This is a genomic window from Sulfuricaulis sp. (genome assembly GCF_041499725.1).
Classification (GTDB): Bacteria; Pseudomonadota; Gammaproteobacteria; order Acidiferrobacterales; family Sulfurifustaceae; genus Sulfuricaulis.
Map to the genome: position 1 here is coordinate 1 of NZ_JBGQKW010000009.1, position 49,933 is coordinate 49,933.

Genomic DNA, 49,933 nt, shown 5'->3' on the forward strand with positions numbered 1-49,933 from the left:
CATTGAGGCTCGCAGACTCCACCGTTTCCAGCCGCTTCACACCCGAGAAGAAGTCTATCTCGCGCATGGGCTGATGCATTCACCGCCATGTCAGCGGGGAGGGAATTGCACCCTCTAGGCACAGATGCACGGTTGTCGGCTCTGAATCCTCGTATCCCGTTCTCGTGGGACACAGGCGCACGACAGCATCCTACGGATTGCTCCGTCGATTTGCTGGCACACGCTTGATTGAGGATTCAACCTGGCGTGTGCCAGGATTTCCGATTCACAGGGTCGCCAAAAAAAAAGAAACAAGGCGATGCGTGAAACCACCACCGCACTGTGGCTGCGGTTGGCTCCGAGGCGTTCCCCCTCGGAATCACTATGCTGGTTGTTTTGCGTGGCCAACTACCACGTTTGCTGCTGCTCGTTATTTATTGCGCCGAGCCAGCGCTTCGTGCCCTACCATGAGGGCACCGGGCCGTGAAGCCCGAGCCGACCCCTTCGGGTCGCACAGGGCGCGTATTCTACCTGCGGGGGCACCCCGCCTCAACCGCAATCTATCAGTCCGAACGCGCCGAACGGACCGCATAAAACTGCGCTCTTTCAGGGGCTTTCAGTGAGGACCAGCAAGCGGCGCGGGGCCACCTGACCATCGTCCAGCACCTGCCCCATGCCCAGAAAGCGGCTGTCGCCTTCGTATAACCGCACCCAGCCGGGCGCCAGGCCGTGACGCGCCGATACCGACTGTCCCTGCTTCAGATAATGGGCCGCGAGCGATGTCAGGTGCACGTCCGGCACCGTATGCAACACGCTGTCCACCGGCTGAAGCAGTTGTGCCCGTTCCGCCGGGCTCGCCAGCGCCTCCAGCTGATCCAGCGAAACAGCCTTGTCGATCGACACATCACCGCTCGCGAGGCGGCGCAGTTGCACCACGTGCGCCCCGCAACCCAGGATTTCGCCCAGATCGTGCGCCAGGGTGCGGATGTAAGTGCCCTTGGAACAGGCGATTTCCAGTGTCAGCAAATCGTCCTGAAACCCGAGCGTCTTGATTTCATGCAGAGTCACGGGCCGTGGCTCGCGCTCGACTTCCACGCCGGCGCGCGCCAGTTTGTACAGCGCCTCGCCGTTGTGCTTGATCGCCGAATACATCGGCGGTATCTGCTCGATCTCGCCCTTGAATTTGTCCAAGGCTTTTTCGATATCGCGCAAACCGACGGTGACGGGCCGGGTGGCGGTCACTTCGCCCTCGCTGTCGAAGGTCGTGGTGCTCACGCCCAGCCTGAACACGGTCCAGTAACGCTTGTCCGCATTCAGCAGAAACTGCGTCAGCTTGGTGGCCTCGCCGAAAAAAAGCGGCAGCAGCCCCGTGGCGATGGGATCGAGGCTGCCCGTGTGTCCGGCCTTGCAGGCATTGAGCAGCCGCTTCACGGTCTGCAGCGCCTGATTCGAGGTCAGTCCGACGGGCTTGTCGAGCAGCAACACCCCGTTGACGGGGGAACAGTTACGGCGTGCACGCACGATTATTCCTTGTGAGTCTTGTCTTCGGCTATCGCCCGGTCGATCAGGCTGTCGATGCGCGCGCCGCGTTCCACGGATTCGTCGAAATAAAACCGCAGCACCGGCACGCTGCGCAACGTCACCCGCCCCATGAGCGCGTGGCGCAGGAAACCGGCGGCGCGGTTGAGCGACTTGGTCGCCTGCTTCGCCTCGACCGAACCGCTCAGCAACGAGAAGTAAATCCGCGCGGATGACATGTCGCGCGACACTTCCGCGCCCGTTATCGTGATCTCGTGTGCATGCGGATCGTCGAGCTCGCGCGGGATCACCATGGCCAGCTCGCGTTTGATGAGTTCCGCGACGCGTCGCGGGCGATTGGAAACTTTCTGCATGATTGCACCCCGCCGCGTTTCCGCGGCCTGGCTGGAAGGCTGGTTACAACGTCCGGGCGACCTCGACCTTTTCGAACACTTCGATGTGGTCGCCCACCTTCACGTCGTTGTAATTCTTGACCGCGATGCCGCACTCGAGACCCGCCTTTACTTCGCCGGCGTCGTCCTTGAAGCGGCGCAGGGACTCAAGTTCGCCTTCGAAGATCACCACGTTGTCGCGCAACACGCGGATCGGGCGGTTGCGCCGCACCACGCCTTCGACCACGTAGCAGCCGGCGACCGCGCCCATCTTCGGCGAACGGAACACATCGCGCACCTCGGCCAAGCCCAGCAGCTGTTCCTTGAACTGGGGCTTCAGCATGCCGCTCATCGCGGCCTTGACCTCGTCCACGGCGGTATAAATGACGTTGTAGTAGTGAACGTCCACCCCTTGATGCTCGATCAACTTGCGCGCCGTGCTGTCGGCGCGGACATTGAAACCGATAATGACCGCGTTGGACGCCACGGCGAGATTCACGTCGGATTCGGTGATGCCACCGACCATGCCGTGGATCACCTTGACCCGGACCTCGGGGGTGGAGAGCTTTTCGAGCGAGACAGAGAGCGCTTCGATCGAGCCCTGCACGTCCGCCTTGATGATGAGGTTCAGCGGTTTGGCGTCTTCGCTCTCTTTCAACTGCACGAACACATCGGATAGCTTCGCCGCCTGCTGGCGCGCGAGTTGTACATCCTTGAACTTGCCCTGGCGGTAAAGCGCGATCTCGCGCGCCTTGCGCTCGGATTCCACCACCATGACTTCCTCGCCCGCGTTCGGCACGCCGGAAAGTCCCTGGACTTCCACGGGGATGGACGGTCCGGCCTCTTTCACCGTACGGCCTTTTTCATCGCTCATGGCGCGCACGCGCCCGAACTCGCGCCCGGCGAGAATCACATCGCCCTTGCGCAGGGTACCGCGCTGCACCAGCACCGTGACCACCGGGCCGCGGCCCTTGTCGAGGCGCGCCTCCACCACCAGACCCGCGGCGGGGCCGGTCTTGGGAGCTTTCAGCTCCAGCACCTCGGCCGTCAGCAGCACGGATTCGAGCAGCTTGTCGATGCCTTCGCCGGTCTTGGCGGAGACATTCACGAATATTTCATTGCCGCCCCATTCCTCGGCCACGACTTCGTGCTTGGTGAGTTCCTGGCGCACACGATCGGGCTGCGCCTCGGGCTTGTCGATCTTGTTCACCGCGACCACCAGCGGCACCTTGGCGTTGCGTGCATGGTGGACCGCTTCGATCGTCTGCGGCATGACGCCGTCATCGGCCGCCACCACCAGAATCACGATATCGGTGGCCTTGGCGCCACGCGCGCGCATGGCGGTGAACGCCTCGTGACCGGGCGTGTCCAGAAAAGTCACCACGCCTTTGGGTGTTTCCACGTGGTAAGCGCCGATATGCTGGGTGATGCCGCCGGCTTCGCCGGAGGCCACCTTGGCCTTGCGGATATAGTCGAGCAGCGAGGTCTTGCCGTGGTCCACGTGACCCATGACGGTCACCACGGGCGGGCGCGGTTCGGCGTCGCCGGCCGCCTCGGCCGTGGGCCAGGCCAGCAGGGTTTCGGGGCTTTCGGGTCTCGCCTCTTTGACGACATGGCCCATTTCTTCGACGACGAGCGTCGCGGTATCGCGGTCGAGCACCTGGTTGATCGTAACCATCGTGCCCATCTGCATGAGCACCTTGATGACCTCGGCCGCCTTGATGGACATTTTCTGCGCCAGCTCCGCCACCGTGACGGTTTCCGGCAGCGCCACCTCATGCACGATCGGCGCTGTCGGCCTTTCGAAGCCGTGCTGACCGGTCACGCTGGTGACCACCGGCTTATTGGCGGCAATCCTGACCTTGCGTCGCACCTTCTTGCCGGCCGCCAGATGCAGTTCGCCGCGCTCGCGCTCTTCGAGTTTCTGCAGCCGTTCTTTCTTGCCTTTGTGCGGTTTCTTGACTTCCTTGGCGGGTGCCGGTGCCGGCTTGGCCGGAACCGACGGTTTCGCTACCGGTGCCGTGATCTCGACCTTCGGCGGAACCGGAGGCGCCACCACCGGCGCCGGCGCGACGGATTCGGCAACGACGGGGGCATGCGCGGCCACGGGGGTTTCCGACTGGACAGCCGCCGCGACAGCCTCGAGCTCCTCGACCGGTGTTTCTTCCGCCGCGGATGGCGTTTCCTCGATGGTACTGCGTTTGATGAAGGTACGCTTCTTGCGCACCTCGACCTGCACGGTGCGCGAGGCGCCGGTACGCGTGCTCTGGACAACCTGGCTGGTGGACTTGCGTTTGAGCGTGATTTTCTTCTTGGCCGCGCCTTCGTCGGTGGCGCCGTGGCTGGCACGCAGATAGTGGAAGAGTTTTTCCTTCTCTTCGTCGGTCAGCGCGTCGTCCGCTTTTTTAGCTGATAAGCCGGCCGCCTCCAACTGGCGCAGCAGTGTATCCGGCGGAATGCCGATCTGATCCGCGAAACCTTTTATCGTGATCTGCGTCATAAACTCCTGGAAGGCGGGACGATTATCCCGCCTGTTTGTCCTCGAACCACGGTGCGCGCGCCGTCATGATGAGTTCGCGCGCGCGCTCTTCGGTCATGCCCTCGATCTCGAGCAGATCGTCCACGGCCTGCTCCGCCAGCTCTTCCATGGTCTTGATGCCATGGGACGCCAGCAGGTGCGCCGTATTTTCGTCCATGCCCTGCATTTCCAGCAGGTCCTTGGCCGGTTCCGCCAGACTGATCTTCTCTTCCTGGGCAATGGCGCTGGTCAACAGCAAATCGCGCGCCCGGTTCCGGAGTTCGTCCACCAGTTCGTCATCGAACTCCTCGATGGCCAGCAATTCCTGCTTCGGCACGTAGGCGATCTCTTCCAGGTTGGTGAAACCTTCCTGCACCAGGACCGTGGCCACGTTTTCATCCACCGAAAGTTGTTCCATGAACAACTGGATTGAGTTAGCCGCCTCCTTGGTGCCTTTTTCCTGGGCCGACTGTTCGGTCATGATGTTCAGCTCCCAGCCGGTGAGCTCGGAGGCCAGCCGCACGTTCTGGCCGCTGCGTCCGATGGACTGGGAAAGCTGTTTTTCGTCCACGATCACATCCATGCTGTGCGATTCTTCATCCACCACGATGGACTGTACTTCGGCCGGCGCGAGAGAATTGATCACGTACTGGGCCGGGTTATCCGACCAGTGGATGATGTCCACGCGTTCGCCGGCGAGCTCGTTCGACACGCTCTGCACGCGCGAACCGCGCATGCCGACGCAAGCGCCGATGGGATCGATGCGCGGGTCGGAGGAACTGACCGCGATTTTGGCGCGCAGACCCGGATCGCGCGCGGCGCCGTGAATAGTGATCAGCCCTTCACCTGCCTCGGGAACCTCGAGCTTGAAAAGCTCGATCAGCAGTTTGGGCGCCACGCGCGAGAGAAACAGCTGCGGTCCGCGCGGCAAGGATTTCACGTCTTCCAGCAGCGCACGAATGCGGTCTCCGGGGCGCAGCCCCTCGCGCGGAATCATGGTGCTCTTGGCGAGCAGCGCTTCGGCGTTGCCGAGGTCCACCACGACATCGCCGCGCTCCAGACGCTTGACGACGCCGGTGACCATCTCGCCCTTGCGATCCTTGTAGAGGTTGACGATCTGCTCGCGCTCCGCCTCGCGCACCTTCTGCATGATGACCTGCTTGGCGGCCTGCGCGGCGATGCGGCCGAACTCGACCGGTTCGAGCGGCGCTTCGATGAATTCACTGAGCTGGATGTCCGGCTTCTGCGCGCGCGCCTCGGTCAGCTTGATCTGGCGGTCGGGGAACTCGACCGGTTCGGTTTCGTCGGCAATCACTTCCCAGCGACGGAATGTGTCGTAGGTTCCGGTGTCGCGGTGAATAACGACACGCGCGTCGGTGTCGCCCTTGTGGCGTTTGCGCGTGGCGGTAGCGAGCGCGGCCTCGAGCGCCTGAAAAATGATTTCCTTGTCCACGCCCTTTTCGCGCGACACGGCATCGACAATCATCAACACATCATTACCTATCATCTCGTTCTCCCGTCACGCCTGACGTTCGGAATCGGGGGACCAACCGGGCCCGCTCCATGCCATCGAACGCCAGATCAAAATGCTCTTTGTCCACTTCCACCACGACGTGATCCGCCGTCACATCCACCAGCCGGCCGGAAAAATTCTTCCGCCCCTGCAGCGGCGGCTGCATCTTCACCTTGATCGTCTCGCCGATGAACCGCCTGAAGTCCTGCGGCGTGACCAGCGGCCGATCGAGGCCGGGCGAAGACACCTCCAGGGTGTACTGCCCCGGCAGCGGGTCCTCGACGTCGAGCAGCGCGGAAAGCTGCCGGCTGACACGCGCGCAGTCGTCCACGTTCACACCCGCGGGGCCATCTATATACACCCGCAACGTGGGGCTATGGTGGCTCCCCGCCATCTCCACGTCCACGAGCTCAAAACCCAGCGCCACGACACCGGGCTCGAGCAGTTTTCGCAGATCCGCCCGCGTACCACGCATAACTTCTTGCCCCATAAAACAAAAGTGGGCGCGCGGCCCACTTCTTATTACTTACTCTTGCGACGGCTGAAACCAGGTTGAATTATAAGCACTTCCCCCGGAATCGGAAAGTGCCGCGGCCGGTGCCGTCGGTCTGCCGTGAAACAAAAAAGGCCCCGGCGGGGCCTTTGGGATTTGGTAGCGGGGGCAGGATTTGAACCTGCGACCTTCGGGTTATGAGCCCGACGAGCTGCCAGACTGCTCCACCCCGCAGCAAGGACCGCGAAGTCTACCGTCAGGATTGCCATTATTCAAGGAAAAATAGGAACTTATCGGGCGGATGCGCCGCTTCACTGCCGGGCCGGCGCCAGAGCTAGAGATCGGGAGAATTCGCGCTGCCGGCTTGTGGCGGTTGCTCCCGCAGCACCTCGATACAGTAGATGTAGGCGATCCACCCCATGACACCGCTAACCACGCTTACCAGCAAATCAAACAGCAGCGGGGTGTCAGACGGGAGAAAACCGGAAACCAGCACCGGCACCAGCACCAGGAATGCCAGAAAGGCGGAGTCGGACCGGCGATCCCAGGCATTCTGAAGCGCCGACTTGAGGCTGGGGAGCAGGTGAAATTCCCGGCGCACGAACACGATCGGCAGCCAGTAAACAAATACGAAGGTCAGAATCCCGACCACGAGACTGAAAAAGGGAGAAAGCGCGTTCATGATGGCCTTTATGTCCTGGCCCGTCAGCAGCAAGGCCGCAAAGATAAACACATTCATCACCGCCGCCAACAGCAGACCTGCCTTCACCGTCAGCCACACAAACGCAGCAAAGACGGCTCTCCCCGCACGCACGGTTTCCATCACCGCCAGGGTTTCCCGGCCCAATGTCAGGGCATGAAAGGCGCCGGCCTGCAGATAATAAAAGAGCGTCAGGGCCGTCGCAGTCAGAAATATGGCCAGCACCGAGGCCATGGTTGAGGCATCGGCGGGCATGTCGCGCATTGAAAATACCAGCGCTATCTGCACAGCCAGCACCAGCCAGATGCCCGGGCTTAACAGCGCGCGAATCGCGGCGCGCAGGCGGAGCCCGCTTTCACGGGCCGTGGTGTCGTGGTGGGATACCTCAGGCATCGGCAATTCGCTCGGCCAGGGGATTCGGCGGGATCAGCCTAATTTGTAGTGTTTTTTGACGGGGCTCAGGATTTCCCAGGTGCAGGACAGGCCGGCGGGGAACGTCACAAAATCGTTTTCCACGATCCGCAGCGGCGCGCCGCCGTCGGGCGTCACGACGATCTCGCCTTCGAGGATGTAACAGGTTTCTTTCTGGTCATAGGTCCAGGGGAATTTCGACGCCTCCCGGGTCCAGATCGGCCAGTCGTAAACCCCGATAATGTCCAGCTTCCTGGGCGAGGGATCGTGCTCCACGGAAATTTGATTCATGATGATTCATCTCGAATGGTTGCGGCGATTTTACGGCCCGGACCGAGGCCATGGCAATGGCGCCTGCTTCTCACAACAACGCCAGAAACAGCCAGTAAACCAGCACATTCACCAACGTCAGCGGAATGCCCACACGGGCGAATTCGACAAAGCTCAGAGTGTGACCGCCTTTGCGCTCGGCATTCTGAATGATGATGACATTGCTCGCGGCGCCCAGAATAAAAAGATTGCCGGCCAATGTCGACCCCGACGCCAGCGCGAGCAACTCCCTGGTTGAGGTCCCGGCATGCATCAGCATCGGTAGATACAACGCCACCAGCGGAACATTGGAGATGAGCTGGCTCAGCAGCACGCTGACGGCAAAGATCATTCCTATCGAGGTCGGGTTCAGGTTTCCGCGCGCCATCAGCGACTGGAAAAATCCCGACATCCAAACGCTTTCCATCAACACGAACATCGCGGCAAAGAAAACCAGCGTGCGCCAGTCGATATGACGGACAATGCGCCAGCGTTTCGGGCTGAAAAACAGAATCGGCGTCGCGGCGATCAGGGCGATCCAGGTCAACCGGAAATCGATTTGCGGCATCGTGAAAACCAGCGCCAGCTTCACGACCACCAGAAGAATGATCAGGATCAGCGACAGCCGTGCCAGGCGCGCGAGCGGTTTGTCGCGCAAATCATGCCGTACGTGCACCAGCGCATCGCCGTGGAAACTCTCGTGGTGGAAAAATTTCAGAAGAAAAAAGGCCGCGAGCAGGCTGATGACGGTTGGCAGCGCCAGGTGCCGGAAAAATTCCACGAAGGGGTTGGGCATCTGGCCATGGATCGCGACCAGCAGGTTCTGCGGGTTGCCGATCGGACTCACCACGCTCCCGATCGTCACGGCGAAGGCCAAGGCGAGCAACAGCACCTTCGGCGACATCCGGTGCTGTTTGGCTAACAGCAACACCAGCGGCGTGCCGATCACCGCCAGCGTGTCGTTCATCAGGAACGCCGAGGCAATCCCGAAGCCAAACAGGATCATCAGGATCAATCCATCCGCGGAGCCGGCGCGGCGGAACGCCAGATAAGAGAGGTGAAACAGATAGCCGCTTTCCTCCAGCGCCTGCCCCACGACAAACACGCCGAACAGGAACAGCATGATGTCCGGGTCAATCGCGCCCAGCGCCTCGCGCGGACCGATCTGTCCGGTAACGAGAACCGCCGCGCCCCCGAACAGCATGATCTGCCACAGCCCAAAATGGAGATTTCCGACGCGGCGCACCGCGATGAGCACAAACACGGCGCACAGGACAATGACAGGAATGTTCATGGAAACGGGTCTTTTCTTGTTTGGGCCGTCGCGCCGCCACCGTCCGAATACCCGGACACGGCGCCGCCTGCATCGGGTTCTTCTATAATATAGGCTCGATCATACGGATTTGACCTAGCTTCGCCAGCGACGATGTAACACGGATTCCATGCCCCGGTTCTATTATTCCAAGGATGCGCGCGTCGAACGGTCGCTGCGTCATTCCGTGCGCGACGGTGTCTCCTACTCGATGATGGCCGGGGCCGGGGAGACCTATCTTTCCGCCTACGCGCTTTTTCTCAAGGCCAGCACCGCGCAGATCTCGCTGCTGACCGCCCTGCCCTCGCTGCTCGGCTCGCTGGCGCAGGTGCTATCCGCCTGGCTGGCCGGATTCGCGCCCCGGCGCAAGACGCTCATTCTGTCCGGCGTCCTCATCCAGGCCTTGACGTGGTTACCGATGATCTGGCTGCCGTATTTTTTCCCGCAGCACGCCGTGCCAATCGTTATAACCTGCGTGGCGCTCTATTACGCCGCCGGAAACTTTGCCACCCCTGCCTGGAACAGCCTGATGGGGGATCTGGTCCCGGAGCGCAAGCGTGGACGCTACTTCGCCAAACGCACGCAACTGATGAGCATCATGACTTTTCTCTCCCTGGTCGGGGCCGGCCTGCTGCTGCATTTCCTCGAGCTGGCCAGGGAGACGCGTCTCGGATTCATGATCGCTTTCAGCCTCGCGGCGAGCGCGCGTCTGTACTCGGCTTATCATCTGGCGCGCATGCATGAGCCACTGCGGGCGCCCATCCCGATGGCGCTGCCGCAGTTCAGTGGCCTGTGGCAACGCCTGCGGGTTTCCGACTTTGCGCGTTTCACGCTGTTTTTGGCAATGATGAATTTGGCGGTGGCCATCGCCTCGCCGTTTTTCACCGTCTACATGCTGCGCGACTTGCATTTTACTTACCTGGAGTACACCGCCAGCACCGGCATCTCGGTGCTGGCGCAATTCCTGACGCTCAACATGTGGGGACGGTTCGGCGACATTTTCGGCCATCGCCGCGTGCTGGCGCTGACGGGCTCGCTCATTCCCATCCTGCCGGCGCTGTGGCTGGTGTCGCCGGAATTCTGGTACATCCTCGGCGTACAGACGCTGGGCGGTCTGTGTTGGGCCGGATTCAGCCTGAGCGCCGGGAATTTTCTCTACGATGTCATGCCGCCCGACAAGCGCGCCACCTACGCCGCCATTCACAACGTCCTCAGCAACTCCGCGATCTTCTGCGGCGCCCTGCTCGGCGGTTATCTCAGCACCGTCATCCCCACCGAGATCATTGTCTTTGGATACACGATGCATTGGACCAGCGGGCTGTGGGGCGTCATCCTGATCTCCACCCTGGCACGCGCCACCGTCGCACTGACATTCCTGCGGCGGATACGCGAAGTACGCGAGGTACGGCCGGTGTCGGCCGGCGGCCTGATGATACGGGTCATCCGGTTCAACGCACTGGCGGAACTGGTGATTGATCTCCTGGGTGCGCGCCGGCGACGGCGCCGCACCCGTCTCCTAGACTCGAATCAGGCCGCCGGGCCCGGATAACGCGGCGCCAAGCGCGGTCCGGTAGGGTTCCTCGCTTGGACAAAGTCCGCCATTAATGCTAAATATTAATCATAGCGGTATTCTTCGAGCCAAGGACCGGCTGAACTCCCCCGAGCCAGACGATCTGTAAGAAGCTTCCAAGGCAAGATTAAACCGCCGGTCAGCAATACCATGGCTTTCGTCATGTTACCCCTGTTCCGCGGGGCTTACAGGCATTATGGTATTTCTGGATGTTACGCGGAAATTTTTGATCGCAGGGATAGATAAGGAATCATGAACAAACATCGTATGACCGCCATGGTGGCGGCTGTGGCATTCGCGGGCTTCATGCAAGCGCTGGCGGCGCAGGAAAATATCGACATCACCCCCGTTGACAACACTTCGCAGCAGAACACCTCCGAGCAGAAACCGCCGACGGAAACCCCCGCGCCGTTGGCAACCACACCGGTGCAGGCGATTGCACGTCCTGACGACAACCTGCTGAGCGAGATGAAGGTATATCCCTCATTCTAATCAGTCGTAATGCAATTAAAACAAAAAAGCCCCTTATGGGGCTTTTTTGTTTTGTACACATAGATAGTTCAGGATAAGGTTTTGATCGCCTGCCGGCACAGCTCCATGATCACGCCCACCCACGGCAACACGCCAATCAGCAACAGTGCATTGAAACCCAACAGCGCCTGCATGTCCCAGCCGGCGCGGATCGGCGCATGCTCCGTCGCGTCGTCGAAATACATGAGCTTGACCACGCGCAGATAGTAATAGGCGCCGATCACGGCCAGCAGCACCGCGGCGATCGCGAGCCATATCATGTCCGCCTGAATGACCGACTGGATCACGAGCAGCTTGGCGTAAAACCCCGCCGTCGGCGGCACGCCGGCCATGGACAACATGAGCAGCATCATGAGGAAGGCGTGCCAGGGACTGCGCTGATTGAGACCTTTGAAGTCCTCGAGCCGCTCGGCCTCGAATCCCGCGCGCGACAGCAGGATGATCATGCCGAAGGAACCGGCGCTCATGATGGCGTAAACGAGAATATAAAACAGCGACGAACCGTAGCCGTTCGGGCCGGCGCTCAGGATACCGAGCAGGAAAAAGCCCATGTGCGAGATCGATGAATACGCCAGCATGCGTTTGATGTTGTCCTGGGCGATGGCGACGATGTTGCCGACCGCCATGGACAGCAGCGCAATGATGATCAGCATCGCTTGCCAGGAACCGGCGAGCGGCTCGAGTCCGCCGACCAGGAGACGCAGGAACAACGCAAACCCCGCGAGCTTCGGCGCCGTGCCGATATAAAGCGCCACCGCCGTCGGGGCGCCGTGATACACGTCCGGCACCCACATGTGGAACGGTACCGCGCCCATCTTGAAGGCCAGGCCGGAAATGACGAATACCAGGCCGAAAATCAGGATGATATTGTCCGGCGACATCTTGCCGATCGCGCGCGAAACCGTCGAAATCTCGAGGCTGCCGGTCACGCCGTAGAGCATGGACATGCCGTAGAGCAGCATGCCCGAGGCGATCGCGCCGAGGACAAAATATTTCATCGCCGCCTCGGTCGCCACCGCCGAGTCGCGCTGGAAGGCGATCATGGCGTAAAGCGAGAGCGACAGTAACTCCAGCCCCAGATACAGCGTCAGGAAATGACTGGCCGAGGCCATGATCATCATGCCCACCACGCCCAGCAGACCCAGCACGAAATATTCTCCCCGGAACATGCCGCGGTCGCGCAGGTAGTCGCGTGAATAGGTGAAGACAAAGAAGGTGATGCCGTAGGTGCCGAGCTTGAGAAAGTCCGCGAGCCGGTCGGCGACGAACATGCCGTTGAAAGTGAACACCGGCGCCGCCGTCATGACCTTGAGCGTCAGCAGCACCGCGCCGGCCAGCGTCGCCTGTGCCAGCCAGTAGGAAACCACGCGCAGACGGTCCGACAGGAACAGGTCGAGTACCAGGATCGCACAGGCCATCAAGAACACGAAGATCTCGGGCGCCGCGGGCATCATTTCGGGGATGACGAATTTCATGTTTGTTTTTGACTCATTTTTCCTGGCGTCCTGGCGGTTAATCTCATAACTTGCTCACCATCGCCTGCTGCAACAAATGCCCGACGGAGGCGTGCAACACGTCAAGGAACGGATACGGCCACAATCCCATCACCAGCACCGCGACAGCGAGCAGCGTGAGAAACACGATTTCGCGCGGCGTCGCATCCGTCAGCTCCGCGACCTTGGCATTGCCGACCTCGCCGAACAACACGCGTTTGTACATCCACAGCGTGTAAGCGGCGCCAAAGATGAGCGTGGTCGCGGCGCCGAAGGCATACCATATGTTCACCTGGAACGCGCCCAGGATTACCAGGAATTCGCCCACGAAACCGGAGGTGCCGGGCAGGCCGGCGTTGGCCATGGCAAACAGCATCATGAAAGAGGCGAACACCGGCATGCGGTTGGCCACGCCGCCGTAGTCCTTGATCATGCGCGAATGCAGGCGGTCATACATGACGCCGACGCACAGGAACAACGCGCCGGAAACGAAACCGTGCGAGATCATCTGCGCAATGCCGCCTTCGAGGCCCTGGGTGTTGAAAATGAAAAAACCCAGGGTGACGAAGCCCATGTGCGCGATCGAGGAGTACGCGATCAGCTTCTTCATGTCCTCCTGCACCAACGCCACGAGGCCGATATACACGACCGCGATGAGCGAGAGCATGATCATGAGCCACGCGAGCTGATGCGACGCGTCGGGGAGAATCGGCAGCGAAAAGCGCAGAAAACCGTACGCGCCCATCTTCAGCATGATCGCCGCCAGGATTACCGAGCCGCCCGTAGGCGCCTCGACATGCGCGTCCGGCAGCCAGGTGTGCACCGGCCACATCGGTACCTTGACCGCGAACGCGGCCAGGAACGCCAGGAATATTAGTATCTGCGCGTGAAGCCCAAGCTTCAGGTCATGCCACGCCAGGATATCGAAACTACCGGCCTTGAAATAAAGATAAATCATGGCCACCAGCATCAACACCGAGCCGAGGAAGGTATAAAGGAAGAACTTGATGGTGGCGTAAACGCGGTTCTGCCCGCCCCACAGGCCGATGATGAGGAACATCGGCACCAGCATGGCTTCCCAGAAAACGTAGAACAGGATGCCGTCGAGTGCGCTGAAAACGCCGATCATGAGCCCTTCCATGACGAGGAAGGCGGCGTGGTATTGCGCGACTTTTTTGTCAATCACTTTCCAGGAGGAAATCATGACGAGCACGGTGCTGAAGCTCGTGAGCAAAATGAGTAATAATGAAATGCCGTCGATGCCCAGGCGATAGCGGACCTGGAAGGCGTCGATCCAGGCGTGGTCCTCGACGAACTGCATCGCGGGAGTACCGGTATTGAAGCCGGTATAAAGCGGCAGCGTCGCGAGGAAGGTCAGGACCGCCACCGCGAGGCTCAGCTGGCGCGCGTAGTCGGCATTGCGGTCGCAGCCGGTGGCGAGTACCGCCACCCCGCCGAGAATCGGCAGGAAAATGGCAAAGCTTAGAAAGTATTCGGCTAGCATGGCTCAGCGGTGCAGGAAGAAGGTGATGAGCAAAAACAGCCCCAGGATCATGGCAAACGCATAGTGATACACATAACCCGTTTGGATGTGGCGCATGACCGAGGACACCCATCCGATCACGCGCGCGGTGCCGTTCACCGCCAACCCATCAATCAGTTTCACGTCACCGATTTTCCACAGTAGACGACCGATGGCGCGTGCGCCGCCGGCAAAAACGAAATCATTGAACTCGTCCACGAAATACTTGCGCAGCAACAGCGTGTAGATCGCGCCGGCCTTTTCGCTAATCTGGCCGGGCAGGAACGGATAGCGGATGTACATGAACCAGGCGAGGCCGATGCCCGCGACCGCGAGCAGGAACGGCGCAGATTGCAGCCCGTGGGCAATGAACGGGGCAACACCCTGGTAATGCTCGCCAATCTCCCGGATGACGTCGTGCGCGGGCAGGACCTTGATGGAATCGGCGAAGTAGCCGCCGAAAATCAGCGGATCGATGGTCATGAAACCGGCCACGAGCGAGGGCACCGCCAGCAACACCAGCGGCACGGTCACCACCCAGGGCGATTCCTTTACATGTTTGTAGGTATGCTCGTCCATGCGCGGCTTGCCGTAAAACGTCATGAACAGCAGCCGGAAGGAGTAAAACGCCGTCACGAACACACCGGCCAGTACCGCGGCGTAGGCGATGCCGCTGCCGGGCAGATGCGAATGGTGCACCGCCTCGATGATCAAATCCTTGGAGAAGAAGCCGGCGAAAGGCGGAATGCCGGCGAGCGCGAGCGAGCCTACCCACATGGTGAAGAAGGTGATTGGCATGCGCCGGCGCAGGCCGCCCATCTTGCGCATGTCCTGCTCGTGATGCAGGGCGATAATCACCGAACCCGCGGCAAGAAACAGCAGCGCCTTAAAGAAGGCGTGCGTCATCAGATGGAAAATTCCCACGCTGTAGGCCGAAGCACCGAGCGCGACCATCATGTAGCCGAGCTGGGAAAGCGTTGAATAGGCGATCACGCGTTTAATGTCGTTCTGCACGATGCCGACGAGCCCCATGAGAAACGCCGTCAGCGCGCCGATCACCAGCACCACCGACAATGCCGTCTCGGAAAGCTCGTACAGCGGCGACATGCGCGCCACCATGAAGATGCCAGCGGTCACCATAGTGGCCGCGTGGATCAACGCCGAAATCGGCGTCGGGCCTTCCATCGAGTCGGGCAACCACACGTGCAGCGGCACCTGCGCCGATTTGCCCATGGCGCCGATGAACAGCAGGATGCAGGTGAGCGTCAGGAGATTCCAGTCCACGCCCGGAAACACCTGGAGGGTCTTGGCCGCCATCTGCGGGGCGATGGAGAACACCGCGCCGTAGTCGAGCGTGCCGAAGGTCATGTAGATCGCCGCGATGCCGAGCAGGAAACCGAAATCGCCCACGCGGTTGACGAGGAAGGCCTTGAGCTGGGCGTAGGTGGCCGTGGGACGCGTGAACCAGAAGCCGATGAGCAGGTAGGACATCAGTCCCACCGCCTCCCAGCCGAAGAACAGCTGCAGGAAATTGTTCGACATCACCAGCATCAGCATCGAGAAGGTGAACAGCGCGATGTAGCTGAAAAACCGCTGGTAACCGGGATCGTCGTGCATGTAGCCGATGGTGTAGACGTGCACCATGAGCGAGACGAAGCTGACGACGACCATCATCAGCGCCGACAGCGGATCGATCAGGAATCCTACCTCGAGCGGAATGCCGCCGGAGACGGCCCAGGTGTAGACCGGGCCATTAAAAACGTTGCCGGCCAGCACGTCCGGCAAAACCACGAAAGCCGAGAGCGCGAACGCCACGGCAACACCGAGAATGGTTACCGTGTGCGCGCCGATGCGTCCGATTTTCCAGCCGAGCAGCCCGGCCAATACCGAGCCCGCGAGACAAGACAGCGGAATGGCGAGGTAAACCAGTTTGAAGTCGATGTCGAATCCGGACATGGCCTAGCCCTTGAGACTGCTCAGGTCTTCGACGTTGATGGTCTGGCGATTGCGGAACACCACCACCAGGATGGCGAGCCCGATGGCCGACTCGGCCGCGGCCACCGTGAGGATGAAGAACACGAATACCTGTCCCGCGGTGTCGCCGAGGTAATGCGAGAAGGCGATGAAGTTGAGATTGACGGCGAGCAGCATGAGCTCGATCGCCATCAGCAGGATCACGAGGTTCTTGCGGTTGAGAAAAATGCCGACGACGCTCAGGGAGAACAGGATCGCCCCGAGTATCAGATAATGCGCCAACGGTATCATTGCCCCCCCTTTTTTTCTTCTATTGTTCTGAACCGCCAAGGACGCTAAGAACGCCAAGATAATATAATCTTGAACGGAGTCCGGATTCACCACCCTGAACTTCTTGGCGTTCTTGGCGGTTTAAGATCATATTTTCTTCTCAGAGCGCATTTTCACGACGCGCATGCGTTCGCGCGGATTTATATTGATCTGCTGCGCCGGATTCTGGTACTTGGTGTCCTTGCGGTGGCGCAGCGTGAGCACGATCGCTGCCACGATGGCCGTCAGCAGGATGGCCGCCGCGATTTCGAACGGATAAGCGTAGGCTGTGTACAACAGGCGCCCGAGCTCGCGCGTGTTGCTGTGGCCCGTGGGCAGGCTGCCGGGGTCGGGCATCTGTACCGGACCGAAGCCATCCGAGCTCAGAATGATCGCCATCTCCGCCACCAGCAGCACCGCCACCAGGGCACCGATCGGCAGATACTCGCCGAAGCCCTCGCGCAGTCGCACGAGGTTGATGTCGAGCATCATGACCACGAACAGGAACAGCACCATCACCGCGCCGACGTACACCAGCACCAGCACGATGGCGAGGAACTCGGCCTGCAGCAGCAGCCACAGCCCGGCGGCGCTCACGAAGGCCAGCACCAGGAACAGCGCCGCCTTCACCGGATTACGCACAGTGATCACCATGGCCGCGGCGAATACCAGCACCATGCCAAAAAAGTAAAAAATGAGTTGTTTGAATTCCATAAAACTATTATTTTTTTAACCGCCAAGGCGCCAAAAAATTAGGTTCATATTCTTACCTGTATTTCGCGTCCGCCGCGCGGTCGGCGGCGAGCTGTTTTTCGTATTTGTCGCCGACGGCAAGCAATTGTTCCTTGGTGATCACGTGCTCGCCGCGGTTCTCGAAATGGAATTCGAAAATCCGCGTTTCGACGATGGAATCCACGGGGCATGACTCCTCGCAGAAACCGCAGTATATACACTTGAAGAGGTCGATCTCGTAGCGCGTGGTGCGCCGCGTGCCGTCGGCGCGCTCCTCGGACTCGATGGTAATCGCGCAAGCCGGACAGACCGCCTCGCACAATTTGCAGGCGATACAACGCTCCTCGCCGTTAGGATAGCGGCGCAAGGCGTGTAGGCCGCGGAAGCGCGGGCTCATCGGCGTGCGTTCCTCCGGGTACTGGATCGTGATCTTGCGCGCGAACAGGTGACGACCGGTGACCATCAGGCCCTTCACCAGCTCGAAGAGCAGGAACGTGTTCAGATACCGTTTGAGCGTCTTGACCATGATCGTCGCCTCCTCCACTCAGTGGAAGATGAATCCCCAGGGCGTGAGGAACATGACCGCCCCCATCACGCCGATCCACACCAGCGTCACCGGAATGAAAACCTTCCATCCGAGACGCATGATCTGATCGTAACGATACCGCGGAAACGTCGCGCGGAACCACAGGAAACAGAAAAGAATGAAACTCATCTTGAGCAACAGCCAATGCACGCCATTGCCGAGCACGGTGCCGATCACCGGCAGCGCCAGGATCTTGGCGGGGAGCATGCCGTCGAGCGGCGACAGCCAGCCGCCAAGGAACATGGTCGAGCACAACACGGAAATCAGGATCATGTTGGCGTATTCGGCGAGGTAAAAGATCGCGAAGGCCATGCCGGAGTATTCCACATGAAAACCGGCCACGATCTCGGATTCACCCTCGGCTACGTCGAACGGCGCGCGGTTGGTTTCGGCCACGCCCGAGATCAGATACACCAGAAACAGCGGGAATAACGGCCAGATATACCATTGGTGCACGCCACCGGACTGGGCCAGCACGATCTCGCGCAGGTTGAGGCTGCCGGCCGCCATCAGCACGCCCACCAGGGCGAAACCCATGGCGATTTCATAGGCGACGATTTGCGCCGCGGAGCGCATGCTCCCCAGAAAGGCGTACTTCGAGTTCGAGGCCCAACCGGCGACGATCACACCGTACACGCCCATGGAGGTGAGCGCGAGAACGAAAAGCAGGCCGGCGTCGATGTTCGCCAGCCACAGGGTGTCGGTAAATGGAATGACCGCCCACGCGGCAATCGCCGGCGCGAACGTGAGAATCGGTGCAAACACGAACAGGAAACGGCTGGCCTTGGTCGGGACGATGATTTCCTTGAGCAGAAGTTTCAATGCATCGGCCAAGGGCTGCAACCAGCCCTTGGGGCCGACGCGGTTCGGGCCGATACGCTCCTGCATGTAGCCGATGATCTTGCGCTCGGCATAGGTCAGGTAGGCGACGGACAACAACAGCGGCACCAGGATCATGAAGATCTTGCCCAGATTGAACAGCAATATCTGCGACCAGTCGGGGAACCAGCCCCAGACACCCAGAAGGAACTTGATCATGAGGCGGCCCTCACGGTGACCGGACCGTGCGCTCCGAGCATGGCCGTCTCCGGGTATCCGGCCGGCGCCAGCACGCAGCCATCCGGCACACGCGCATCGACGACCAGCTCAAGGCGCGCCGCGTCCTGCGGCGTGACCAGTTGTACGTTATCACCCGGCGCGAGACCGAGTTTTTCGGCCTGCGCGGCATTCATGCGTGCCGCGGGCGGCGGATTGTCAACGGTTTTCTGCAGCGCGGACGCGCGGCGCACGATCGCGTCCACCGCGTAGATCGGCACTTCGGCGAGACGCATCAGCTGGCCGGCCGCCAGCGTCGTCTCTTCCGCGCCGGTGACGGTGTACGGAAATGACGACGCGGCCGGCGTGGTGTCCGGCAGATTCATTTCGCCGCGTATGTCATCCACCCCGGCCTGTTCGAAACCGGACAAACCCAGATGATGACCCAGCATGCGCAGGATTTTCCATCCCGGCCGCGCCTCGGCAAGCGGGTTTACCGCCGCGACGAATTCCTGACGCCGCCCTTCGGCGTTGACAAACGTGCCGTCGGTTTCGGTGAAGGGCGCGAGCGGCAGCCACACGTCGGCATATTCCACCGCGCGCGTGCGGTACGGCGAAGGTTTGAATGTCGTCAGCATGACGACAAACTCCGCCGCGCGCATGGCAGCAGCGGCGGCGGCCCCGTCGAGACAATCCAGTTCCGGTTCGAGGCCGAGAAGCAGGCAGGCCTTGAGCGGCGCATGCAACATGTCGCGCGCCGTGCGTCCCGTCATCGCGGTCTTGCCCGCTGCGCCGCGATGCGGCACACAACCCGCGAGCCACGCGCCCGCGCCGTTGGCGTCGGGAAGCTGTCCCAACTTTGCCCCGCACAGATCAGCGACATATTGCGCAAGCGCGCGCAAAGCGGCTGCCTGCGGATGGCTGAGCGCGAAACTTCCGAGCAGCACCGAAGCGCGCGCGCTCTGCTGCAGCGCCTCGGCCATGGCCTGCTCCGTTACACCCGGTTTGACGTCGCGGAAATGCTTGGCAAAGGCGGCGGGCCATTCCGTCTTTTTGAGCGCGCTCAAGGCGCGCGCCACGCCTGCCAGTGCGCGCAGCATCTGTGACGGGCCGCCGATCGCCTTACCGGCCAGCCTGTAACTGAAGTCGTAATCGATCGGATTGATGGCGAAGACACGCGCGCCTTTCAGTGCGCTCTTGCGCAGCCGCAGATTGATCAGCGGCTGGTCCTTGCGCGGGTTCGCGCCGATCAGCAACGCGCCATCGAGGCTTTCGAGCTCGGCGATCGGCCGTCCCAGGGATGGAAACAGCGGTGCGACAGCGTCATCGCTGAAGTCCATCTGGCGCAGGCGGTGATCCACGCTACCGCTACCCAACGCGCGCACCAGTTTCTGCAGCAAATAGAATTCCTCGAGCGTGGAAATGGGCGCGGCCAATGCACCCAGACATTCGGGCCCGTGCGCGGCCAGCGCCCTCTTGAGCCCGGCCACTGTGAATTCGAACGCCGTGGTCCAGTCGGTTTCCTCCCATTTCGTTCCGCGACGGATCATGGGCACGCGCAGGCGATCCTCGCCCTTCAGAGCCTCGTAACTGAAACGGTCGCGGTCGGCGAGCCAGCATTCGTTGACAGCCTCGTTGTCGCGCGGGAGTACGCGCATTACGCTCCCACGGCGCGCCTGCACGTTGATATTGGCGCCGACACAATCGTGCGGGCTGATCGAGGCGTGGTCTTCGAGTTCCCACGGGCGCGCGGTGAAGCGGAACGGTTCGGAGGTGAGCGCGCCCACCGGGCACAGGTCGATGACGTTGCCGGAAACCTCCGAATCCACGCTGCGGTCGAGGAAGGTGCGGATCTCCATATGCTCGCCGCGCCCCAGGCCGCCGAATTCCATCACGCCGGAAACTTCCTGTCCGAAACGCACGCAGCGGGTGCAATGGATGCAGCGCGTCATGTCGGTGGAAATCAGCGGTCCGATGTCCCGGTCCTTCACGATGCGCTTGGCTTCGGCGTAGCGCGACACATCCTTGCCGTAACCCACCGCGAGATCCTGCAATTCGCACTCGCCGCCCTGATCGCAGACCGGACAGTCGAGCGGATGATTGATCAACAGGAACTCCATGGTGCTCTTTTGCGCGGTCCGCGCCCGGTCCGAACGGGTGCGCACGACCATGCCCTCGGCCACCGGGGTGGCACAGGCGGGCAGAGGCTTCGGCGCCTTCTCCACGTCCACCAGGCACATGCGGCAGTTGGCCGCGATCGAAAGTTTGTTGTGGTAGCAGAAGCGCGGTATGTAGATGCCGGAGGCGTCGGTCACTTCGATCAGCATCTGCCCCTTGCGCGCCTGCAACCGCCGACCATCCACTTCAATGGTCACGGAATCGGAGGCCGGCGGCGTTTTGATGTCTTTCGGATTGGCGCTCATGCATGGCTCCCGTGCGTGCCGGGCAGGCAGCGGCGATTTTCGATATGGTATTCGAACTCGCTGCGGAAATATTTGATGAAGCTTTTCACCGGCCATGCGGCGGCATCGCCCAGCGCGCAAATGGTGCGGCCTTCGATGTTGGAGGCAAGCTCCGTGAGCATATCCAGGTTTTCGGGTCTGCCTTCCCCATGCTCGATGCGATGGATCACGCGCGACATCCAGCCGGTGCCTTCGCGGCATGGCGTGCACTGGCCGCAGGATTCCTCGTAATAGAAATGCGCGATGCGCGCGAGCGCATGCACCATGCAGGTGGTCTCGTCCATGACGATGACCCCGCCCGAGCCCAGCATCGAGCCGGCCTTGGCGAGTGCATCGTAATCCATGGTTACATCCATCATGACATCGGCCGGCAGCACGTTCGCCGAGGAACCGCCGGGGATCACCGCCTTCAGTTTGCGGCCGTCGCGCATGCCGCCGGCCATTTCGAGCAGCTTCGCGAACGGCGTGCCCATCGGGACTTCATAGTTGCCGGGCTTGTTGACATGGCCCGAGACGGAGAAAAGCTTGGGACCGCCGTTGTTGGGCTTGCCGATGTTCAGGAACCAGTCGGCGCCGTTCTTGATGATGTCCGGCACCGACGCCAGCGTCTCGGTATTATTAATAGTGGTCGGCCGCCCGAACAGACCGTAATTCGCCGGGAACGGCGGCTTGAACCGTGGCTGGCCCTTCTTGCCCTCGATGGATTCGAGCAGTGCCGTCTCTTCCCCGCAGATGTAGGCGCCGGCGCCGAGATGCGTGTACAGGTCGAAGTCCACGCCGGACCCGAGGATGTTTTTTCCCAACAGCCCGGCGCCATAGGCCTCCTTCAGAGCGGCTTCGCAGCGTTCGTACGGCTCCCAGAATTCGCCGCGGATGTAGTTGTAGCCCACGGTCGCGCCGATGGCGTAGCCGGCGATGGCCATGCCCTCGATCAGCGCGTGCGGATTGAAGCGCAGGATGTCGCGATCCTTGAACGTGCCCGGCTCGCCTTCGTCGGAATTGCACACGATGTATTTCTGACCCGGCATGTTCTTCGGCATGAAGGACCATTTCAGTCCGGTGGAGAAACCCGCGCCACCGCGTCCGCGCAGCGCGGATTTCTTGAGCTCGTCGATGATTTTCTCCGGCGGCATTTTTTCCTTGAGAATCCTTTTCCACGTCTCGTAGCCGCCGGCACTCCGGTACGTCGCCAGCTGCCACGGCCGGTCGAGATGAAGATTTCTGAAACAGAGTTCGTTGGCCATGGCGCTATTCCAGCTTGTCCAGGATCTCGTCCACCTTTTCAGGCGTGAGATGCTCGTGATAGGTCTTGTCGACCATCATCATCGGCGCGCCGCCGCAGGCGCCCAGACACTCGACCTCTTTCAGGGTGAATTTGCCGCCGGCTGACGTTTCGCCCGGCTTGATACCGAGCCTCGTTTCCAGATGATTCATGATGCGATGGGAGCCGTTCAGCAGGCAGGAGATGTTGGTGCACACGCAAACCTTGTGGCGTCCCACCGGCTTCAGGTCATACATGGTGTAGAAGGTCGCGACTTCATGCACGGCAATCGCCGGCATTTCGAGATATTCCGCCACCGCCTCGATCAGGTCGGCCGGGAGCCAGCCGCCGTTCTGTTCCTGCGCGATGCGCAGCGCCGCCATCACCGCCGCCCGCTTGCGGTCCGGAGGATACTTGGCGATCTCGCGGTCGATCTCGGTGCGCGATGGCACCGACAACAGTCCGATCTTCGAGTCCGGTCTGGACTGGGCGTTCATCGGTCGATGTCTCCGAAAACGATGTCGAGCGTGCCGATCACCGCGACCACGTCGGCGATCATGTGGCCGCGGGTCAATTCATCCATCGCCGACAAATGCGCGAAGCCGGCGGTGCGGATCTTCACGCGGTACGGTTTGTTGGCGCCGTCCGAGATCATGTACACGCCGAATTCGCCCTTGGGGTGCTCGACCGCCGCGTAGGTCTCGCCCGCGGGCACGCAGTAACCCTCGGTGAAGAGCTTGAAGTGATGGATGAGCGACTCCATGTCGTCCTTCATCTTCTCGCGCGGTGGTGGCGCCACCTTGCGGTCATCGATCATCACCGGTCCCGGATTCCGGCGCAGCCACTCCACGCACTGGCGGATGATGCGGTTGGACTGGCGCATTTCCTCGATGCGCACCAGATAACGGTCGTAGCAGTCGCCGTTGACACCGACGGGGATGTCGAAATCCAGGCGATCGTAAACCTCGTACGGCTGCTTCTTGCGCAGGTCCCACTCGACGCCCGAGCCGCGCAACATGGGGCCGGTGAATCCGAGCTGCAAGGCACGTTCGGGCGAGATCACGCCGATCCCGACGGTGCGCTGTTTCCAGATACGGTTGTCGGTGAGCAGCATTTCATACTCATCGATATGTTTTGGGAAATGCTCGGTGAAATCCCAGATGAAATCGAGCAACGAGCCCTCGCGGTTGGCGTTCAGCCGCGCGATTTTATTCGCGTCGCGCAGTTTGGACGGCTGATACTGCGGCATGCTGTCGGGCAGGTCGCGGTAAACACCGCCCGGGCGATAATAGGTAGCGTGCATACGCGCGCCGGACACCGCTTCGTAGCAATCGAACAGGTCCTCGCGCTCGCGGAAGCAGTAAAGAAACACGGTCATCGCGCCGACGTCCAGGGCGTGCGCGCTGAGCCAGAACAGGTGATTGAGCAGGCGCGTAATCTCGTCGAACAGCACGCGGATATACTGGGCACGGAGCGGCGGCTCGATCGCGAGCAGCTTCTCGATCGCCAGCACATAACCATGTTCGCTGCACATCATCGAGATGTAATCGAGGCGATCCATGTAGCCGATGGACTGGTTGTAGGGCTTGGACTCGGCCAGTTTTTCGGTGCCGCGGTGCAGCAGGCCGATGTGCGGGTCGGCGCGCTGGATGACTTCGCCATCCAATTCAAGCACGAGACGCAGCACGCCGTGCGCGGCCGGGTGTTGAGGTCCGAAGTTCATTGTGTAATTTCTGATCTCGGCCACGATGCTCAATTCCTGTCGAGCCCGCTTCGCGGACATTCAAAAACTAATTGCGGGTGGCTCCGCCCCTGCACCCTGGGTTCCTTTCTCTTGCTTGTCCAAGAGAAAGGAACCAAAGAGAAGGACACCCGGTCGCTTCGCCGCGCAAAATACGCGCGGTCCCCTGCGCGCCTCGCTTCGGCCGTGCGCTCGCCTAACTCGCCGAGCGCAAACAACGCGCCTCGGGCTCGATCAAAAGTCTCGCGAAAACACCCGGCCTCGCTCGGTGCTCGGCTCGCTCCGACGGGGACAGGAGCAACCCACCTCAGGCCTTCGCTCGGAGGTGTTTTCAAAACCCGTATGGCGCGCCCGAGCCCCGTAAGGCTTTGGGCGAGCGCCCGCAGGGGCGCAGACAGGGATGTCTGCGCCTGCCCCGCCGCGACAGGATGTCGCGTCGGGGCAGCGCGGGACCCAAAGCCGCGGAGGCGAGGGAGTCTTTGCGCCATCCGGGGCGTGCTTTCTTTGGTTTCTTTGACCCGCGCCATCCGTGGCGCGGGCCCTGCGGGCGCGCTGTGCGCGCCCAATTTTGCTCCCGGCAAAATTGTCTTTGCACGAGCGAAGACAAATTCGACGGGATCGAATTTGAGCAGCCGCAGGCTGCCCGAAGGGCGCGGGCCAGGGACGGCCCGCGCTAAAGATACCCGCCCGCGGTGCGGGGAACCGCAAGTAGCGTTTGATCGCGGCCACAGGCCGCTCGACATGTAACGACGAATCTCAACCATTATGCTCAACCCTTGGCAAAGCCTTCCTCGCGTATGACGCGAGGAACCAGAACGCGCGGTTCGATGGAAACCGGCTCGTAAATGACGCGTTTCTTCTCGGCGTCGTAGCGCATCTCGACATGTCCGATGAGCGGGAAATCCTTGCGAAACGGATGCCCGATGAAACCGTAATCAGTGAGGATGCGACGCAGGTCCGGATGCCCTTCGAACACGATGCCGAAGAGATCGAACGCCTCGCGTTCATACCAGTTGGCTGAATTCCAGATACCGGTCACGGAGGCGATCATTGGACTCTCGTCGTCCAGATAAGCGCGCAGACACAAGCGCCGATTGTGTCTGAGCGACAGCAGGTGATAAACCGCGGCGAAACGCGGTCCTTTCCTCGGCCCGGTCGGCGATTCGCGGCCGTAATCGAGATAATCCACGCCGCATACGTCTATGAGTTGCTCGAAGGCGAACGCCGGGTCGTCACGCAGCGTGCGGCATATCTCGGCGATCCGGTCACGGCGAATGTCCAGCGTGAGCTGCCCAACAAACTCATGGACAGCCGTTATCGACTCGCCGAACATTTCTTGGGCGTGAGCGGCAAGGTCCTGATGCGTATCAGTCATGATGAGCATTCCCCAGGCGGCATCAGCGGGCGATGGTGTTGGTACGGCGAATCTTATTCTGGAGCTGGATGATACCGTAGAGCAGGGCTTCGGCCGTCGGCGGACAGCCGGGAACGTACACATCCACCGGCACGATGCGGTCACAACCGCGCACCACGGAATAGGAATAATGGTAATAACCGCCGCCGTTGGCGCAGGAGCCCATGGAGATCACCCAACGCGGTTCGGCCATTTGGTCATAGACCTTGCGCAGTGCCGGCGCCATCTTGTTGACGAGCGTGCCGGCCACGATCATGACATCCGACTGGCGCGGGCTGGGACGGAAGACGATACCGAAGCGATCCATGTCGTAACGCGAAGCCGCGGCATGCATCATTTCGATCGCGCAGCAGGCCAGCCCGAAGGTTATGGGCCAGAGCGAACCGGTGCGCGCGGCGTTGATCAATTTATCCGCATGCGTCGTTACCCAGCCTTTTTCCAATACGCCTTCAATGCCCACGGTATCTCTCCACAATACAGCCCACCCTCGCCGCCTCCGAAAAGCTGTGCAAGACGGAAGTGAATTGGCGTCGGCGGCCTGCAACATTCGCGACGGTTGCATCCCCGCGCTGCGCGCGGGGTCCCTGCGCCCTGCTCATGTCGCTACTCCCATTCGAGCGCACCTTTCTTCCATTCGTAGATGAAGCCGACGACGAGGATACCCAGAAAAATCATCATGGAGAGGAAACCGAACAAGCCGACTTCATTGAGCGCCACCGCCCACGGAAACAGGAACGCGATTTCGAGATCGAAGATAATGAACAGGATGGCGACAAGGTAATAACGCACGTCGAATTTCATGCGCGCGTCCTCGAACGCTTCAAAACCGCATTCGTAGGGAGAGAGTTTCGCTTTGTCCGGGCGATGCGGCCCCAGCAGCCGCCCGGCCAATACGATAACGCTGCCCATGATCAGGGCAACGCCGATAAAAATCAGGATGGGGAGATAACCTTGCAGCATCCGAGCCCCGGGAATTCGCGTTATTGCGGCGGCATGACTCCACCTGAAGTGCGGACCCCGCTAAACAGGGTCGTGCCTTCAACCTAAGACGCCTTGCCGCCGCAATAACAAGCAATCTTAAGAGAGTTATTAATTATTGATCCGGCCTACGATTACCAGAAATACTGCTGGAATTCGTTGCTTTCGTTTCAATTACATCCATGCCGGATCAATAATTAGAAGTCCGGCGAGTCTAGGCTTTCGCTGCAAAGAATGTCAAGCAAACGACTGCCTCACAAACTTATGCTCTTCAAAGGGTTAAGCTACTTTTAGGGGTATTAAAAACGCCTATGGATACGCCGCGGGCGAGCGCGGTTCGCGTGTCAATAAACGACGGGGTGGAAATTAAAATGGTGCCGAAGGTGGGACTCGAACCCACACGGCTTTCGCCACTACCACCTCAAGGTAGCGTGTATACCAATTTCACCACTTCGGCGCGTGAGAACAAATTCTATCCACAGAGTACACAGAGGAATACTGATCTAAATAGAAGGGTATTTTTTACTTCGTGCCCTCGTGATCTCTGTGGCATTAATAAAACTATTTTGGCACTTCCGGTGCCTTGGGTGCCGCGGGCACTTCGGCGGGCAGCGTCGGTGTTTCCACTTTCGCCGGCTGCTCCGTGATCACGCTTTTCGTCACGCTCGCCGGCGTCGTCGCGTGTTGCGCATACAACCAGGCCAACCCGAGGTTGGAGAGGAAAAACACCGTCGCGAGGATCGCCGTCGTCCGCGTCAGAAAATTGGCCGAACCGCGGCTGCCGAACAACGTCTGCGAGGCACCGCTGCCAAAGGCCGCGCCGATGTCCGCGCCCTTGCCCTGCTGCAGCAGGATCAGGCCGATCAGCCCCACGGCCGAGATAACGTCAATCACCAATACCAGGTCTTTCATAAATGTAGCCCTACTCCGCTTCGCTGCGTTCGTCTTGCCATAAGAGCAGTAGCCCTACTCCGCTTCGCTTCGTTCGTCCTGTCATAATATATCTGTCTCCTCAGTCAGCGGCACGGCAGATCGTCAGGAACTCCTCCACCTGCAACGACGCCCCACCGATCAAACCGCCATCGATATCCGGCTGGGCCAGAAGTTCCTTGGCGTTACTGCTCTTCATGCTGCCGCCGTAAAGAATACGTATGTTATCCGCCACCACCTCGTCATGGGACGCCAGCCGGCTGCGGATGAAGCGGTGCACGTCCTGCGCCTGCTGGGGTGTGGCGGTCTTGCCGGTGCCGATGGCCCATACGGGTTCATAGGCGATCACGGCGTTTCTGAAACTGCCGATGCCATGCTTGTCAATCACCGCGTCCAGCTGGCGCGCCACCACCGTTTCAGTCTGATTCGCCTCCCGCTCCTGAAGGGTCTCACCCACGCAAAGGATAGGGATCAGGTTCACGGTCTGGGCAGCGCCATACTTTTCCGCCACCAGCGCATCATTCTCGCCATACAGCGTGCGACGTTCGGAATGGCCGACAATAACATAAGTACAGCCGTAATCCTTGAGCATGGGACCGGAAACCTCGCCGGTGTAGGCGCCAGACTTGTGCGCGCTGAGATTCTGCCCGCCCCAGGCAATGGCGCTGCCAGCCAGTTTCTCGGCCGCGAGCGGAATCAGCACATACGGGGGGCACACGGCCACTTCCGCCTTGGACGCGGAACTCATCCCCTTTTTAACTCCCTGCAGCAGCGCCGCGGACTCTGTCCGCGAGCCGTTCATTTTCCAATTACCCGCCACCAGCGACCGGCGCATGCCCATGGGAACCCCGTGTTCGTATTAGATTTGCTGAAAAACGGGCGCGATGTTACCGATGCCGGCCCCAGAATGCAATTTTATAAGGGTTTTAAACCGCCAAGACGCCAAGGAAAAATTAAATCAAATCATGATTTACTTGAATTGCGCCGGCCAAAAACAGGAAATACCGGTTAAGGTTTGAAAACAGCCGATTAAAAATAATCTCCCTTGCTCGCGCTCAACATTTCTTGCTTTCTTGGCGTACTTGGCGTCTTGGCGGTTTATTTGCATTACGCCGCTTCTTCGGCGGCACGCCTGACGGTTTCGGCGAGACTGCGGGAGAGGCGCTCGACTTGCGCCACGTCGCGACCTTCAACCATCACGCGCACCACGGGCTCGGTGCCCGAGGCACGCAGCACCACGCGCCCGCTGTCCGCCAGCTCGCCCTCGACCGCCTTGATGGCCTGCTGCACGCGCGGCGATTCTTTTACGTCGAAGCGCTGGCTCATGCGCACGTTGATCATGACCTGCGGATAGATATCAAGCCCGCTTCTGAGCTCAGCAAGGGTCTTGCCCGACTCGCGCATCGCCGCCAGCACCTGCAGCCCGGCGATGATGCCATCGCCCGTGGTGCTGCGATCGAGGCAGATGATATGGCCGGAAGTCTCGCCGCCCAGTTCCCAACCCTGCTCGTTCAGCATGTTCAATACATAGCGGTCACCCACCGCCGCACGCTGGAAGGGAATGCCCAGGGAACCGCAGGCATGCTCCAGGCCAAGATTAGTCATGAGCGTGCCGACGACACCACCCCGCAGTCGACCCGCCCGCTTCCGGTCCGTGGCGATGATGTAGAGCAGGTGGTCGCCATCCACGATCTCACCCTGCCTGTCCACCATGATCAACCGGTCACCGTCGCCGTCCAGCGCAATCCCGAGATCGGCTTTGTGCGCCAGCACGGTCTTCTTGAGAAAAATCGGGAAGGTCGCGCCACACTGGCGGTTGATGTTAAAACCGTCCGGCTCATTGGCGACCGCAATCACTTCGGCGCCGAGCTCGCTGAAGACCAGCGGTGCAAGGTGATAGGCCGCGCCGTTGGCGCAATCCACGACGATCTTGAGCCCCTCGAGATTCATACGGTGCGGGAAGGTGCTCTTGCAAAATTCGATGTAGCGCCCGCCGGCGTCGTCATAACGCTTGGCCTTGCCGAGCGCATCGGGTCCCGCGGTCGTCAGTGGCTGCTGCATCATGTCTTCGATGGCCAGCTCGACGTCATCCGGCAGCTTGGTGCCCTCCGAAGAGAAAAACTTGATGCCATTGTCGTCGTACGGATTGTGCGAGGCGGAAATCACGATACCGGCGCGGGCGCGGGCGGTGCGCGTGAGATAGGCGATCGCCGGCGTGGGCATCGGTCCGAGCAGGCGGATGTCCACGCCGGCGGCGGACAGTCCCGCCTCGAGCAGGGATTCCAGCAGATAACCGGAGACGCGCGTGTCTTTGCCGATGAGAATCTTGGCGTGATCGGTGGCGCCTTTGCCGAGTACGCGGCCGGCGGCCCAGCCGAGCTTGAGTACCGTTTCCGGCGTGATGGGTTCTTCACCCACTTTCCCGCGGACACCGTCGGTGCCGAAGTAGCGACGCTTCATGTTCATGATTCTTGTTTCTTCCTCAACATTCCGGGTACACCGCCTGCCACATGCGCAGCGCCTCGACCGTCGGACCGACATCGTGCACCCGCACGATACGGGCACTATTCTGCACCGCCATCAGGGCCAGGGCCACGCTCGCGTACAACCGCCCTTCCACCGGCAGTCCCAGCGCCTTGCCAATCAGGGATTTACGCGACAGTCCCGCCAGAATCGGCGCGCCCAGGCTTTGCAGTGTCTTCAGGCCGCGCAGTAATTCTAGATTATGCTCCAAGGTCTTGCCGAACCCAAAACCCGGGTCAATCACCAGGCGCTGCGCCGGGATACCCGCCGCCTGCGCCGCCTGCAGGCGCGCGCGCAGAAAATCGCCGATCTCGGACACCACGTCGCGGTAGCGGGGATTTTCCTGCATGCGGCGCGGCTCGCCTTGCATGTGCATGAGACAGACCGGGACATGCAGCGATGCCGCCGCCTCCAGCGCGCCTTCGTCGCGCAGCGCTCGGACATCATTGATAAATCCCGCGCCCGCGGCGACCGCCGCGCGCATGACTTCGGGCTTCGAGGTGTCGATCGAAATGGGCAGGGAAATTTTCCCGCGCAACGCTTCGATCACCGGAATGACGCGATCCATTTCTTCCCGCGCCGAGACCGGTTGCGCGCCGGGTCGGGTGGATTCGCCGCCGATGTCGATGATATCGGCCCCTTCTTCCGCCATCCGGAGGGCGTGTGCGACCGCGTTTTCGCGGGACAAAAAAACACCCCCGTCCGAAAAGGAGTCGGGGGTGACGTTCAGAATTCCCATCACGGCGGGGCGGCTTAGGTCCAGTGGCCGGCCGCCACAGTCGAGTACGTTCATAACGACAGTAAAAAGTTAAAAGTGCAAAGTGAAGGAACAAAACTCTTCACTTTTCACCATACACTTTTCGCTGCTTTTCAGTGCTCGCCGGCGGGTGCGTCGAGACGCGGCTTGACGGCTTTGCCGCTCGGCTTCTTCGGGCTGCCAGCATCGTCCTTGGGCGAGCCGCCCAGGTCTGCCGGCGGTCGCGGTTCCTTGCCGGCCATGATGGCGTTTATCTGCTCGGAGTCCAGCGTCTCCCACTCGAGCAACGACTTCGTCATCTTCTCGACCTTGTCGCGGTTCTCCTCGATGATGGCGCGCGCCCTGGCGTACTGCTCGTCGATGATGCGGCGGATTTCCTTGTCAACGACCTCGGCCACGGCGTTGCTCATGTTCTTGTGCGTCATCACGTCGCGCCCGAGAAATATTTCACTCTGGTTATCGCCGTAGACGCGTGTGCCGAGCACGTCGGACATGCCCCAGCGCATGACCATGTTGCGCGCGAGGTCGGTGGCGCGCTCGAAGTCGTTGGACGCACCGGTGGTCATTTGATGCATGAATATCTCTTCCGCGATGCGGCCGCCCATCAGTACCGAGATGGTCGAAAGCAGGCTTTCACGGTCATGACTGTAACGGTCCTCGGTGGGCAACTGCATGGTGACGCCCAGCGCGCGACCGCGCGGAATGATGGTCACCTTGTGCACCGGATCGGTGTTCGGAATGGACTTCGCCACCACCGTGTGGCCGGATTCGTGATACGCCGTGTTCATGCGCTCCTTCTCCGGCATGACAATCGAGCGGCGCTCGGCGCCCATCACCACCTTGTCCTTGGCCTTCTCGAAATCCACCATGTCCACGAGCCGCTTGTTGGCGCGCGCGGCAAACAGCGCCGCTTCGTTGACGAGGTTCGCGAGGTCGGCGCCGGAGAAACCGGGCGTGCCACGGGCGATAATATTGGCGTCCACGTCATCCGCCACCGGTACCTTGCGCATGTGCACCTTGAGAATCTGCTCGCGTCCGCGAATATCGGGCAGCGGCACGTACACCTGGCGATCGAAACGGCCCGGACGCAACAGCGCCGGGTCGAGCACGTCCGGACGGTTGGTCGCGGCGATCACGATCACGCCCTCGGTGCCTTCAAAGCCGTCCATTTCCACCAGCAGCTGGTTAAGCGTCTGTTCGCGTTCGTCGTGACCGCCGCCCAGACCGGCGCCGCGCTGGCGACCGACCGCGTCGATTTCGTCGATGAAGATGATGCAGGGCGCGTGTTTCTTCGCCTGCTCGAACATGTCGCGCACGCGCGAGGCACCGACACCGACGAACATCTCGACAAAGTCGGAACCGGAAATGGAGAAAAACGGCACTTTGGCCTCGCCGGCGATGGCCTTGGCCAGCAGCGTCTTGCCGGTGCCCGGGCTGCCGGTCATGAGCACACCCTTGGGAATACGCCCGCCCAGCTTCTGAAACTTGGACGGGTCGCGCAGGAACTCCACGAGTTCGCCCACTTCTTCCTTGGCTTCCTCGACACCGGCGACGTCGTCGAACGTGATCTTGTTCTGCTCTTCGCTCAACATGCGCGCCTTGCTTTTTCCGAAGCTCATGGCGCCGCGGCCGCCCATGCCGCCCTGCATCTGGCGCATGAAGAAAACCCACACGCCGACAAGCAGCAGCAGCGGGAACCAGTTGATGAAGATGGTCAGCAGCAGTGACTGCTCTTCCTGTGGTTTGGCATCGAACACCACCCCGTGATCGATCAGGTCACCGACCATGCCCGGATCGCCGGGAGAATAAGTCGTAAACGATTCGTTGTTCTTGAGCTTGCCGATGACCTCACGGCCCTGAATGGTGACGCGCTCGACTTCGTTCTGCCTCACCTTCTGGATGAAGGCGGAATATTCCAGCGGATGGGTGGTCTGTTGGCGATTGCCGAAATTGTTGAACACCGACATCAGCACGATGGCGATGACGAGCCATAACAGCAGATTCTTGGTGAGATTGTTCAAGTCTTGCCTCTTTGTCTTGGCGCACGCCGTTATTGGCGGCGCCTGTGTCTCAATGAGCCCATTTTCCTACGCCGTCCGCTCACATACAACGACGGGGATCAGGCGCCCTTAAATCCCTTTCCCAGCAGATAAATTTCACGGCTCTCGGCGCGCGATGCCTGCGGTTTGCGCGACATGAGCTTCCCGAAACGCCGGCGCATCCGGGCATGCAATTCGTTAAACCCTGCACCCTGAAAGGTCTTAATCATCAGGTCACCGCCCGGCTTCAGAGCTTTGTCAGCAAAATCCAGCGCCAGTTCCGCCAATCCGATGCTGCGTGCCTGATCGACGGAGGGCACACCACTCATATTGGGGGCCATGTCCGAGATTACAAGATCCACGGGTTTGCCCTGGAGACGCTGCATCAACAAGTCTAGCACCGGCTGTTCCGTGAAATCGCCCTCGATGAATTCCACGCCGACAATCGGCTCCATCGGCAGGATGTCCAGCGCCAGCACCCGTCCAGACTCACCCACACGACCCTTGACATACTGGGACCAGCCTCCGGGCGCGGCGCCCAGATCTACCACCGTCATGCCCGGGTAAAGCAGATGATCCCGACGGTCAATTTCCTCGAGTTTGTAAATCGCGCGCGAACGGGCGCCTTCCTGGCGCGCGCGCTTGACGTATTTGTCCTTGGCATTACGCGCCAGCCAGCGCTGGCTGCTTTTAGTGCGGGGCATGGGGGGATGGACGACGCTGCGGTATGATGCGCGGTTTCATGTCACTCACGTAGCGATCATTATATGATGACAAGACGAACGAGCGTAGCGAGTAGGGCTTCATTTTCATGGCATTGAACGTAAAACAGCGGAAACATCTGAAAGCGCTGGCCCATCACCGCAAGCCCGTGGTGCAGGTGGGCAACGCCGGCATCACCGCCGCGGTGATCAAGGAAATCGAAGTGGCGCTCGGGCACCATGAATTGCTCAAAATCCGGCTGCCGGGCGCGGCGCGCGAAGCGCGCACGGAAATGCTGAAAAAAATCTGCGCGGCCACCGGGGCCGATGCCGTTCAGGAAATCGGGCGCATGGCGGTCATATACTGCCCGGCGGAAAAACCACGTCTGAAACTTCCAGAATAATTATAGATAAAAAAAATAGACAGGACTCAAACGTACCGGATGTCTAGGATCTCGTAAGTGTGCACGCCACCGGGCACCTGCACCTCGACCACGTCACCCAGTTCCTTGCCGATAAGCGCGCGGGCGATAGGTGAGCTGATGGAAATCATGCCTTGCGCGATGTTGGCCTCGAAATCGCCGACGATCTGATAGGTCACGTCCTGACCGGACTGTTCATCTTTAAGACTGAGCGTTGCCCCGAACACGACCCGGCCGCCGGCGTTGACCGTCTTCGGATCGATGACCTGCGCGGTGGCGAGCTTCATGTCGAGCTCGGCGATGCGTCCCTCGACGAAACCCTGCTGCTCCTTGGCCGCGTGATATTCGGCGTTCTCCGAAAGATCGCCGTGTGCGCGCGCCTCGGCGATAGCCTGGATGATGCGCGGACGTTCACTCGTCTTCAGACGGTGAAGTTCGACCTTCAGCTTTTCCGCGCCGGTAATGGTCATTGGCGTTTTTTTCATGCCAACTCCTTGTGCAGATCCTGCAGCCGGTTCACGCGAATATCCCCGGCCGCACGGTGCGCCTCGCAGGCGGCGCGCGCGGCGGCCAGCGTGGTGTAGTTCGTCACCTTGTGCTGCAGCGCCTCGCGGCGGATGGCGTAGGAATCGGCGAGGCTTTGCTTGTCTGAAACGGTATTGATAATTATATCAATCTCGTCGTTCATGATCATGTCAATAATGTTCGGCCGCCCCTCGGACAGCTTGCTGACCGCGCGCGCCGCCACGCCCCCCTGCTCCAGCACCGCGGCCGTGCCGCGGGTGGCTAAAATCTCGAAACCGTTCTGGCTGAAGTAACGCGCCACGGCGACCACGCCCTTCTGGTCAGGGTCGCGCACGCTGATGAACACGCGCCCGCTGTTCGGAATCGGACTGCCCGCGGCGATCTGGGATTTGGTAAACGCCTCGCCGAAGCTGCGACCCACGCCCATGACCTCACCGGTGGATTTCATCTCGGGCCCGAGTACCGTGTCCACGCCGGGGAACTTGATGAACGGAAACACGGCCTCCTTGACCGAATAATAGGAAGGCACTATCTCTTCCGTCACGCCCTGTTTCTTCAGCGACTGCCCCACCATGCAGCGTGCCGCGATCTTGGCCAGCGGCCGGCCAGTGGCCTTGGAAACGTAGGGTACGGTGCGCGAAGCGCGCGGATTCACTTCCAGCACGTATACCTTGCCGTTTTGAATGGCGAACTGGACGTTCATCAGCCCGATGACCTTGAGCGCCTTGGCCATTTTGACGGTCTGTTGGCGCAGCTCATCCTGAATTTTCTTCGACAGGGAAAATGGCGGCAGCGAGCAGGCCGAATCGCCGGAATGCACGCCGGCTTCCTCGATATGCTCCATGATGCCGCCGATCACGACCTGCTTGCCGTCGGAGATGGCATCAACATCGACTTCCGTCGCGTCATTGAGAAATCGATCCAGCAGCACCGGCGAATCCTCGGACACGCGCACCGCCACGCGCATGTAGGTTTCCAGGTCCTCGCGCGCGTGCACGATTTCCATGGCGCGCCCGCCGAGCACGTAGGAAGGACGCACCACCAGCGGGTAGCCGATCTTGTCCGCGAGTTTCACCGCCTCCTGCGTGGTCCGGGCGGTGGCGTTCGGCGGCTGCGCCAGTTTCAGCTTGTGTATCAGCTTCTGGAAGCGCTCGCGGTCCTCGGCGACGTCGATGGACTCGGGACTGGTGCCGATGATTGGGGCGCCCGCCGCTTCAAGCCCGCGCGCCAGCTTGAGCGGCGTCTGGCCGCCGTACTGCACGATCACGCCTTCGGGTTTCTCCAGATGAATGATCTCGAGCACGTCTTCCAGCGTCAGCGGCTCGAAGTACAACCGGTCAGAGGTGTCGTAATCCGTGGACACGGTCTCCGGGTTGCAGTTGATCATGATGGTCTGGTAACCATCATCGCGTAGCGCGAACGAGGCGTGTACGCAACAATAATCGAACTCGATCCCCTGCCCGATGCGATTCGGCCCGCCACCGAGCACGATGATCTTTTTCTTCTTCTCGGGCGCAGCCTCGCACTCTTCTTCGTAAGTGGAGTACATGTAGGCCGTGGCGGAGGCAAACTCGGCGGCGCAGGAATCCACGCGCTTGTACACCGGGCGCACCTTGGCCGAATGCCGCCACTTGCGCGCCTGCTTTTCCGTCACCCCCAGCAGTTGCGCCAGACGGCGGTCGGAAAACCCCTTGCGCTTCCAGGCACGCCAGGTATCGGCCGAAGGCTTTTTCTTGCCGTGTTTCGCGATCACCTTTTCTGTCCCGACAAGATCCGCGATTTGCGCCAGAAACCAGGGGTCGATATGACACAGGTCGTGAATTTCCTGCTGGCTCATGCCGGCACGGAAAGCGTCGGCCAGATGCCAGATACGTTCCGCGCCCGGCACGCGCAACGCCGTCGCCAAGCGCTTGCGCGTCTCGTCCTTGTCCTGCGCCGGATCAAGCCGGGATTCGAGTCCATAGCTTCCGGTCTCGAGCGAACGCAGCGCCTTCTGCAGCGATTCCTGGAACGTCCTTCCGATCGCCATCGCCTCGCCCACCGACTTCATCTGGGTGGTGAGCGTGGGATCGGCCTTGGGAAATTTCTCGAAGGTGAAACGCGGGACCTTGGTCACCACGTAATCGATCGTCGGTTCGAACGACGCCGGCGTCACGCCGCCGGTGATGTCGTTTCTCAACTCATCCAGCGTGTAACCGACCGCGAGCTTGGCCGCGATCTTCGCGATCGGAAAGCCCGTGGCCTTGGAGGCCAGCGCCGACGAGCGACTGACGCGCGGGTTCATCTCCACGATCACCATGCTTCCATCCTTCGGATTGATGGCGAACTGCACGTTCGAGCCGCCGGTATCCACGCCGATCTCGCGCAGGCAGGCGATGGAGGCATCGCGCATGAGCTGGTATTCCTTGTCGGTCAGCGTCTGTGCCGGCGCGACCGTAATCGAATCGCCGGTGTGCACGCCCATGGGATCGAAATTTTCGATCGAGCAGATGATGATGCAGTTGTCCTTGCGGTCGCGCACCACCTCCATCTCGAACTCCTTCCAGCCGATGATGGATTCCTCGATCAATAGCTCGCGCGTCGGCGAGGCGTCCAGTCCGCGCTCGCAGATGGCGACGAACTCGTCCTTGTTGTAGGCGATGCCGCCGCCGGCGCCGCCGAGCGTGAACGAGGGACGGATGATGACCGGGAAACCGATGGCGGCCTGTACCTGCATCGCCTCTTCCATGCTGTGGGCGACGGCGCCGCGCGCGCACTTGAGGCCGATGGACTCCATCGCTTTCTTGAACAGCTCGCGGTCTTCGGCCTTGTCGATCGCGGCGCGCGTGGCGCCGATCATCTGGACGCCGAACTTCTCCAGCACGCCCTCGCGCGCCAGATCGAGCGCGGTATTGAGCGCAGTCTGGCCGCCCATGGTCGGCAGCAGCGCGTCCGGACGCTCCTTCTCGATGATCTTGGCGATCGTCGGCCAGGTGATCGGCTCGATATAGGTGGCATCGGCCATCTCCGGATCGGTCATGATGGTGGCCGGATTGGAGTTGACCAGGATGACGCGGTAGCCCTCTTCCTTGAGCGCCTTGCAGGCCTGCGCCCCGGAATAGTCGAACTCGCAGCCCTGGCCGATGATGATCGGCCCCGCGCCGATAATCAGGATGCTTTTGATGTCAGTTCTTTTCGGCATTGGATACGATTAATTAATAGACAGGATTTTTCAGGATTAACAAGATTTTCTATTGTTTAACCAACACTGAATCTTTCCTGTCAATCCTGCGTAATCCTGTCAATCCTGTTGAATTTTTTTCCATCAGCGAAATAAACCGGTCGAACAATGGCGATACGTCATGCGGTCCGGGGCTCGCTTCCGGATGTCCCTGAAAACAAAACGCCGGTTTGTCGGTGCGTTCCAGTCCCTGCACCGAACCATCGAACAGCGAGCGGTGCGTCACGCGCAGGTTCGACGGGAGGCTGGCTTCATCCACCGCGAAGCCGTGGTTCTGACTGCTGATCAGCACACGACCCGTGTCGATCTCCAGCACCGGATGATTGGCGCCGTGATGTCCGAACTTCATCTTAACGGTGCGCGCGCCGGAGGCCAGACCCATGAGTTGATGACCGAGACAGATTCCGAACACCGGCAGGCCCGTGTCGACGATACGGCGGATCGCCTCGATGGCGTAAGCACATGGTTCGGGATCGCCGGGGCCGTTCGATAGGAACACACCATCCGGTTTCATCTTTAATATGTCTTCTGCCGAGGTCTGCGCCGGCACCACCGTCAGCCGGCAGCCGCGCGCGGCCAGCATGCGCAGGATGTTGCGCTTGATGCCGTAGTCGCAGGCGACCACGTGAAAGCGGGGATGTTCCTGCTTCGCATGGCCCTTGCCCAGTTCCCACAAACCTTCTTCCCATGCGTAAGGCTTCTTGGTGGTCACCACCTTGGCGAGGTCCATGCCCTTCAGTCCCGGGAATGCGCGCGCCACTTTCAGCGCTTCCTTCTTGTCGAGTTTGTTGCCCTTTTCCATCGCGAGGATGCATCCGTTCTGCGCGCCTTTCTCGCGCAGCAGGCGGGTAAGCCGACGCGTGTCGATGCCGGCGATGCCGACGAGCTTGTAACGACGCATGAATTCCGCCAGCGATTCCGTGGCGCGGAAGTTGCTGTGCAGGAGCGGCAGATCGCGGATCACGAGGCCCGTGGCGTACACGCCGGGGGATTCCATGTCTTCGGGATTGGCCCCGGTGTTGCCGATATGGGGATAGGTCAACGTGACGATCTGGCGCGCATAGGAAGGGTCGGTGAGGATTTCCTGGTAACCGGTCATGGCGGTGTTGAACACCACCTCGCCTATCGCCTGCCCCGGAACGCCGACAGACTCCCCGTAGAACAGAGAACCATCTTCCAGCGCAAGCAGTGCGGACGGCATAAATAAGTTACCTCTCAGCGCGCAGGCGCACAAAAACGGGAGAGGCCCCATGACGCTTCGGGTGCTTCTCTCCCGCTTCGAATGCCTAAAATAAGGGTGATTCCGGCTGAACGAGAATTTTACGTTACAGCACGGCTAGAATCAACGTGGCGTCCATCGGGCAAGATCGAGCGTTTCCGCGGCCGACGCAGCCTGCCAATACTGTCCGATGCGCGAAACCCCGCCACCGCCGCCGGTTGGCGATCCGCCGCGCGCAGCGTAATACACCACTTCAGACGAGCCGTCTCCCGTCCCGTAACATACTGGCGATATCCTCGGTTGCCACCGGCTTGCTGAACAGGTACCCCTGCGCCATGTCGCAGCCGTAGCGGCGCAGGTCCGCCAGTTGCTCCGCGGTTTCAACTCCTTCGGCGACCACTTTCAGCTTCAAGGCGCGTGCCAAAGCAATGACCGCCTGCACGATAGCGGCGTGATCCGGGTCAACCGCGGCATTGCGCACGAACGACCGGTCGATTTTCATCACCCGCAGAGAAAGCCGTTTAATGGAATCGATAAAGGAATCGCCGATGCCGTTATCCGCCAGCGCCACATGAACCCCGAGGGTATTCAACTTATCCAGCACCGTGCGATAGTTTTCCTGCCCGATACCCACCAGATTTTCAGCGGGGATATCGAGCTCCAGATCGCCCGGCGACAGACCGGTCTCCTTCAAAATATTCGTGACCAGCTCCACGAGACCCTTGCGACGAAAACGGTAGGGCGAGACATTCACCGTCATGCACAGGGACGGTAAACCGACTTTCTGCCACTGGCGGTTCTGCAGGCACGCGGTGCGAAGCACCCATTCATCCACGGAATAAACGAGCTTCGACCGTTCCAGCTGCGGCATGAAATCCTTCGCGGATATCATTCCCATTTCGGGGTGCCGCCAGCGGAGCAAGGCCTCCACGCCAATGATATTTCCGCTCAACAAGTCCAGGCGCGGCTGGTAATGCAATAACAGCTCGCCGCGCTCGAGCGCATGCTCGATCTGCGTTTCGATGAGCTTGACCGCCGCCATGCTCTCCGCCATATCGGCGCCGAAAATCTGAAAGTTGTTCCGTCCCGCCTGCTTGGCACGATACATGGCCTGATCGGAATCTTTGAGGAGGTTGGTCAGGTCCTTGTCATCCATGGGATAAATCGTGATACCGATGCTGATCGTCACATGAATTTCGTGACCATCCACATGAAACGGTTCCTGCATGACATCCAGGATCTTCTCCGCCACGATCGTGGCGTTATCGATATGCGGGATGCTTTCCAGGATGACGGTAAATTCATCGCCGCCCATGCGCGAGACCGTATCGACGTCCCGCAGGCATGAAGTAATTCTCTTGGCCACCGCTTTCAGCAATTCATCGCCGGCCTGATGGCCCAGGCCATCATTGACGTTCTTGAAGTGGTCCAGATCCAGGTACATGATCGCCACGAGTTTCTCTTCGCGATTGGCGCGCGCCAGCGCATGGGTAGCACGGTCGTGAAACAGGGCGCGCGTGGGAAGGCCGGTCAAGGCGTCGTATTGCGCGAGATAAACCAGGCGCTGTTCAGCCTGTTTCTGCGCGGTGATGTCGCGGGCTATAAGCACGAATTCCTGCAGGTCTTTATTGCCGGACTCGTGCACGGTCAGGCCAACCTGGAACGTCGCGCCGCTTTTGCGAACCCCCACCACCTCGCGCGTGCCGGTACTGATGCCGGCCGCTCCCCCGGCCCGAATATCCGTCAACAACATCTGCACGTTCTTTCCCAGCGCCTCGCCTTCCATGTAACCGAACATGCCGGCTGCCACCGGGTTGAGCATTCCGATCACACCCTGTGAATCGACGGTCATGACGGCATCGGCGATATTGTCCAGAACGGTTCGCAGGTGCTCCGTACCAGCCGGCGCCGCCGGTTTCTCGATGGAGGAAGTCGGGTTACGCAAACGCGGATACCACAGCGTCAACCACATCGTCGCGACGAAAGTAACGCCGATCGCGACGATCAAAGTTGTCAAGTCAACGTACATGATGGACGACCGTTCGGCCTGTTGAAGGCATCATGCGCATGTAGTGTCCTTGTCTCTTCTTGTTGTAAGTCAAGCATAGTCGTCTTTCTGTCGTCTACCTTCGCCCTGTCAGGCAGACACCGGTCATGCTGGTGGCGCCATCCGGGTTTCCGACTAAACTGCACTTGTGGAAAAGGAATATCTCACGATTTTGCTGCATCTTGGCCTGGCGGTACTGGCCGGCGGCCTCATCGGCCTCGAGCGCACCTACCATGGCCGCCCGGCGGGTTTTCGCACTCATACCCTGGTGTGCACGGCCTCAAGCCTGCTGATGCTGGTGACGGTTTATCAGTGGCAACTGCTGCCGAATGTGCCGCTGGAAACCATCCGCGTGGACCCGACGCGCATGGCGCAGGGCATCATGACCGGCATCGGTTTTCTCGGCGCCGGCGTGATCATGAAGGAAGGTCTCACGGTGCGCGGCCTCACCACCGCGGCGTCCATCTGGATCACTGCCGCGATCGGCATTCTGTTCGGAATTGGTTTTTATTTCCCGGCCATCGTGACAACACTGGTGACGCTGGGCACGCTGTCGCTGTTCCGCTGGATCGAGGCGATCATGCCCTCGCAGTATTACGCGCGCCTGCAAGTGCGCTTCAAGCGCCAGGAAACGCCGCCCGAGCCCGAGTTGCGCGATATGATCATGCAGCACGGCTTTTCGGTCGCCAACCTGAGTTACCAATTGAGCGACGAAGGCAAGGTCTTTGAATACCAGATGACGATCCGCGCCAAAGGAAAGGAAAGTTACCGGCGTCTGGCTGAAACGCTGACCGCCTTGGAAAAAGTACTGGAGTTCCACATCTACCCGACGGGCGACTGACGCACCGCGCGAGACGGCACTTAAAGCACGATGGGTTTGTCATCGAGTTCGTTCCGGCCTTTCCCCTGTGCCGGATAATGTCTGACGAGATGGGCGCTGACGGCGCGGATGCCGTGCAGCACGCCTTGCTCGAACTTCCCCTCACGGAACGACGCCTCCATCCCGCGGCATATTTTCTCCCAGCCCTCGCCGCCCACGCGCGCGTGCACACCGCGGTCGGCTACGATCTCCACGTCATGGTCCGCCAGCAGCAGGTAAATCAGCACGCCATTATTGTGTTCCGTGTCCCACACGCGCAGGTGCGAAAAAACCTCCAGGGCGCGTTCGCGCGCGGATTGCCCGCGCAGCAACGCATGCACGTGCAATCCGTGTTCCACCGCGAAACGGATTTCGCCCGCGTGTGTCGTTTCGCATTCACGGATCGCCGACTCAATGACGCGCAACGTGCGGGCGGGAAAGAGCATGCGCACCCGCCACGGCGGCGTGAGTAAATGCCGGAAAAAACGCGCGATATCCATCACCAACTCCCCGAGGCGCCGCCGCCCCCGAAGCCGCCACCTCCACCACCGAAGCCGCCCCCGCCGAAACCGCCGGCGCCCAGGCCCCCACCCAAGCCACCATAGCCAGCCGGCCCCATCCGGACGCCGGCCATGAGCACGAACAGAAATACGATGATCCCTCCGATCAGCGAGGCAAACAACGAACTCACGACGAGCCAGAATACAAAAGCCACGATGCCGCCGGCGATGGAAGCACCGACGAGGCGTCCGAACAACGCGCGCAGCAAACCGCCGCCAACGATTGCGGCGACGAAGGCAAACGGCAACAGGTTGTGGATCCCGGCCCACGAGTTATCACGCTCCTGCGGCGGCGGCAACGGCTCGCCGTCGATGAGACGGACCAGGCGGGTGACGCCGGCATGGATGCCGCCGTAGAAATCGCCCTGTTTGAAAAAGGGAATGATGATCTCGCTGATAACGCGCTTGGCCACGGCGTCCGGAATCACGCCCTCCAGTCCGTAGCCGACTTCGATGCGCATAGTGCGATCGTCCTTGGCGATGAGCAGTAGCACGCCATCATCCACCCCTTTACGCCCTAGCTTCCAGGTTTCTGCCACGCGCAGAGAATATTGCTCGACAGTCTCAGGCTGCGTCGTGGGAACGATCAGCACCGCGATCTGACTTCCCTTGCGACTTTCGAACGCCTGCAGTTCGCGTTCAAGCGTATCGCGCTGGGACGACGAGAGCGTGCCGGTCAGGTCGGTAACGCGCGCTTTGAGCGGCGGCACCGCCACTTCCGCGTGACCCGTAAAGCTCGCGAGCAAAAGTGCCAGCAGGCATAACCCGCGCGCAAGCACCTTCATGTCGGCGCCCTCATGTTGCCATCAATATCCGAAGCTACTTGGAGCTGGCGCCGGTGGGCGAAGGCGGCGGTGTGCCGCTGAAATCCACCTTCGGTGGCTTGGCGATTTCCTTTTCATTCTCCACGGTGAAGCTCGGCTTGGTCTTGTAACCGAAGAGCATCGCCGTCAGGTTGCTCGGGAACTGGCGCACGGTGACGTTGTACGCCTGCACCGCCTGGATGTAGCGATTGCGCGCCACGGTGATGCGGTTCTCCGTGCCCTCGAGCTGCGCCTGCAAGTCGCGGAACAGGCCGTCGGCCTTGAGCTGCGGATAATTCTCCGACACCGCCAGCAAGCGCGACAGCGCCGAGGACAGCTCGCCCTGCGCCGCCTGGAATTTGGCGAAGGCCTGTTCGTCGTTGAGCAGTTCCGGCGTCGCCTGAATCGTGCCGACCTTGGCGCGCGCTTCGGTCACGCGCGTGAGCACGTCCTTTTCATGCGCGGCATAACCCTTCACCACGTTCACCAGGTTCGGCACCAAGTCGGCGCGGCGCTGATACTGGTTCAGCACCTCGGCCCAGCCTGCCTTGATCTGCTCGTCGGTGGTTTGCAGCGTGTTGTAGCCGCAGCCGCCGAGCAGGGTAAACACGATCAGGAACAACGGTAAAATTATTTTGTTACGCATGGATATCTCCTTGATGCTCGACAAAAAGTTCAATTCGCCTTGGTGACAAACTGCCTGCGGTAATTGACCACCTTGTTCAGATACTGACGGGTTTCCTCATAGGGAAGATTCGAGCGCAGTTTCTGGTACACGCCGGAAGGCGGCAGGCTGTTGATGGTGTTCACGGCAACGACCTTGTCCTTGGAAAAAGTGCGCAGCACGTTGCTCGGGCCGGTATTGTAAGCCGATATCACGCAATACTCCCGCGATACCTGGTTAGCAACGGGTTCGAGCTGGCTGTAAGTGAGCACGCTGAGATAGGCCGCGCCGAGTTCGATATTGTTCTGCGCGTCGAACAGATATTGCTTCGACGGAATCTCGTCCGAACCCTTGGCGCGCCGGTAGGCCTCGCGGCCGCCGCTGCCGGGAACGAGCTGCATCAGGCCGTAGGCCGGAGCTGAACTCACCGCGAACGGGTTGAAATTGCTCTCGGTGCGGATGATGGCATAAACCAGGCTCGGGCTGATCTGGTACTGCGTCGCGAATTTCTCCACGTGATGGCTGTATTTCTCGGCCTGCTTGTTCTCGAAATTCGCCACCATCGGGATCTTCACGTACAACGCGTTCTTCTTGCCGCCCTCGATCTCGATCGCGCGCGTCGCAGCCTGGGTCTGAAGCAGATGATTGGCAAAGCCCTCGGCGCCGGCGGGGGTCGCCACGGGCTGCTTGTTCTGGTCCACCACCAGCCCGAGCAGATACGGCTCCTTTTCGCTCGTGAGCGTGATGCCGCTGTCGGAGAACAGGTCCACCGCGCGTGGATCGTTGGGCGTCAGCAGCGTGGTAACGATGGCGTTCTTCAGGCTGGTGCGCGGGTCCTTGTCGTCCAGCGTCTCGACCGTCACCAGGCCGGCGTCGAAGTCCACCACCGCGCGGCTCATGTAGTTCTGCGTGTACTTTATATATTGCACGCGCGAGGGTAGCTTCACTTCCTTCTTGCCCCAGGTCTTTTTGATCTTGCCGGTGAGCAGCGTCACCAGGTTATCGTAATCGCGCTTGATGGTGCGCACGTCCTGCACCAGCGCGTAGGGGTTCGTCTCGTAAACCGACTTGCGACTCTCGAGGCTCTTTTTGAGGGCCTCCTTGGGATCACTGCTGCGGGCGACGCTGTTGAGCGTGCGCGCGGTCGGGCTGGTGATGACGGCGAGCGTCTGATTGAGACTCGGGGTTTTATTGCCGGTCGTCGAGCATCCCGCCAGCGCCAGGACCGAAAGAATCAACAACGACGCTTTGCCCATCCCTGTCTCCGTCAACTTCAGCGCAGTCCCAGCACGTCCTGCATATCATATTGTCCGGTCTTGCGGTCCACCAGCCAGCGCGCCGCGCGCAGCGCACCGTTGGCGAAAGTCATGCGCGATTCGGCGCGGTGCGTGATCTCGACGCGCTCGCCGCCGCCGGCGAACAGCACGGTGTGATCGCCGACGATGTCGCCGGCGCGGATGCTGGAAAAGCCGATGGTCTTGCGCGCGCGTTCGCCACTGATCCCGTGGCGCTCGTACACGGCGCATTCCTTGAGATCGCGTTCGAGCACCTTGGCCACCACCTCGCCCATGCGCAACGCCGTGCCCGACGGCGCGTCGGCCTTGTAGCGGTGATGTGCCTCGGTGATCTCCACGTCCACATCGTCACCAAGCACGCGCGCGGCGGTTTCGAGCAGCTTGAAGCACAGGTTCACGCCCACGCTCATGTTGGGCGCGAACACGATGGCGATGTCCTTGGCCGCCGCGGCGATGTTCTGCTTGCCGGTATCGTTCAGCCCGGTGGTGCCGATCACGATTTTCTTCTTGTGCTTGCGGCAGAATTCGAGATTGGCGAGCGTAGCCACCGGACTGGTGAAGTCGATGAGCACGTCGAAATCCAGTCCGTCGAGGGCGGAAACGAGGGTGACCCCGAGCTTGCCGGTGCCGGCGAGTTCGCCGGCGTCGCGGCCGAGGGTTGCGCTTCCGGGGCGTTCGACGGCGGCGCTCAGGCGCAGGCCTTCGGCGCGGGCGCAGGCTTCGATGAGCGTGCGGCCCATGCGGCCGGCGGCGCCGGTGATGGCGATTTTGATCATTAGGGTGAGTCCGTTAATTGTTATACGTGCATCGTAACGCGTGATTCGACCGGCGTAAATTGTAGTTATTCCTTCCATCCGTTCGCCCTGAGCTTGTCGAAGGGCGAATACTTTAGTTGGTTGTCATCCCCGCGAAGGCGGGGATTCAATTATGCTGTCATGCCCGCGGAGGCGGGCATCCAGGCTTTGAAGGGTATCGCGCGCTTTGCGCGCGATCTCAACAGCTATTTGTGGGTGGCTGACCCACGGCAGGTTACTTTTCTTTGCTTACCCAATGAAAAGTAACCAAAAGAAAGGGTACCCCGGAGCGCCCGCCGCTTCAAAATACGAAGCGGTTCCCTCCGTTCCTCGCCCCACCGGGCGCTCGCCAACTCGCCGGGCGCACACAACGCGCCTCGGGCTCAAACACGGGCTCGCTTAAAAACTCCCTGTGGGGCTGCGGTACTCGGCGCGCGCTACGGGGACCCGAAAAAACCAAACAGGCAACGATGCGCAACGCTTCGCTTTTGCGCACCCTACGAAACTGTGAATTACAGACAGAATGATTTGACGAGATATGAGTTCTTAGACACCATGGCATCCCAAAATACAGTACCTTTTCGGGTGCCTACTTTTAGGTATGTGAGGCGTTATGCATAAAAATATGAATCGCCCATTTCCTCTACTTGTATCAATACTTGCACTCCAGATACTACTGTCAGCCTGTGCTACTCAAGCGCCCGGTCGACATTTCAAAGCGGTCCCTGCCGGACATCTGTACGAAGGGAGTTACATCAATGTACGTGTTCCCAATTCGGAGGGATGGCGTTTGCTCGAATCTTCACCCGATGGAATGGGATTCGCCCGAATGGGGGAAGCGCCAAAAGAAAGTTTTGGCGCGCAAGTACTCATGTACGGGTTAGAAACAAAATTAAATAAGGACGAATTAGTATCGTTCATAAGACAGAAATTCATGAACGATACAGACTCTGAGCGCTTTACAATCATCAAGTCTGCCTTTGAGTATCAAGAACAGCGCGGATACCCGTGTGTTAAAGTCACGTACGTGTCTGAGGACAAACAAGCACAGACATCGCCCACCCATCGAGAGACTCTTATACTCCAAGCGGAATCACTCTATTGTAGGCACCCAGAACGTCGAGACACTGGATTTGCCATCATCTACTCACACCGAGGCTCATCCCTGTATTCGAATTTGCATTCCGAGGCGCAAGGTTTTATCGATGGAGTGCAAGTGCCCGGGCATTGAAGTTTGAAACGGAGTAAGCGATGGGCATGCGACCGTCGCGAGTTGCTTGCGCACCCGCCAATTGACTCAACCGAACAGTCCCTTCAGCTTATCCACCCAAGATGATTCACGTGGGCTGTGACGCGCCCCGCCCTCTTTCACCGATTTCTCGAATTCCTGCAACAGTTCCTTCTGCTTCGCGGTCAGGTTGACCGGGGTTTCGAGGCTGATGCGGCAGTAGAGGTCGCCGGTCTGGCCGCTGCGCACGTTGCGCACACCCTTGCCGCGCAGGCGGAAAAGTTTTTCGCTCTGGGTGCCGGCTGGAATCTTGATCGAGGCGCGGCCGTCGAGCGTCGGCACGTCGAGTTCGCCGCCGATCACCGCGGTGGCGAAGCTCACCGGCATCTCGCAATAGAGATCGTCCTGCTGGCGCTTGAAAAGAGCGTGGGGTTTGAGCCGGACCTGCACGTAGAGATCGCCCGACGGCCCGCCGTTCTCGCCGGCCTCGCCCTCGCCTGCGAGCCGGATCTGGTCGCCTTCGTCCACGCCGGCGGGAACTTTCACGGATAGCGTCTTGGTGTGTTGCACGCGGCCGGCGCCGTGGCAGGTCGGGCAGGGATCGGTGATGGTCTTGCCGCTGCCGTGACAGTTGGGGCAGGTCTGCTGGATCGAGAAGAAACCTTGCTGCATGCGTACCTGGCCGTGACCGGCGCAGGTGCGGCAGATCGTGGACGAGGCGCCGGCCTTGGCGCCGCTGCCCTTGCATGTCTCGCAGGTTTCCATCGCCGGCACGCGGATGCGCACTTCCGTGCCCTTGACCGCGTCTTCGAGTGAGAGTTCGAGGCTGTAGCGCAGATCGGCGCCGCGGAACACCTGCGCGCCGCCGCCGCGACCGCGCCCGCCGCCGAAGATGTCGCCGAACACGTCGCCGAAAATATCGGCGAAGTTACCGCCGCCGCGCGCGGAATAGAACCCGCCCGCCCCGCCGGCGGCCGCGGGGTCGACGCCCGCGTGCCCGAATTGGTCGTACGCGGCGCGTTTCTGCGCGTCGGAAAGAATCTCGTAGGCCTCCTTGGCCTCTTTGAACTTGCCCTCGGCGGATTTGTCCGGATTGCGGTCCGGGTGATGTTTCATCGCCAAACGCCGGTAGGCCTTCTTGATGTCGGCCTCCGAGGCGTTGCGTTCCACGCCGAGCGTCTTGTAGTAATCTTCTTTTCCCATTCGTGCTACCTGTCCCGCATGAATGTCCGGCCTTCAAACAGCAAAGGCACAGTGGTCACCCCGACGCCCACTGTGCCCTCGTCTCCCGAGCAAGCGATGGTTACTTCTTGCCCTTGTTCTCTTTCACTTCCTCGAATTCAGCGTCGACCACGTTTTCCTTTTCCTTGCCCTCGGCCTTTTCGGCACCGGCGGTTTCCGCCGCGCCCGGGGCGGCCGCGGCGTTGGCCTGCGCGTACATCTGCTCGGCCATCTTGTGCGAGGCTTCCAGCAGCGCGTCGGTCTTTTTCTTGATGTCGTCCTTGTCGTCGGTGCGCGTGGCTTCCTCGAGTTCCTTGATCGCGGCCTCGATCTTTTCCTTCTCCGCGGCATCCAGCTTCTCGCCCATTTCCTTCACCGACTTGCGCACGCTGTGAACCAGGCTGTCGGCGTGGTTGCGCGTCTCGGCGAGCTCGCGCGCCTTGTGGTCTTCCTCGGCGTGCGCCTCGGCGTCCTTGACCATCTGCTGGATTTCCGCCTCGCTCAGGCCCGATCCGGCCTTGATGGTGATCTTGTTTTCCTTGTTGGTGGCCTTGTCTTTGGCCGACACGTGCAGGATGCCGTTGGCGTCGATGTCGAACACGACCTCGATCTGTGGCACGCCGCGCGGCGCCGGCGGGATATCGCCGAGGTCGAAACGGCCGAGCGACTTGTTGCCCGTGGCCATCTCGCGCTCGCCCTGGAGCACATGCACCGTCACCGCCGTCTGGCTGTCGTCGGCGGTGGAGAACACCTGCGAGGCCTTGGTCGGGATCGTGGTGTTCTTCTGGATCAGCTTGGTCATCACGCCGCCTAGCGTCTCGATGCCGAGCGACAGCGGCGTGACGTCGAGCAGCAATACATCCTTGACCTGGCCACCGAGCACGCCACCCTGAATGGCCGCACCGACGGCGACCGCCTCGTCCGGGTTCACGTCCTTGCGCGGTTCCTTGCCGAAGAAATCCTTCACGAGTTGCTGCACCTTGGGCATGCGCGTCTGGCCGCCGACCAGGATGATGTCGTCGATCTCGGAGGCCTTGAGTCCGGCGTCATTGAGCGCGACCCTGCACGGCTCGATGGTTTTCTGAATGAGGTCCTCGACCAGCGCTTCGAGCTTGGCGCGCGTGATCTTGATATTAAGATGTTTCGGACCGCTGGCGTCGGCCGTGATGTATGGCAGGTTCACTTCGGTCTGCTGGCTCGAGGACAGTTCGATCTTGGCCTTCTCGGCCGCGTCCTTCAGGCGTTGCAGCGCCAGCGGGTCCCTGTGCAGGTCCACGCCCGCGTCCTTTTTGAATTCGTCCGCGAGGTAATCGATGATGCGCTTGTCGAAGTCCTCGCCACCGAGGAAGGTGTCGCCGTTGGTGGACAACACC

43 protein-coding genes and 2 tRNA genes are annotated in these 49,933 nt (G+C 60.6%); 4 read left to right on the plus strand and 41 right to left on the minus strand.

Features of this window, described 5'->3' with window-relative positions; all coding sequences use genetic code 11:
- Positions 1-585 precede the first annotated feature (585 nt).
- The 9 genes from truB to ACC569_RS02935 all read right to left on the minus strand — a co-directional run bounded on the left by truB (position 586) and on the right by ACC569_RS02935 (position 9,127).
- On the minus strand, positions 586-1,503 hold the full coding sequence (gene truB, locus ACC569_RS02895) for a tRNA pseudouridine(55) synthase TruB (RefSeq protein ID WP_372522037.1): 918 nt from the start codon (positions 1,501-1,503) through the stop codon (positions 586-588).
- Positions 1,503-1,871: a 30S ribosome-binding factor RbfA gene (gene rbfA, locus ACC569_RS02900; protein WP_372521997.1), complete on the minus strand. Its 369-nt coding sequence runs from the start codon at positions 1,869-1,871 to the stop codon at positions 1,503-1,505. Before rbfA ends, truB begins: the two co-directional genes overlap by 1 nt.
- A 43-nt stretch (positions 1,872-1,914) precedes the next feature.
- Positions 1,915-4,389, minus strand: coding sequence for a translation initiation factor IF-2 (infB, locus tag ACC569_RS02905; RefSeq protein WP_372521998.1), 2,475 nt, complete (start codon positions 4,387-4,389; stop codon positions 1,915-1,917).
- Positions 4,390-4,411: 22 nt separating this feature from the next.
- Positions 4,412-5,914, minus strand: a complete 1,503-nt coding sequence (gene nusA, locus ACC569_RS02910) for a transcription termination factor NusA (protein ID WP_372521999.1) — start codon at positions 5,912-5,914, stop codon at positions 4,412-4,414.
- Positions 5,904-6,395 carry a ribosome maturation factor RimP gene (gene rimP / locus ACC569_RS02915; RefSeq protein WP_372522000.1) on the minus strand — a complete coding sequence of 164 codons (492 nt, stop codon included), beginning with the start codon at positions 6,393-6,395 and terminating at the stop codon, positions 5,904-5,906. Before rimP ends, nusA begins: the two co-directional genes overlap by 11 nt.
- A 175-nt stretch (positions 6,396-6,570) precedes the next feature.
- Positions 6,571-6,647, minus strand: a tRNA-Met gene (locus tag ACC569_RS02920).
- A 100-nt stretch (positions 6,648-6,747) separates the two neighbouring features.
- Positions 6,748-7,506 carry a hypothetical protein gene (locus ACC569_RS02925; RefSeq protein WP_372522001.1) on the minus strand — a complete coding sequence of 253 codons (759 nt, stop codon included), beginning with the start codon at positions 7,504-7,506 and terminating at the stop codon, positions 6,748-6,750.
- Between the two features lie 33 nt (positions 7,507-7,539).
- Positions 7,540-7,815, minus strand: coding sequence for a cupin domain-containing protein (locus tag ACC569_RS02930; protein WP_372522002.1), 276 nt, complete (start codon positions 7,813-7,815; stop codon positions 7,540-7,542).
- A gap of 70 nt (positions 7,816-7,885) precedes the next feature.
- Positions 7,886-9,127 (minus strand): anion transporter, encoded by a 1,242-nt coding sequence (locus tag ACC569_RS02935; protein ID WP_372522003.1) that lies wholly within the window; start codon positions 9,125-9,127, stop codon positions 7,886-7,888.
- Between the two features lie 148 nt (positions 9,128-9,275).
- On the opposite strand from ACC569_RS02935, the gene ACC569_RS02940 reads away from it, so the two are divergent.
- Positions 9,276-10,694, plus strand: a complete 1,419-nt coding sequence (locus ACC569_RS02940) for an MFS transporter (protein WP_372522004.1) — start codon at positions 9,276-9,278, stop codon at positions 10,692-10,694.
- 273 nt (positions 10,695-10,967) lie between these two features.
- A complete protein-coding gene (locus ACC569_RS02945) occupies positions 10,968-11,207 on the plus strand; it encodes a hypothetical protein (RefSeq protein ID WP_372522005.1) in 240 nt (79 codons plus the stop codon).
- A 68-nt stretch (positions 11,208-11,275) separates the two neighbouring features.
- Here the strand turns inward: ACC569_RS02945 and nuoN are convergent, their stop codons facing one another.
- The 21 genes from nuoN to ACC569_RS03050 form a co-directional block, all read right to left on the minus strand.
- Complete coding sequence (gene nuoN, locus ACC569_RS02950; protein ID WP_372522006.1) at positions 11,276-12,721, minus strand: NADH-quinone oxidoreductase subunit NuoN; 1,446 nt, start codon at positions 12,719-12,721, stop codon at positions 11,276-11,278.
- Between the two features lie 43 nt (positions 12,722-12,764).
- Positions 12,765-14,243 carry an NADH-quinone oxidoreductase subunit M gene (locus ACC569_RS02955; protein ID WP_372522007.1) on the minus strand — a complete coding sequence of 493 codons (1,479 nt, stop codon included), beginning with the start codon at positions 14,241-14,243 and terminating at the stop codon, positions 12,765-12,767.
- A gap of 3 nt (positions 14,244-14,246) precedes the next feature.
- Positions 14,247-16,217, minus strand: a complete 1,971-nt coding sequence (gene nuoL / locus ACC569_RS02960) for an NADH-quinone oxidoreductase subunit L (protein WP_372522008.1) — start codon at positions 16,215-16,217, stop codon at positions 14,247-14,249.
- Positions 16,218-16,220: 3 nt separating this feature from the next.
- Positions 16,221-16,526 (minus strand): NADH-quinone oxidoreductase subunit NuoK, encoded by a 306-nt coding sequence (nuoK, locus tag ACC569_RS02965; RefSeq protein ID WP_372522009.1) that lies wholly within the window; start codon positions 16,524-16,526, stop codon positions 16,221-16,223.
- Positions 16,527-16,652: 126 nt separating this feature from the next.
- Positions 16,653-17,258: an NADH-quinone oxidoreductase subunit J gene (locus ACC569_RS02970; protein ID WP_372522010.1), complete on the minus strand. Its 606-nt coding sequence runs from the start codon at positions 17,256-17,258 to the stop codon at positions 16,653-16,655.
- 52 nt (positions 17,259-17,310) lie between these two features.
- Positions 17,311-17,802 carry an NADH-quinone oxidoreductase subunit NuoI gene (nuoI, locus tag ACC569_RS02975; RefSeq protein ID WP_372522011.1) on the minus strand — a complete coding sequence of 164 codons (492 nt, stop codon included), beginning with the start codon at positions 17,800-17,802 and terminating at the stop codon, positions 17,311-17,313.
- An 18-nt stretch (positions 17,803-17,820) separates the two neighbouring features.
- The gene (gene nuoH / locus ACC569_RS02980) at positions 17,821-18,900 is read right to left on the minus strand and encodes an NADH-quinone oxidoreductase subunit NuoH (protein ID WP_372522012.1); all 1,080 of its coding nucleotides are present in this window, start codon (positions 18,898-18,900) and stop codon (positions 17,821-17,823) included.
- Entirely contained in the window at positions 18,897-21,320 is a 2,424-nt protein-coding gene (gene nuoG / locus ACC569_RS02985) for an NADH-quinone oxidoreductase subunit NuoG (RefSeq protein ID WP_372522013.1), read from the minus strand. The genes nuoH and nuoG overlap by 4 nt, the downstream gene beginning before the upstream one ends.
- A complete protein-coding gene (gene nuoF / locus ACC569_RS02990; RefSeq protein WP_372522014.1) occupies positions 21,317-22,603 on the minus strand; it encodes an NADH-quinone oxidoreductase subunit NuoF in 1,287 nt (428 codons plus the stop codon). The genes nuoG and nuoF overlap by 4 nt, the downstream gene beginning before the upstream one ends.
- Before the next feature lie 4 nt (positions 22,604-22,607).
- Complete coding sequence (nuoE, locus tag ACC569_RS02995) at positions 22,608-23,117, minus strand: NADH-quinone oxidoreductase subunit NuoE (RefSeq protein WP_372522015.1); 510 nt, start codon at positions 23,115-23,117, stop codon at positions 22,608-22,610.
- Entirely contained in the window at positions 23,114-24,403 is a 1,290-nt protein-coding gene (locus ACC569_RS03000) for an NADH-quinone oxidoreductase subunit D (protein WP_372522016.1), read from the minus strand. The genes nuoE and ACC569_RS03000 overlap by 4 nt, the downstream gene beginning before the upstream one ends.
- 727 nt (positions 24,404-25,130) lie before the next feature.
- A complete protein-coding gene (locus tag ACC569_RS03005; protein WP_372522017.1) occupies positions 25,131-25,736 on the minus strand; it encodes an NADH-quinone oxidoreductase subunit C in 606 nt (201 codons plus the stop codon).
- Between the two features lie 22 nt (positions 25,737-25,758).
- Positions 25,759-26,235, minus strand: a complete 477-nt coding sequence (locus tag ACC569_RS03010; protein ID WP_372522018.1) for an NADH-quinone oxidoreductase subunit B family protein — start codon at positions 26,233-26,235, stop codon at positions 25,759-25,761.
- A gap of 143 nt (positions 26,236-26,378) precedes the next feature.
- Positions 26,379-26,735 carry an NADH-quinone oxidoreductase subunit A gene (locus ACC569_RS03015; RefSeq protein WP_372522019.1) on the minus strand — a complete coding sequence of 119 codons (357 nt, stop codon included), beginning with the start codon at positions 26,733-26,735 and terminating at the stop codon, positions 26,379-26,381.
- 390 nt (positions 26,736-27,125) lie between these two features.
- Positions 27,126-27,210, minus strand: a tRNA-Leu gene (locus ACC569_RS03020).
- 104 nt (positions 27,211-27,314) lie between these two features.
- Positions 27,315-27,665, minus strand: a complete 351-nt coding sequence (secG, locus tag ACC569_RS03025) for a preprotein translocase subunit SecG (RefSeq protein ID WP_372522020.1) — start codon at positions 27,663-27,665, stop codon at positions 27,315-27,317.
- A gap of 100 nt (positions 27,666-27,765) precedes the next feature.
- Positions 27,766-28,518, minus strand: a complete 753-nt coding sequence (gene tpiA, locus ACC569_RS03030; RefSeq protein WP_372522038.1) for a triose-phosphate isomerase — start codon at positions 28,516-28,518, stop codon at positions 27,766-27,768.
- Positions 28,519-28,790: 272 nt separating this feature from the next.
- The gene (gene glmM / locus ACC569_RS03035) at positions 28,791-30,143 is read right to left on the minus strand and encodes a phosphoglucosamine mutase (protein ID WP_372522039.1); all 1,353 of its coding nucleotides are present in this window, start codon (positions 30,141-30,143) and stop codon (positions 28,791-28,793) included.
- Between the two features lie 22 nt (positions 30,144-30,165).
- A complete protein-coding gene (gene folP, locus ACC569_RS03040) occupies positions 30,166-30,999 on the minus strand; it encodes a dihydropteroate synthase (protein ID WP_372522021.1) in 834 nt (277 codons plus the stop codon).
- A gap of 77 nt (positions 31,000-31,076) precedes the next feature.
- Complete coding sequence (gene ftsH / locus ACC569_RS03045; protein ID WP_372522022.1) at positions 31,077-32,984, minus strand: ATP-dependent zinc metalloprotease FtsH; 1,908 nt, start codon at positions 32,982-32,984, stop codon at positions 31,077-31,079.
- Positions 32,985-33,082: 98 nt separating this feature from the next.
- Positions 33,083-33,706 carry an RlmE family RNA methyltransferase gene (locus tag ACC569_RS03050; protein WP_372522023.1) on the minus strand — a complete coding sequence of 208 codons (624 nt, stop codon included), beginning with the start codon at positions 33,704-33,706 and terminating at the stop codon, positions 33,083-33,085.
- Positions 33,707-33,813: 107 nt separating this feature from the next.
- Here ACC569_RS03050 and yhbY point away from each other — a divergent pair, with 107 nt between their 5' ends.
- A complete protein-coding gene (yhbY, locus tag ACC569_RS03055; RefSeq protein ID WP_372522024.1) occupies positions 33,814-34,107 on the plus strand; it encodes a ribosome assembly RNA-binding protein YhbY in 294 nt (97 codons plus the stop codon).
- A 26-nt stretch (positions 34,108-34,133) separates the two neighbouring features.
- Here the strand turns inward: yhbY and greA are convergent, their stop codons facing one another.
- The 4 genes from greA to ACC569_RS03075 form a co-directional block, all read right to left on the minus strand.
- A complete protein-coding gene (greA, locus tag ACC569_RS03060; protein ID WP_372522025.1) occupies positions 34,134-34,610 on the minus strand; it encodes a transcription elongation factor GreA in 477 nt (158 codons plus the stop codon).
- Positions 34,607-37,831, minus strand: coding sequence for a carbamoyl-phosphate synthase large subunit (gene carB, locus ACC569_RS03065; protein ID WP_372522026.1), 3,225 nt, complete (start codon positions 37,829-37,831; stop codon positions 34,607-34,609). The genes greA and carB overlap by 4 nt, the downstream gene beginning before the upstream one ends.
- 49 nt (positions 37,832-37,880) lie before the next feature.
- Positions 37,881-39,071 carry a glutamine-hydrolyzing carbamoyl-phosphate synthase small subunit gene (carA, locus tag ACC569_RS03070; RefSeq protein WP_372522027.1) on the minus strand — a complete coding sequence of 397 codons (1,191 nt, stop codon included), beginning with the start codon at positions 39,069-39,071 and terminating at the stop codon, positions 37,881-37,883.
- 271 nt (positions 39,072-39,342) lie between these two features.
- Positions 39,343-41,118: a putative bifunctional diguanylate cyclase/phosphodiesterase gene (locus ACC569_RS03075; RefSeq protein ID WP_372522028.1), complete on the minus strand. Its 1,776-nt coding sequence runs from the start codon at positions 41,116-41,118 to the stop codon at positions 39,343-39,345.
- A 166-nt stretch (positions 41,119-41,284) separates the two neighbouring features.
- Between ACC569_RS03075 and ACC569_RS03080 the strand changes: the two genes are divergently transcribed.
- Positions 41,285-41,977, plus strand: coding sequence for an MgtC/SapB family protein (locus ACC569_RS03080; protein WP_372522029.1), 693 nt, complete (start codon positions 41,285-41,287; stop codon positions 41,975-41,977).
- A gap of 20 nt (positions 41,978-41,997) precedes the next feature.
- On the opposite strand, the gene ACC569_RS03085 is transcribed toward ACC569_RS03080, so the two are convergent.
- The 7 genes from ACC569_RS03085 to dnaK form a co-directional block, all read right to left on the minus strand.
- Positions 41,998-42,495 (minus strand): TPM domain-containing protein, encoded by a 498-nt coding sequence (locus tag ACC569_RS03085; protein WP_372522030.1) that lies wholly within the window; start codon positions 42,493-42,495, stop codon positions 41,998-42,000.
- On the minus strand, positions 42,495-43,340 hold the full coding sequence (locus ACC569_RS03090; protein ID WP_372522031.1) for a YgcG family protein: 846 nt from the start codon (positions 43,338-43,340) through the stop codon (positions 42,495-42,497). The genes ACC569_RS03085 and ACC569_RS03090 overlap by 1 nt, the downstream gene beginning before the upstream one ends.
- Positions 43,341-43,374: 34 nt before the next feature.
- Positions 43,375-44,004: a LemA family protein gene (locus ACC569_RS03095; protein ID WP_372522032.1), complete on the minus strand. Its 630-nt coding sequence runs from the start codon at positions 44,002-44,004 to the stop codon at positions 43,375-43,377.
- A gap of 29 nt (positions 44,005-44,033) precedes the next feature.
- Entirely contained in the window at positions 44,034-45,278 is a 1,245-nt protein-coding gene (locus tag ACC569_RS03100; RefSeq protein ID WP_372522033.1) for a murein transglycosylase domain-containing protein, read from the minus strand.
- 17 nt (positions 45,279-45,295) lie between these two features.
- A complete protein-coding gene (gene dapB / locus ACC569_RS03105) occupies positions 45,296-46,093 on the minus strand; it encodes a 4-hydroxy-tetrahydrodipicolinate reductase (protein WP_372522034.1) in 798 nt (265 codons plus the stop codon).
- 1,315 nt (positions 46,094-47,408) lie between these two features.
- Positions 47,409-48,542 carry a molecular chaperone DnaJ gene (gene dnaJ, locus ACC569_RS03110; protein WP_372522035.1) on the minus strand — a complete coding sequence of 378 codons (1,134 nt, stop codon included), beginning with the start codon at positions 48,540-48,542 and terminating at the stop codon, positions 47,409-47,411.
- 100 nt (positions 48,543-48,642) lie between these two features.
- On the minus strand, positions 48,643-49,933 hold a 1,291-nt coding region (dnaK, locus tag ACC569_RS03115; protein ID WP_372522036.1), incomplete at its 5' end, for a molecular chaperone DnaK.

Coding starts and splice junctions, on each gene's coding strand:
- rbfA (WP_372521997.1), bottom strand. CDS start 1,871: ATGCAGAAAGTTTCCAATCGCCCGCGACGCGTCGCGGAACTCATCAAA.
- infB (WP_372521998.1), bottom strand. CDS start 4,389: ATGACGCAGATCACGATAAAAGGTTTCGCGGATCAGATCGGCATTCCG.
- nusA (WP_372521999.1), bottom strand. CDS start 5,914: ATGATAGGTAATGATGTGTTGATGATTGTCGATGCCGTGTCGCGCGAA.
- rimP (WP_372522000.1), bottom strand. CDS start 6,395: ATGCGTGGTACGCGGGCGGATCTGCGAAAACTGCTCGAGCCCGGTGTC.
- ACC569_RS02925 (WP_372522001.1), bottom strand. CDS start 7,506: ATGCCTGAGGTATCCCACCACGACACCACGGCCCGTGAAAGCGGGCTC.
- ACC569_RS02930 (WP_372522002.1), bottom strand. CDS start 7,815: ATGAATCAAATTTCCGTGGAGCACGATCCCTCGCCCAGGAAGCTGGAC.
- ACC569_RS02935 (WP_372522003.1), bottom strand. CDS start 9,127: ATGAACATTCCTGTCATTGTCCTGTGCGCCGTGTTTGTGCTCATCGCG.
- ACC569_RS02940 (WP_372522004.1), top strand. CDS start 9,276: ATGCCCCGGTTCTATTATTCCAAGGATGCGCGCGTCGAACGGTCGCTG.
- ACC569_RS02945 (WP_372522005.1), top strand. CDS start 10,968: ATGAACAAACATCGTATGACCGCCATGGTGGCGGCTGTGGCATTCGCG.
- nuoN (WP_372522006.1), bottom strand. CDS start 12,721: ATGAAATTCGTCATCCCCGAAATGATGCCCGCGGCGCCCGAGATCTTC.
- ACC569_RS02955 (WP_372522007.1), bottom strand. CDS start 14,243: ATGCTAGCCGAATACTTTCTAAGCTTTGCCATTTTCCTGCCGATTCTC.
- nuoL (WP_372522008.1), bottom strand. CDS start 16,217: ATGTCCGGATTCGACATCGACTTCAAACTGGTTTACCTCGCCATTCCG.
- nuoK (WP_372522009.1), bottom strand. CDS start 16,526: ATGATACCGTTGGCGCATTATCTGATACTCGGGGCGATCCTGTTCTCC.
- ACC569_RS02970 (WP_372522010.1), bottom strand. CDS start 17,258: ATGGAATTCAAACAACTCATTTTTTACTTTTTTGGCATGGTGCTGGTA.
- nuoI (WP_372522011.1), bottom strand. CDS start 17,802: ATGGTCAAGACGCTCAAACGGTATCTGAACACGTTCCTGCTCTTCGAG.
- nuoH (WP_372522012.1), bottom strand. CDS start 18,900: ATGATCAAGTTCCTTCTGGGTGTCTGGGGCTGGTTCCCCGACTGGTCG.
- nuoG (WP_372522013.1), bottom strand. CDS start 21,320: ATGAGCGCCAATCCGAAAGACATCAAAACGCCGCCGGCCTCCGATTCC.
- nuoF (WP_372522014.1), bottom strand. CDS start 22,603: ATGGCCAACGAACTCTGTTTCAGAAATCTTCATCTCGACCGGCCGTGG.
- nuoE (WP_372522015.1), bottom strand. CDS start 23,117: ATGAACGCCCAGTCCAGACCGGACTCGAAGATCGGACTGTTGTCGGTG.
- ACC569_RS03000 (WP_372522016.1), bottom strand. CDS start 24,403: ATGTCCGCGAAGCGGGCTCGACAGGAATTGAGCATCGTGGCCGAGATC.
- ACC569_RS03005 (WP_372522017.1), bottom strand. CDS start 25,736: ATGACTGATACGCATCAGGACCTTGCCGCTCACGCCCAAGAAATGTTC.
- ACC569_RS03015 (WP_372522019.1), bottom strand. CDS start 26,735: ATGCTGCAAGGTTATCTCCCCATCCTGATTTTTATCGGCGTTGCCCTG.
- secG (WP_372522020.1), bottom strand. CDS start 27,665: ATGAAAGACCTGGTATTGGTGATTGACGTTATCTCGGCCGTGGGGCTG.
- tpiA (WP_372522038.1), bottom strand. CDS start 28,518: ATGCGCCGGTCGCTGGTGGCGGGTAATTGGAAAATGAACGGCTCGCGG.
- glmM (WP_372522039.1), bottom strand. CDS start 30,143: ATGAAGCGTCGCTACTTCGGCACCGACGGTGTCCGCGGGAAAGTGGGT.
- folP (WP_372522021.1), bottom strand. CDS start 30,999: ATGAACGTACTCGACTGTGGCGGCCGGCCACTGGACCTAAGCCGCCCC.
- ACC569_RS03050 (WP_372522023.1), bottom strand. CDS start 33,706: ATGCCCCGCACTAAAAGCAGCCAGCGCTGGCTGGCGCGTAATGCCAAG.
- yhbY (WP_372522024.1), top strand. CDS start 33,814: ATGGCATTGAACGTAAAACAGCGGAAACATCTGAAAGCGCTGGCCCAT.
- greA (WP_372522025.1), bottom strand. CDS start 34,610: ATGAAAAAAACGCCAATGACCATTACCGGCGCGGAAAAGCTGAAGGTC.
- carB (WP_372522026.1), bottom strand. CDS start 37,831: ATGCCGAAAAGAACTGACATCAAAAGCATCCTGATTATCGGCGCGGGG.
- carA (WP_372522027.1), bottom strand. CDS start 39,071: ATGCCGTCCGCACTGCTTGCGCTGGAAGATGGTTCTCTGTTCTACGGG.
- ACC569_RS03075 (WP_372522028.1), bottom strand. CDS start 41,118: ATGTACGTTGACTTGACAACTTTGATCGTCGCGATCGGCGTTACTTTC.
- ACC569_RS03085 (WP_372522030.1), bottom strand. CDS start 42,495: ATGGATATCGCGCGTTTTTTCCGGCATTTACTCACGCCGCCGTGGCGG.
- ACC569_RS03090 (WP_372522031.1), bottom strand. CDS start 43,340: ATGAAGGTGCTTGCGCGCGGGTTATGCCTGCTGGCACTTTTGCTCGCG.
- ACC569_RS03095 (WP_372522032.1), bottom strand. CDS start 44,004: ATGCGTAACAAAATAATTTTACCGTTGTTCCTGATCGTGTTTACCCTG.
- ACC569_RS03100 (WP_372522033.1), bottom strand. CDS start 45,278: ATGGGCAAAGCGTCGTTGTTGATTCTTTCGGTCCTGGCGCTGGCGGGA.
- dapB (WP_372522034.1), bottom strand. CDS start 46,093: ATGATCAAAATCGCCATCACCGGCGCCGCCGGCCGCATGGGCCGCACG.
- dnaJ (WP_372522035.1), bottom strand. CDS start 48,542: ATGGGAAAAGAAGATTACTACAAGACGCTCGGCGTGGAACGCAACGCC.